Raw genomic sequence first — 57,671 nt, 5'->3', positions numbered from 1 at the left:
CATTGCCGAAGATGAAGCGGGCTGCCCAGTCGGATACGCTCAAGGCGGCATTCGAAAAGCATCATGGAGAAACCCAGGACCAGATCGAGCGGTTGCAACAGGTCTTCGAGCTCATGGGGCTGTCCCCGCGCGGCAAGACCTGTGACGCCATCGAGGGCATCTTGTCCGAAGGCGAGGACATCATCGAGGAATTCAAGGGCTCTCCGGCGCTCGATGCCGGCCTGATTTCGTCGGCGCAGGCTGTCGAGCATTACGAGATGACCCGCTATGGCACGCTCAAGCGTTGGGCCACAGAGCTTGGCATGGACGAAGCCGCCACATTGCTCGATGCCACGCTCGATGAGGAGCGCAAGACCGATGCAGACCTCAACCAATTGGCGGAACGCTCGGTCAACGCAGCCGCGCAGGGTTGATCCTCACGAGGGGTCCGGGCCACCGGGCCCCTTTTCTTTATTCCTAAACCGGAGGCCGAACATGGCCAGAAAATCCAAGTCCACCAGTGCTGCCGCGCTCGAGGCGCGCGTGCACGACACGGTGCTCACACGCGGCAATGGCGGCGAACTGCATCAGACAGCAGGCGAAGAGACGCCCGTCCTGACCACAGCCCATGGCGTGCCGGTCAGCGATGACCAGAACAGCCTCAAGGCCGGGACCCGCGGGCCCGTGCTGCTCGAGGACTTTCACTTTCGGGAGAAAATCTTCCATTTCGATCATGAGCGTATTCCCGAGCGGGTCGTTCATGCCCGCGGCTACGGTGCCCACGGTTATTTCGAGGCTTATGAAGGCCTGGCCAAATACACGAAGGCCGACCTGTTCCAGCGCCCCGGTGAGAAAACGCCGGCTTTCGTGCGGTTCTCGACCGTGGCCGGATCGAAAGGCTCGTTCGACCTAGCCCGCGACGTGCGCGGCTTTGCCGTCAAGATCTATACCCAAGAGGGCAATTGGGACCTCGTGGGCAACAATATCCCGGTATTTTTCATCCAGGACGCCATCAAGTTTCCCGACATCATCCATTCGGTGAAACCGGAGCCGGATCGCGGTTTTCCGCAAGCCCAATCAGCCCACGACAATTTCTGGGACTTCATTTCGCTGACGCCGGAATCCATGCACATGATCATGTGGACCATGTCGGACCGGGCCATTCCCCGCTCGTTCCGCTTCATGGAAGGGTTCGGCGTACACACCTTCCGCCTGCTCAACGAGGAGGACAAGTCCACCTTCGTCAAGTTTATCTGGAAGCCCAAGCAGGGCCTGCAATCGGTGGTGTGGAACGAAGCGGTCAAGATCAACGGCGCCGATCCCGATTTTCACCGTCGCGACCTCTGGAACGCCATCCAGACCGGAGATTATCCGGAATGGGAATTGTGCGTGCAGTTGTTCGACCAGGATTTTGCCGACACGTTCGATTTCGACATCCTGGACCCCACCAAGATCATCCCCGAGGAGATCATCGCTCCCATCCCCGTCGGCCGGCTGGTGCTCGACCGGATGCCAGACAATTTTTTCGCTGAAACCGAACAGGTCGCGTTCATGACGCAGAACGTGCCTCCCGGCATCGATTTCTCCAACGATCCGCTGCTGCAGGGACGAAACTTTTCCTATCTCGACACCCAGATCAAGCGGCTGGGATCGACCAATTTCACCCACCTGCCCATCAATGCGCCCAAATGCCCGTTCCATCATTTCCAGCAGGATGGGCACATGGCCCAGCGCAATCCGGTTGGCCGGGCAAATTACCAGCCCAATTCGTGGGACGCCGGCCCGCGCGAAGATCCGAAACGCGGCCATCGCGCCTATCCCGAAGCCATCGAGGGCGCCAAGACGCGTTTACGGGCCGAAAGCTTTGCCGATCACTATAGCCAGGCCAGGCAATTTTTCGACAGCCAGACCGTGCATGAGCAAAAGCATATCGCCATGGCCTTGACCTTCGAACTGAGCAAGGTGGAGACGCCGGTCATCCGCGAACGGATGGTTGCCCACCTGCTCAACATCGATCCGGGGCTCGCCGAGACCGTGGCCAAGAAACTGGGAATGGACGAGCTTCCCGAGCCGGCCGACGCCGCCGTGGCGCCGCGCGACGACCTTCCGGCCTCCGACGCACTCAGCATCATCAAGAACGGGCCGGAGAGCTTTGCCGGCCGCAAAGTGGGTATTCTCGTCACCGATGGTTGCGATGCGGCCCTGGTCGACCAGCTCGGCGCGGCTCTCGAGGGTGAGGGCGCGACCTTCGAGTTCATCGCGCCCAAGATCGGTGGCGTCACCGCCAGCGACGGCACGCCCATCATCGCCCATCACATGATCGATGGCGGCCCCTCCGTGCTGTTCGACGCCGTTGCCGTCCTCATCTCCGAGGAGGGGGCCGACCTGCTGATCGGTGAGGCTGCGGCCCGCGACTTCGTGGCCGACGCCTTCGCCCATTGCAAGTTCATAGCCCATAGCGCCGCAGCCAAGCCGCTCTTTGCCAAGGCGGGAATTCTCGAAGATCTCGACGAGGGGGTGATGCTGCTCGAGGATGCGGCGACCGCGACCGAGTTTGTAAAAGCCTGCCGGTCCCTGCGGCTCTGGGCCCGCGAGGACGCCACCAAGCTTTAGGGCTCACCTGCCTGGCAGGTCAGTGCGGCTGCACTGCCAGGCAGACATACTTGATTTCGGTGAATTCCTCGATGCCGTAATGGCTGCCCTCGCGGCCCAGCCCAGACGACTTGATGCCGCCGAACGGCGCTTCCGGGGTCGAAATCAGGCCCGTATTGACGCCGACCATGCCGAATTCCAGGGCTTCGGCAACGCGCCAGACCCTCGAATGATCACGCGCATAGAAATAGGACGCCAATCCATATTCGGACGCATTGGCCATCCGGATGACATCCTCTTCGGCGTCGAAGGGAAACAGCGCCGCCAGCGGACCAAAAGTCTCTTCGGTGGCCAGCGCCATGTCGCTACTGGCCTGGGTGACGACGGTTACCTCGAAAAAGGTCCGACCGAGAGCATGGCGTTGTCCGCCCAGGGTGACGTGGCCACCTTTCGCGATAGCGTCGGCGATATGCTCTTCGACCTTCGACACCGCCTTCTCGTCGATGAGCGGGCCGACATCGACGCCATCGTCCGCCCCGTCCCCGGTCTTGAGACGGGCCGCTGCATTGCGGAACTTTTCGGCAAATGCATCATAGATGCTGCGCTGGACGTAGATGCGATTGGCGCAGACGCAGGTCTGGCCGTTGTTTCGATACTTCGCGATCATCGCCCCTTCCACCGCAGCGTCGATGTCTGCGTCATCGAACACGATGAAGGGCGCATTGCCCCCAAGCTCCAGACCGAGCTTCTTGATGGTCGGTGCGCTTTGCGCCATCAGCTTGGCTCCAACCCCGGTGGAGCCGGTGAAGGTGATCTTGCGCACCTGCGGATTTGCGGTGAGCTCACCCCCGATTTCCGCCGCTGATCCCGTGACGACGCTGAAAAGACCCGGGGGCAGACCGGCACGCTCCGCCAGCACAGCCAGCGCGATTGCCGAAAAGGGCGTCTGCGCGGCGGGCTTGAGCACCATGGCGCAGCCCGCAGCAAGCGCGGGGCCTGCCTTGCGCGTGATCATGGCATTGGGAAAATTCCAGGGCGTAATCGCGCCTACGACGCCGATCGGCTGCTTGAGCACGACAATACGCTTGTCGCGGCCATGGCCGGGAATGACATCGCCGCGCACGCGCCGCGCCTCCTCCGCGAACCATTCGATGAAGCTGGCGCCATAGGTGATCTCGCCCTTGGCTTCGGCGAGCGGCTTGCCCTGCTCGGCCGTCAGGATAGCGCCCAGATCGTCGCGATGGGCAATCATCAGGTCAAACCAGGCGCGCAGGATATCGGAGCGCTCCTTTGCAGTGCGCGCGGCCCAATCCTTCTGCGCCTCGGCAGCCACGCTGATCGCCTCGCGCGTTTCGGCGGCTCCCAGATCGGGCACATGTCCGAGGATCGCTCCGGTGGCGGGATTGGTCACCGGGATCGACTCCCCCTCTTGGGCAGTGATCCACCGGCGACCAACCAGGGCCGCCTCGCGCAAGAGAGAGGGGTCATTGAGGTTCATCTTATGGCTCCACTGATGGTTCTTGGGCGCGCAGCGCCTGCATCAGCGCTGCGCTGTCCGGTGCAGCCGGCAGGGCCGAAACGGCGGACAGAACCCCGTCGGCATGGACGCCGGTCCCACCATGAGCGGCCAGCGCCCGCATCTTTTCGGCAATCATGCCGTCGCTGAGCGGGGTTTCGAGGCTGCCGAGAGACGTCGTCACAAGGCGTTGGATCACCGTGCCGTCGGCGAAGCAAATGCGCACATGCGCCTCGTCCTCCGCCATATCTGCTGCAACCACGATATGGCCTACCCTCGATCTGAGCGCGATCACGTCCGGGTCATTCACTGCGGCATCGGAAAATTCGGCGGCTCCGGCCGCACCGCGTAGCAGGCTGATCGAAACGGCATGCTGCGCGCTGACCTGCGCCTCCCTGCCCCGGGTCACATCCGGCCTGTCGGTTCGAGCGCGCAGGAGCTCGCTTCCCCTAACCTCGACCAGCCTGATCTGCGTGGCGTCGAAGCCCGGCTCGGTGCGCAGCCAGAGGCAGGCATCGATCACTGGATTGAGGACGACGCCACAGGGATAGGGCTTGTACATCAGCCGCTGGATTTCCCAATCCGCGCCCAGTCCTTCGACAATCTTTTCGGGCTCCCAACGATCGGAGGTGACCGCCAGAAAGGCGAGGCGCCCTTCGAGCGGTGCTGACGGCCCTTCGATACCCTCACGAGCCATGAGCGCGGCAGTCAGGCCGCCGCGGGCCGCGTGGCCAACACCAACGCTCTTGGCCATCGTGCCGAGCGTCTCGACAAGCCCGGAAGCCTGGGACGAGGCGATCCCCAAAGCGTGCAGCGTCTGCCCATGGTCGAGGCGCAGAAGACGGGATGCGGCGAGCGCTGCGCCGAAAATTCCGCAGGTCGCGGTGATGTGCCAGCCCCGGGCATAATGTCCGGGCGAGATCGCGTTGCCGATGCGGCAGGCCGCCTCGATACCGATGACGATTGCGCCCAGCAGGTCCGAACCTGTCGCGCCCAGCTCCTCGGCAAGGGCGAGGGCTGCACCGGCAACAGGCGCCACAGGATGAATGATGGTGCCGACATGGGTTTCGTCGAAATCGAGAACATTGATCGCCGCGGCGTTGACGAAGGCCGCCAATCCCATGTCGACCCTTTCGCTCTCCCCGATCAGGCTGCACTGTCCGGCAGCAGACATCGGTCGCAGGCTGCGCAGGATGGCCTTGACGGCCAGGTCCCCTGCCCCGCCCAGCCCGGCCGCCAGGCCATTGGTCAGGGCGCGCAGCGCTTCCTGCTGCACGTCATGCGGCAGATCCGACCACGAAGTGTCGACCGCAAAGGCGGCGAGTTCTGCTGAAACAGGCCGGGTCATGCCAGGGGCCTCGGCGGGGCGTCGAGGCGGACGATGTCGCCGGACGATGAAAGCCCGGGATAGATAGAGGCCACCAGCGGGTCGTGCCCGACAACGATATGGTCCGGTGTGTCGGCAAGGGTGTGGAGCATCTGGTACCCTTCGAGCAGCGCACCGACATCGTGGACGATGGGGAAAGGCAAGCGCTGGTGGAGGTTGGCGTAGAGATGGGCCGCGTCGGACGCCAGCACCACCCAGCCCCGACGGGTCCAGACACGCACGACCTGGAGACCGGCCGTATGTCCGCCGATACGGTGAACCCAAAGTCCCGGCGCAAGCTCGGCGCTGCCATCGTGGAATTGCACCCGCCCGCCGTAAAGCGCGCGTACGAAGCCGACGACATTTTCGACATCATAGGCCTGGCGCAGCACGGAATGGCACATGCATCGACCCGTGGCGAACGCCGCCTCATGGTCCTGGACGTGAAACCGGGCGTGGGGGAAATCACCCAGTGTTCCGGCGTGGTCGTAATGCAGGTGGGTGAGAATGACGTCTTCCACCCGCGCCGGGTCGATGCCCAGCAGGCGCAGGCGATCGGCAGGTTGGGCCAGCAGGGTGCGCCCGCGACCGGCTGCTGCCTCCTGCCCAAAACCGGTATCGACGACGAACACCCGGTCGGACCGACGCGCCACCCAGATATAATAGGACAGGTCCGAACCGGCTTCATGCGGATCGGCGCCGATGAAATTATCCACCTGCCTGCGGCCGCGATGGACAGCGTAGCGCAAGGCGAAGACCTCGAAAGGCTCGACCCCCGGGCCCGGCGATGTGTCGCCGTGCGTCACGGATCCAGCGCCTGAAGCGCGGATTTGGATGCCTCGTTGATGTGGTGCAGCGTGGCAGCATGGGCGGCTGCAGCATCGCGGCGCTCGATGGCATCGAGGATCACGTCAATCTCCGCAAGGCTCGCCGCGCCGCGCTGAGGCGATGAGAGCGTGACGCGGCGCAATAAGGTGATCCGGTCCGTCAGGGTGCGCAACAATGCGGGAATGGTGGGATTGCCCGCTCCGGCAAACAGGATCTGGTAAAAGGCATGCTTGGCGACAAGGATCTGCTCGACATCCTCGGTGCCATAGGCAGCCTTGAGTGCCGTTACGGCGTTGCGCAGCTGCGCGACCTCGGCGTCAGTGGCAACCGAGGCAAAGCTCTGTGCCGCCAGGGCTTCGAGCGCGCCGCGCACCTGGTAGATCCCGGCGGCGTCCTCTCGCGTCAGCCGGGCCACCGATGGGCCCTTATGTGGGATCACCTCGATTAACCCGTCGGTCTCGAGCTGGCGCAAGGCTTCGCGAACCGACGGGCGGCTGACGCCGGTCAGTTCGCAAAGGTCCTTCTCGATCAGCCGCTGCCCGGGGGCAAAGCGGCCACTGGTGATCGCGGTGCGAATGATCTCGGCCACCTGCCGCCGCACGGGCGCCGGGGTAACCACGACCCGCATGGACATGTCGACGCCCTGCTTCTTTTGCACCGGTTCACTCATTGCATCTTCCATCGGCTAATTCTGCATTCCCCAGCGCTGTATGGTCCGCTGTTCCAATGTACGAAAGATCACATTTTCAACGAAGAGTCCGAAAAGGATCACCGTCAGCAGGCCGGCAAAAACCGAAGCGATCTGCAGCGCATTCTTGTTCTCGAAGATGAACCAGCCGAGACCGCCACCGCCCGAACTTGCGCCGAAGACCAGTTCGGCGGCGATCAGCGTGCGCCAGGCGAAGGCCCAGCCGATCTTGAGGCCGGTCAGGATGCTCGGAAAGGCGCCGGGGATCAGGATGCGGAACACATAAGCGGGCTGGGACAGGCCGTAATTGCGCCCGACCATGCGCCATGTCGGACTGACGCCACGGAAGCCCGAATGGGTATTGAGCGCCACAGCCCAGAGCACCGCGTGGACCAACACGAAGATGATGCTGCCATCGCCGAAGCCGAACCAGATCATCGCCAGTGGCAGAAGAGCGATGGAGGGCAGCGGATTGAACATGGAGGTCAGCGTCTCGAGCAGATCGGCGCCGATGCGGGTGGCGCTGGCCAGTGCCGTGAGCAGTCCCGCGCAGACGAGGCCAATGGCATAGCCCTGGATCAAGACCTTGAGCGAGGCGCCTGCAGCGGCCAGAATCCGGCCCGAGACAATTCCCTGCCAGAGCGCGGAGATTGTCGCTGTAAACGTCGGGAACACCAGGCTGTTGTTGAGCCAGCGGGCGTAGAATTCCCAGGCCAGGGCCAGCACGATCAGCAGCACGGCCTTGCGGAAGGCGCCGTTTCCGGAAAGTTTCTCCCAGGTGGTGAGCGGCTTCTGCACGACGCCGAAGCCCGACGTGGACGGATTGAGGAACCGTTCGGGACGATTCTGCGTCATGGTCTCAAGCATGTTCAAGTTCCTCGACCTTGGTCTGTTGCTCGCGGAACAGCATCTCCTCGATGCGCTCGGAAAGCTTATGGCCGCTCGCATCGACGGGATCGGTGCCGTCGCTGTTCATCTCGGCGCGGACCTGACCCGGATGGGCGCTGAGCAGGAGGATGCGATTGCCCACCTTCACAGCCTCGGGAATGGAATGGGTAACGAAAAGCAGGGTGAACTTGGTGTCGTCCCAGAGCCGCAGCAATTCTTCCTGCATCTTCACGCGGGTCAGCGCGTCAAGGGCGGCGAAAGGCTCGTCCATAAGCAGGATATCGGGCTCCATTGCCATGCCGCGGGCAATGGCAACACGCTGCTTCATGCCACCCGACAGCGTATGCGGAAAGCTGTCTGCGAACTTGGTCAGATTGACCTTGTCGATATAGTGCATGGCCTTTTCGTCGGCCTCGCGACCCGACATGCGACCACTCGCGGTCAGCGCGAAGACGACGTTCTGGCGCACCGTTTTCCAGGGCAGCAACTGGTCGAATTCCTGGAACACCAGCATGCGGTCCGGCCCTGGCTTGCGAACATCGGTGCCGTTAAGGCGGATCGTTCCCTCGACGGGCTTGATATACCCGCCCACCGCCTTGAGCAGGGTGGACTTGCCGCAGCCCGAGGGGCCCAGCAGCACGAAGCGGTCGGAGCGCAGGATGTCGAAGCTGACGCGGTAAGTCGCCGTTACAAGGTGCTCCTTGGTGCGATATTGCAGCGTCACGCCATCGACGCTGAGCAAGGGATTGTTCTGATTGTTCAAGGCGCTCCTCCAGTGAATGCGCCGGCCGGTCTCCTCACCGGCCGGCAGAGTCGGTCAGTTCCCGCCGGCGACAAGATCGCTTTCGAAGAACAGGTCGGAAATCGCGGTCGGCTGGTTGGTGATGGACCCGATCTCACGCATGAACTCGGCATATTTCAGCACGTTTTCCGGCACCGTTGTGTACTTGGTGCTTGGGTTTTCGAGGATGGCCTTGAGTTCCTCGTTGGTCAGCTCGGAGGCCCCGCCCATGGATTTGACCAGCACATCGATGGCTGCGTCCTTGTCGGCCTCGATCATCTGCTGGGCTTCCTCCAGCGCATCGAGGAAGACGCCGTAGACCACCGGATTTTCATCGTAGAAGCGGGTGGTGGTCGAGATCATGGTGAAGGTGGTGGACCCGCCCATGACATCGTCGCTGCTCTGGATGGTACGGACCTTGGGGTCCTTGATCTCGATTTCGTGGAACGGCGAGGATGCATAATGCGCCACGATGCCGCCGCTGCCCGACAGAAGTGCGATCAGGGCATCGGCATGACCCATCGAGACGGTGAACGGGTCGTATTTGAAGACGTCCTGTTCCCCTTGGGCCTTGGCATGCATCTGCATGATGATCGAGGGGATCGACACCTTGATGCTGGTGACGCCCATCTTGTCGTTGGCGGTGAAGTCCTCAAGTGCCTCGATATGCTCGGCAGTCGTGTTGAGATACATCGGCATCGAGCTCATGGCCGCAGCGCCCATCACCTCGATATTGCCCTGTGTGCGATCCCACAGCGTGATAAAGGCCGGCGGGCCGGCCGAGATGAAGTGGGCCGAACCCGACAGCAGCGCGTCGTTCATGGCTGCCGGCCCACCGACATTGGCCCAGTTCACGGTCAGTTCGATGCCGGCTTCTTCGGCGTGCTTTTCGACCAGATTGAACTCGCGCATCATGTGCAGCGGCAAAAAGCCGAACCCGCCTGCGCCCAGCGGCACGTTGAGTTGCGTCACTTCCGCCGATGCGGCGACCGGGCTCAGTGCCGTTGCGGCAAAGGCGCAGGCGATCAGAAACCTCTTCATTTAGTCCTCCCTTGTTGATCCTTAAGGCAGAGTGGCTTCCACCAGGCCCTGCACGTTCTCCAGCGTATCGATGGCCCAGAGGCGTTCGATCACCCCCGTCACCTGCTGCTCCCCGATCACCCTCACCTGGTCCCGGAATTTGCTTTCCAGTTGTTGGTCGGAGAGGGGTTTGCGAATATTGCCGACCGAAAATTCCAGCGACTTGTGCAGCCGGCGGCCATCGGACAAGACCAGTTCGATTTCGACGCCGTCTTCGCTGACCGATCCGTCGGCCACCGGCGTAACGCGCGACCGCATGGCTGCAAGGGCCGGGTCTGTCACCGCCGCGTCACTGAACTCGGCCAGGCTGGCCCGATTGCGCACCAGTGCCAGGGCCGCTGCGTGATATATGGAAAACTTTCCCTCGAGGCCCCGCGTGATCTCGCGCTGATTGCAAAGATCGAGGACGAGGGGTGCGACACGCAATTGCACCGCTACCACGTCTTCGGGCGCAAAGTCGTGCTCGGCACGCAATTGCAGGCAGGCATCGATCGTGGGATGCACCACAATTCCGCAGGGAAATGGCTTATAGGTGTTGAGCCCCAGCAGGTGATCGCGGCCCAGGTCGGCCGTGACGATATCGAGATCGTATTCGCCCGCCGTGACCTCGGCAAAGCCGCGCGGCCCTTCCAGGGGCCGTGGCCCTGCGGTGAAGCCCTCTGCTGCGAGCAGAGCGGCCATATAGCCGCTCTGGGCTGAGCGCCCCGGATGAAACGACTTGGCCATCGCGCCGAAATTGTCGCGAATACCCGCCCCCTGCGTTGCCGCAAGGCCGATCGCCGTCAGCATCCGGGCCTTGTCCAGTCCCATGAGCTTGCCCACCGCCACTGCGGCGCCGAACACGCCGATCGATCCGGTACTGTGCCAGCCCCGCTGGTAATGGGCGGGGTATGTCGCATTGCCGATGCGGGTCACCGTCTCGTAGCCCAGAACATAGGCATTGAGAAAATCGACGCCGCTCACCGCATTGACGCTGGCATAGGCAAAGAGCGCCGATGCCACGGGCGAAGTGGGGTGGATATAATTGCTCGGCGTCGTGTCGTCGAAATCATGGACATGCGAGCTGATGCCGTTGAGGAGGCTGGCGAGGAGAGGATCGACCCTCTCCTTTCGGCCGATCACGGCACAATCGGCTGCGCCCGCGAAGGAACCAAGGGCGCGGATCGCGATATCGACGGCGGGATGATCCGCGCCGCCGAGGGCGCAACCGACGATGTTGATGAGGGCGCGCTTGGCCTCGTGTCGATCGGCGTCATTCAGGTCGCCTGGCTGGCTAGCGACGATGTGAGCCGCCAACGCTTCGGAATAGCGGCCGCTCATGACTGACGCTCCGGGATCTGGCTGCCCGCAAGCAGTTCGGAGAAACGTGCCAGCGCCGTATGGTCCGTACCGGGGCCGAGAACGGCAGACGCCGAGGACCACATTTCCTTGCAGAGATTGGCAAAGGGCGCGTTGACCTTGGCGTCATGCGCGACGCCGAGCGCGATGACGAGATCCTTGACCATCAGCTCGAGGGCAAAGCCGGAATTGAACCCGCGAGACAGCACGAACTGCCTGAACTTCTTCTGGGTGCTGTTGTTCATGCCGGTCGAGCTGTTCAGCGTATCGACGATGACCTCGGGATCGATGCCGAACTTGCTGCCGATGAGCAGGGCCTCGACCCCGATCAGGAACCCGCCGGCAGAGACCAGATTGTTGAGCGCCTTCATGGCGTGCCCGCTGCCGACAACGCCGGTGCGGATGACGTTACCCATGGCCTTGAGCACGGGGAGCGCAGCCTGCACCACCTCATCTTCACCACCGGCCATGATCGTCAGCTCACCGGTGCGAGCGCGAGCGACACCGCCGGAAACCGGCGCATCGAACAGCACGCGACCATCCTCTGCCAGGCGCTCCGCGAAGCGGACGGTCTTTGCCGGCACCCCCGATGTCATGTCGATGATCGTTGCGCCTTGGGGAAGAGCGGCGGCAATGCCGGCCTCGCCAAAAAGTACGCTTTCGACGATATCGCTGTTGGGAAGAATGGTGACCAGAACTTCGGCATTCCGTGCCAGCTCGGCAAGGCTGGCCGCTGCGGCGCCGCCGACTTCGCTGGCAAATTTTTCGCTTTGCTCGGTGCGGGCATCATAGACCGTCACCCGATAGCCGGCGCGCACAAGGCACGTCGCCATGGGCCAGCCCATCGCGCCGATGCCGATGAAACCGATGGATTGCTTGTCCGACACCGCTCAGCCCTCCGCCTGTGCGGACTTGGCGTCCTCTTCCTTGAAGACTTCGACGGCGACCTTCATGCTGTCGAGGCACGCCGGAACGCCGCAGTAAATTGCGACCTGCAAAAGCACTTCCTGGATCTGCTCGCGCGACACCTGGTTGTTGAGGGCGCCACGCACATGCAGGCGCACTTCGTGCGGGCGGTTCAGCGCCGAAAGCATGGCGAGGTTGATAAGGCTGCGCGTCTTGCGATCAAGACCGTCCCGCCCCCAGATTTCGCCCCAACAATACTCGGTCACCAGCTTCTGTATGGGAGCTGTGAAGTCATCCATGCTGGCGAGAGACCGCGCCACATGCTCCTCACCCAAAACCTCGCGCCGGGTCTTGAGACCGCTTTTGTAAAGTTCACTATCCATGAAGTCCTCCGTCCCAAACCAAGAAAGCAGATCGAAAATACGATGTCAAACAGATTGTCTGACAATCTGCCTGTCATTGCATCATCTTGTATTTGGGACGCTAAGGGGCTGAATGCGCGCACAAAAGCGCGAAGCCGCAGGCGTTCTGCGGGCCTGCCGATAGTGTGGAGAAGCGGCCCTGCGTTAAAGCAGCTGCATCACGCCGACGATGAGAGCGGCTGTGAAGGCGCCGTTGAGAGCCATGGCGATTCCCGAAAAGGCGCCGGCAACATCGCTGACCTGCAGCGCGCGGGCCGTCCCGATGCCGTGGGCTGCAAGGCCCACTGCAAAGCCGCGTGCCCGATAATCCGTAATGCCGAGCGCGTTCATCAGCGGCGTAACGATTACGGCGCCGGTGATGCCGGTGAGGATGACGAGAACTGCCGCAAGGGACGGAATGCCGCCAATGCCATTAGCCAGCTCCATGGCAATGGGCGCGCTGACCGATTTGGGCGCGATGGAGGCGAGAACATCTGGCGGCGCGCCAAACAGGGCAGCAATGGCCAGTGCGCTGCCGATGGCCGTGAGGGCTCCGGCGATCAGGGCAACGACAATGGGAAGGCGCGAACGCTTGACCGCGTCGCGATTGCGATAGAGCGGTACCGCCAACGACACCGTGGCCGGTCCGAGCAGGAAATGCACGAACTGGGCGCCCTCGAAATAGATCTGATACGGGGTGCGCGTCACCAGCAGCGCTGGAATGATCAACGCGGCCGACACCAGAACGCTGTTGGCCAGGGGCGAATTGCCGAGGAAGGCCCCGATCCGCATGGCCAGAACGAAAGCCACCAGCGTCACGCCCAGCCAGGTCAGCGGGGAGGCCGCTAGGTAAACCCAGATGCCGGATAATCCGCTCATCGCCTGCGCCTCTCGACCCATCTGTCGGTGACGATGAAAGCATAGACCGTGACCAGCAATGTCAGCACGGTCGAGCCGATCACTGCCAAGAGAAGCGGCAGTCCCCAGGCCTGGATGACGGCCCAATGCTGCATGATGCCCACCGCGGAGGGAACGAACAGCAGCGCCAGGATGCCGAGCAGACCATTGGCGACTGCAATGGTGGACCGCGCGCGCTCGGCGAACCGGTTCAGGATCAGCACCAGAAGCAGCATGCCCGCGACAGGGCCGGGGAAGACGAAGCCGGGCGAGACGATGCGTAGCAGCTGCACCATGGCTTCGCCTGCAAGCTGGCACAGGATCAGCACCGCAAATCCGGTGACCCAATCAGCCGGCCGCAAGGGATGGTCCGCATTCACCGCCATGGCAGCCTCCATCGGGCCGGTGCGCTAGAGGGCAGACTTTACCACGCGACCATTGGCCATGATCATTGGCATATGCGCCCCGTCATCCTGGAGCAAGGCGATGTCCTCGAGCGGATTGCCATCGACCACCAGAAGATCGGCGAAGGCCTTTTCGGCCACGACACCCACCTGCCCGTCCAGCCGGCAAAGCCGCGCGCCGATAATGGTGGCCGAGCGAATGATCTCGGCCGGTGTCAGCACCTTGGCCAGGAGCTCGAATTCCATGCAGTGATATTTGCGAAGCTGCCCGAGGAGATCGGAACCGAATGCCATCGGCAATCCGGCATCGCGCATGATTTCGAGCGACCGCAGGCCCCCCTGGCGCACGATCTCGATCTTCGCGAACTCGGAGGCACCGAGCCCCAGTGCTTCCCCTTCCAGGGCGAGGGCATCGTAGGCCACCAGCGTCGGCACCGCGATGCAGCCCTTTTCGGCGGCGATGCGCGCGGTTTCCGGCTCGATGAGGTTGCAATGCTCGAGCGAATGTACGCCGAGCTCGGCACATCGGCGGATGGCCTTGTCGGTATAGACATGGGCAGCGACGTAGAGGCCGGCATTTTCGGCCTCTTCCACCATCGCCGCGATTTCGTCGCGCGAATACTGAATGGAGTGAATGGGGTCGTTCGGCGACGACACGCCGCCATTGGCCATCACCTTGATGAAATGCGCGCCTTCCTTGATCATGGTTCGGCAGGCCGTGCGCACGTTGTCCACGCCATCAACGATGAGGCCCATCGATCCTAGCCGGTCCGAGAACAGTCCCGGGCGATCGTCGGTGCGCTGGCGCAGGTCGGCATGGCCGCCTGTCGTCGTCAGCCCCTTGCCGCAGATCACGAGGCGTGGCCCGTCGAGCAGACCTTCATTGACCGCCCGCACGAGGCCGTAATCGGCTCCGCCCAGATCGCGCAGCGTGGTGAAACCCCGGTGCAGCGCCTCGGTCATCACCCGCGCCGACCGCAAGGCCGACAGTGAGGCCGGCGCGATCATGTTGCCCCACAGATCGAGCGTTTCGGCAACGACATGCACGTGGCAGTCGATGAGGCCGGGCATCAGCGTCCTGCCGTCCAGGTCGATCACCTCGGTCGCTTCGGACCGTGCGAGAGCGGCACCGATCGCCGCGATCTGCGGGCCATTCACCAGCACGTCGAGCCCGTCGTGCAGCGTACCGGCCTCCGCATCGAGAATGCGGCCATTGGTGAAGAGATAGGAAGGCGTCATGGGATCAACTCAGCGGTGGTGGCAGGCTACGAGCTGGCCGTCGTCGCGCGCGGTCAGCGCCGGCTCGTCGGACTTGCAGATATCGGTGGCCAGCGGGCAACGCGTATGGAACGGACATCCCGCCGGCTTGCGGGTGGCGCTCGGCATATCGTCATTGCTGGCGCTGAAGGCGTGCCGCTTGCGCGGGTCGCGCGAGGGCGCGGAGCGCATCAGCAGCTCGGTATAGGGATGGCGCGGATTGGCGAAAATGGTCTTCTTGGGCGCGATCTCGACGATCTTGCCCAGATACATCACCGCCACCCGATGGGAGATGAATTCGACCACGCCCAGATCGTGCGAGATCGAGAGATAGGAAACACCCAGATCGCGCTGCAGGTCGCTCAGCAGGTTGAGGATCTGCGCCTGCACCGAGACGTCGAGCGCCGAGACGGGCTCGTCGCAGACGATGACGTCGGGGTTGAGCGCCAGGGCGCGGGCAATACCGATACGCTGGCGCTGGCCGCCGGAAAACTGGTGCGCGAAATTGTCGGCCTGGTCGGGCCTCAGGCCCACTCGCTGCATCAGCTCGGCAACGCGCTCGTTGCGTTCGGCCGGGGTGCCGACCTTATGGATATCGAGCGGCGCGCGGATGATGTCCTTCACCTTCTGGCGCGGGTTGAGCGAGGAGAACGGGTCCTGGAACACGATCTGCATGCGCCGCCGATAGCTCTTGAGCGCCGCACGGCTGAAGCCCTTGATTTCCTCGCCATCGAAGCGCACCAGCCCGCCGGTCGGCTTGACGAGGCCCATCAGGGCGAGGCCGGTGGTGGATTTTCCGCAGCCGCTTTCCCCCACAATGCTCAGCGTCTCACCACGGTCGAGCGAAAAGCTCACCCCATCCACGGCCTTGACCGCACCCACCTGGCGCTGGAGCACGCCTGCGCGAATGGGGAAATGAACCTCTAGGTTTTCTACGCTCAGGAGCGGTTCGCGTTCACGCTGCATCGACATGATCCCAGCAGGCAGCCCAGTGGCCCGGGCGTTTTTCAACAAGTGGCGGACGCTCCTCAAGGCAGCGCGCCGAGGCGGTCGGGCAACGCGGGGCGAAGGCGCATCCCTTGGGCAGGTTCCAGAGCGGGGGTACGGTGCCGGGAATGTCAGCCAGCCGGTCGCCGTCTTCCGAGGCTGCCCCGGCGCCGGGAACGGCGCCCATGAGTCCGATCGTATAGGGATGGATGGGGTTGTCGAAGAGGTCGAAGATGCTCGCCTCCTCGATCTTGCGCCCGGCATACATGACGATCACCCGGTCGGCGACCTCCGAGACCACGCCCAGATCGTGCGTGATCAGGATCTGGGCCGTGCCCAGGCGCTTCTGGAGATCGGAAATCAGCCCCAGGATCTGGGCCTGGATGGTCACGTCGAGCGCCGTGGTCGGCTCATCGGCGATGATGATCTTGGGGTCGCAAGCCAGAGCCAGCGCAATCATGGCGCGCTGGCGCATACCACCCGACAATTCATGCGGAAACTGGGTGGCGCGGCGTTCGGGGTCGGGCATCTGCACCATGCGCAGCACCTCGACGGCACGCGCATGCGCCTCCGCGCCACTGCATTTGCGGTGGGCCCGCACGGCCTCGGAAATCTGCTCGCCGACGCGCAGCACCGGGTTGAGGGCGGTCAGCGGCTCCTGAAAGATCATCGCGATCTTTTCGCCGCGGAACTGCTCCACCTGGCGCTGGCCCATGGTCAGGAAATCCTCGCCATCTATGCGGATTTCGCCCTTCGTCACCTTGGCCGCCTCGGGCAGGAGGCGCAGCAGGGACAGGGCGGTCATGGATTTCCCGCACCCGCTCTCGCCCACGATGCAGAGCGTTTCCCCCGGCCGCACGGACAAGTTCATGTCGGAGACGACGGAAAACGGACCCTGCCCGCCCATGATCTCGATTTCGAGGTTCTTCACCTCGATCGCGGGTGCTTGCACAGTGCTGATCTGGCTCATTGCCGTCGTCTCCAGTCTCGGCCAAAAGCCGATCCATTCTCTTCACTCAGTCGGTGGCGCCTTCGAGATTGCCGACCATGAAGCCATAATCGCCGCTATGGACGAGGTTGCGGGTGAGGTGCTGCATGATCATCACGCCATTCTCGAAAGGCGTCGGGATCTCTTCCAGCGTCTCGAACGTATAGGGGCTGACGACCCGGCCGAGCAGTTCGCCGCCCTTGATGATCTCGCCATTGGCGGGCGCCAGCGGCTCGAGCCAACCGCCCTGGCTGGGACGAATGCCGGCCAGTTCGTTGACGACGATTTGCTGCGGGTTGGTCCAGGGATCGCCTGGAATTGCGCCCAGTGTCTTGAGCATGTTGAGGACGCCGTCGACCGTGCGCTTGAGATAGGGGCCCTGGTCGACAATCCCGCCGCCCAGCTCGATCACCGCAACCGGAATGTTGCGGGTGTCGATGGTCACCGACTTGGTGGTGCCGCCAAAGACGGTGCCCTGCTTGTTCTCGACCGGACGGTAGAGCAGCTTGGAGCCGAAGGCGCGCGAAAGGCGCTCGTCATTCCAGATATAGACGTAGTCGACGGTCGGCCGGTCGGTGCCCGAATGCAGGTCGATATGGACATCGATGACGTTCAGATAGTGCTCGGTCATGGCATGGGCGAGCTGCTGGCTATAGGTGCCCTTGGGATTGCCGGGGAACTGACGATTGAGATCGACCTTGTCGATGGTCGAATAGCGCTCGTTGACGGCAAAGGCATAGGGGTTGGCCACCGGGAGCAGCAGGATACGTCCCTTGAGCGGCACGTCCTTGAGCAGCCGATAGAGTTCCAGAATGGCCTGCGAGCCGGTGTTCTCGTTGCCGTGGATCGCGGCGGAGATACCGATCGTGGGGCCGTCCTGCTCACCGACCAGTTCGTGGATATAGAGGACCGCGTCGCTGCCATCGGCATGCGTGGTGAACTTCGGGCGAAGCTGGTTGATGGACTTGACCATTCAAGTTTTTCCTTTGGTTATTTGGCCTTGGCGGCCTTTGCTCCAGCGCGGGAGAGCTGACGCGGATCGAGCACGTCCCGCAATCCGTCGCCGAGGAGATTGAAACCGAGCACGGTGACCATGATGGTCAGGCCCGAAATGATGGAGAGCCAGGGGGCGTCGCGCATGAAGCGGGTGCCATAGGCCAGGGTCCAGCCCCAGGTCGGCTCCGGAGGCGGCAGGCCGAAGCCGAGGAAGCTCAGCGCCGATTCCGAGATGATCGCGGTGCCCAGGCCCAGCGAGGCCAGGACGATGATCGGCCCCATGGCATTGGGCAGGATTTCGCGGAACAGGATGCGCAGCGGGCTGGCGCCCAGGGCCTTGGCGGCCTGGACGTAGTTCTGCTCGCGAAGCACGAGCGTGGTCGAGCGCACGACACGGGCATATTCGGTCCAGGCCACAACGATGATGGCCAGCGAGACGTTGAGCACGCCCGGCCCTAGGACAGCGACGATGGCCAGGGCTAGTACGATGGCCGGGAAGCCAAGGAAAATGTCGGTGATGCGCATCAGCACCTGGTCGACCCAGCCGCCGAAATAGCCAGCCACGAGGCCCACGACGGTGCCGATGAGGGCAGAGGCCGTTACCGAGATCACCGCAATGGTGAGCGAGATCCGTGCACCGAAAACCAGGCGGGACCACAGATCGCGACCGAAATTGTCGGTTCCCAGGATGTGCTCGAAGGTCGGGCCGTCGAAGCGGTTGCGCATGTCCATCTGCTCGACCCCGTGGGTTGCCACATAGGGTGCGAAGATGGCCAGCAGGATGATGGTCAGCGAAATCAGCGCGCCGACGACCAGCGAGACATTGGTGAGAGGCTTGGGCAGTCGCATGGCCATTATCCCAGACGCACGCGCGGATCGACCGCGGCATAGAGAAGGTCGACGATCAGGTTCACCAGCGCGTAGACGATGGCGAAGGTCAGGACGATGCCCTGGATGAGAGGCAGGTCGCGCTGGCTGATTGCGGCGATGGTCAGCTGGCCCAGGCCGGGCCAGGCAAAGATGGATTCGGTGAGCACCGCACCGCCCAGCAGGGCGCCGAAGCGCAGGCCGATGACGCTGAGCACCGGCAGCAGCGCATTGCGCAGGGCATGGCGGACCACCACCCTGCCCTTGCGCAGGCCCTTGGCATAGGCGGTGCGCACGAAATCCTCACGCAGCACTTCCAGCATGGAGGCGCGTACCAGCCGCGAAATGATCGCGGCCGAATTGGCAGCGAGCGCCAGAGCAGGAAGCGCGATATGGCTGATGGAGGTCCACAACACTTGCGGGCGCCCCGTCAGGGCGGCCCAGATCGCTTCATGCATCGGCACGCCGCGGCCGATAGACGGCAGCCAGCCCAGCTGCACGGCAAAAAGCAGCATCAGCAGCAGGCCCAGCCAATAAACCGGCATGGATACGCCGAGCTGGGCGAAGAGCATGGTGACCGTATCGACCCAGGACCCCTGCCGGATCGCCGCCAGCACGCCCAGCGTGATGCCGATGATACTGGCAAGAAGAAGGGCCACGATGGCCAGTTCGACCGTAGCGCCCAGGCGACCGGCAATGATCTGCGCGACCGGCTGGTTCTGGAAGATGGACTGGCCCATATCGCCGCGCAGCAGGGCCGCGAAATAGTCCCAGAGCCGAATATACCAGGGATCGTTGAGCCCCAGGCTGTTGCGCAGATTGTTGATGGCCTCGGGTGTCGCGTCCTGTCCGAGCAGCACGGCGGCCGGATCGCCGGGGATGAGCAGCAACAGGCCGAAGGTAACGATCACCATGCCGATCGCCATGGGGATCAGCAGCAGCAAGCGACGGGTGACATAGGCGAGCATAGCGGTCTAGCCTCGTGGAATGCGTGCAGGGTCAGCCAAGGATGACCTCGTCGAGTTTGCGCGGGAATTTGGTCAGGCTGTCCGGCCCGTCCGTGGTGACCAGCACCGTATCGGCCAGGCGGAAACCGCCCAGTCCGGGTACGTAGAGGGCAGGCTCGGACGAACAGACCATGCCGGGCTCGAGAATGGTTTCGTCCCCGCCTTCGACCCAGGGCGGCTCGTGAAACATGACGCCCATGCCGTGCCCCACCCGGTGCAGGCAATACTGGTTCATGCCGGCATCGCGCAAAAAGGTCAGCGCCCGGTCGTCCGCCGAAGCACAGGTTGCCCCGGCCACAAGTCCGGCCGTGCCGATAGCCTGCGCCTCCTGTGCCAGATTATAGAAGCGCTCCTGCTCCTTGCTGGGTTCGCCCAGAATGAAGGTGCGCTCGCTTTCCGCTGCCCGGCCACCGACACGGCAGCCCAGCGACAGGATCATGCTCTCGCCCCGGGCCGGACGATGCCCGCTGGGCATGCCATGGGGGAACGCCGAGCGCAGGCCCGAATAGACCAGGCCTCCGGCAATGCCCTGCACCAGCATCAGGTTTTCGTGCTCGTGGTTCATGATGTCGAGCGCATGCCGGATGATATGGGCCTCGATCTCGATCTCGGTGGGCATGCGTGAGCCGGTCGTCAGCGCCTCGCTGAGGAGGTCAACGCCCGCCTGCACCATGGAATCGGAGATACGGGCCGCTTCGCGCTGCAACACCACCTCTTCGGGACGCTTGCGCAGCCGCATGGTGGAAACAATGCTCGACGCCGAAAGACGCGCATTGGGAAAGGCCGCGCCGATCTGGCCCAGGCGTCCAACGGAAACGCCTGCCGAGTGACCGATGACGCCACCGATGTCGCCCAGCGTCCGCGCCAGAACCGAAAATGGGCGGTCGCGGCCGGGAAATTCGAAATAGACCACGAGTTCGGCGGCACTGTCCTGGGCGAGTGCATGGTGGCGCTCGAGCTCAGGTACAAGCAGAAGGGCCTTGTCCTGCGTCAGGGCAAAGACCACGGGCCGTTCGGTGGTGTAGTGGGAAAAGCCGGTCGTATAGATGATGTCGTCATTGCTATCGAGCAACAGCACATCAATGCCATCGCGGGCCATCGCGGTGCGGAGATCACGCTGGACGGACGCATAGAAATCCGCGCCCAGACGCTGGTTGAAGGCCATCGCCGGTACTCCCGTTCTGGGTGGGGGAGGCCGGCGCACGAAGCGCCGGCCATTTTCGTTCGGTTGATCAGTCGGTGTAGCCGATCAGGCCGCGCAGATTGCCGCGCGGGGTGGCCTGCACTTCATCGATGGGCAGATCCTTGGCGTAGAACAGCTGATACCCCTGAGCCGAGACGATATAATAGGGCAGCTCTTCGGCGATGATCGCCGCGGCGTCCTGATAGGCTTCGGCGCGGCCGGCCTGGTCCAGCGTCGAGCGACCCAGCTGCAGCAGCTCGTCGACCTGCGGGTTGGAATAGCCACCCCAATTGGTCGGCCCGTCGGTGGTCAGCTGCGCGAACATCAGACGATCGGGATCAACGATGTTCAGCCAGCCGAGCAGCGCGATCTGGTGCTTGCCCTGCTGGACGTAATTGGTCGAGAAGGACGGCCAGTCGCTGATCTGCGCGATCGCCTTGACGCCGGCGGCCTCGAACATGGCCTGCAGGAATTCCACGGTCTGGACGCGGTTGGTGTCTTCGCTGTGGGTGGCGAGCGTCACTTCGAGCGGCTTGCCGTCTTTGTCGAGGATGCCGTCGCCATCGGTGTCCGACCAGCCCAGCTCGTTGAACAGCGCGATGGCGCCGTCGATGTCGAAGGTCGGCTGCGTGATGCTGTCGGAATAGGCCCAGGACGAGGGCAGGATGATGGAGGTCGCGACCTGGTCGACGCCTTCATAGATGTCGTTGACGATGGTGTCCTGGTCCACCAGCATGGCGAAGGCCTGGCGCATCTTCGGGTCGGCCAGGAGCGGGTCCTTGGCGTTGAAGTTCAGGTAGTTCACGCCCAGGCCAGCGGTGATGACATTGCCGAAGCGGTCATCGGCTGAAAGACGCTCGATATCCTGCGGCGCCAGCGGCGATTGCACGACGTCGAGGTCACCGGCCTCGAAGGCCTGCGAGCGGGCGGAATTGTCGCCGATGATCTTGAGCGTGACGTTCTCGATGGCCGGAGCCTCGCCCCAGTAATTCTCGTTGGCTTCGAGGACGATCTCGCTGCCACGGTTCCAGGACACCAGCTTCATCGGGCCCGCGCCGACCGGGTTGAGCGCGATGTCGTGGCCGCCTTCGACCAGCGCCTTGGGAACGATACCGATATCGAGATAGCTCAGGAGCGGCGCATAGGGCGCGCTCAGGGTGAACTTGACGGTCTGCGCATCCACCGCTTCCACGGCGCTGATCGGGGTATAGAGCGCGCGCGAGGGCGCGTTGAGGTCGGGATCGATCAGCGTCGTGAAGGTGAACACGACGTCATCTGCCGTCAGCGGGCTGCCATCCGAAAAGGTCAGGTCAGGGCGCAGCTTGAAGATGAAGGTGGTGGGATCGGGCGTTTCCCAGCTTTCGGCCAGGTCCGGCACGGCCTCGAGGCTCGGCGTGATGTGCACGAGGCCCGAATAGATGAGATCGGCGGTGCGCGATGCCGTCGTGTCGCGCATCAGGCGCGGATCGAGCGTTCCGGCATCGACGTCCATGCCCACGACCAGCGTGTTGCTGTCCTGGGCCATGCCGGCCTGCACGGGCATGAAACTCAGCGCGACGATGGCGCTGGTGGTCAACAGAAAATGCTTCACTTGTGTTCCCTTCCTTGAAACCTAGGCACTATTCCGCTCCGCGCCCTGACCGCCCTTGGATTGGCGCAGGGCCGTCAGTCGAGGAGCAAGGATTGTTTCGAGCGCGCCCGGATCGGGGGCATGCCGATATTCGAAGCACTGGACGCCGGGTCGGACGAGCTGGGCGATGTGATCGGCGCCCGAGGCAAAGACCACGGCATCGCAGGCCGCCAGGATCTCGGTGAGGTCCGGGGCGGACGACCAGGTCACGCGGATGTCCGAGACATGCGGCGCGAATTCGCGCACGCTGGGCCTCATGATGGCGATGTATTCCTGAAAGTGGGTGACGGCGGCGACGCGGGCCCGCGGGTCGAGACCGGCCAGGGTCTGTCGGGTGCGCTGCGACGGCAGGAAGCGCAGTCCCAGCACGTCCGCACCCTTGAGCAGGGTCCGCACTTCCGCCTCGCGATGCCCGAAGGTCACCACCAGGTCGGCCGCGAGGCATGCCCGGCGTTGCGGGCCCTCCTGGCGCAGGCTCTCCAGCGTAACGAGCTCGATCGTATCGAGCACCGACAGCGTGGGACGGATCTGGTCGACATAATCGCGGCCGGGCCCCTCGAAGATGCAGACGAAGACGATGTTGAGCCCCAGTTCGGGCCGGCGCATGTGCGCGCGTGCATTGATCATGGCAACCAGCGACATGGCCGGCACGCCCAGGGCTTCGGCCTTGGCGATGATGGCGTCGATGTCGCGGCTGAGGGCATTGATGGGCTGGTTGTCGTCCAGCGCCCGACGCGGATCGCGCACCGTGAAGGCGCCCAGTCCCGCCCGCATCTCTATCAGGCCGTCATCGCGCAGCTGCTGATAGACCTGGCTCACCGTCATCGGCGCCACGCCGAGTTCGGCAGCGAGCTGACGAACCGATTGCAGCTTGGTGCCATAGGGCATGTCGCTGAACGAGAGCACATAGCTCAGAAGTCCATGCAGCTGCGTTCCCACCGGAACCGGGAGCGACTTGTCGATGCTGGAGGCGTCGAATGTGAACATGTGTTCTACCACGTTGATACACCCACCGTACCCATGAGTTCGGGATGACGCAATAGGGATGAGAAACTTTCGCGCAGCATTTGATTTCGCCGCTTTTATGTGCACAGATTGCTGCACATAAAGCATTTTGAAGGCCATAAGGGCGGCACGTGCTCGCAATGGCCCATTTTGAAACAAGCGAGGTGTTCTAATGGATTATGTCAATCTCGGTCGTACTGGACTCAAAGTGTCGCGGCTGGCCTTGGGCTGCATGACCTTCGGTTCCCCGAACTGGGCGCCCTGGGTGCTGGACGAGGAGGCCTCGCGCCCGATCATCGACAAGGCGGTCGACCTGGGGATCAATTTCTTCGATTTGGCAGACATGTATTCGGCCGGGGCAAGCGAAGACGTCGTGGGCCGGGTCCTCAAGCCGATTCCGCGCCACAAGCTGGTGCTTGCCACCAAGCTCTACAATCCGATGAGCACCGACCCCAACGATCGCGGCCTGTCGCGCAAGCACATCTTCGAGGCGGTCGACGGCAGCCTCAAGCGCCTGGGCACCGACTATATCGACCTCTACCAGCTGCACCGGTTCGACTACGACACCCCGCTCGAGGAAACGCTCGATGCGCTCAACGATGTCGTGCGCGCCGGCAAGGTTCGCTATCTCGGCGCCTCCTCGATGCATGCCTGGCAATTCATGAAGGCCCTTGGCCTGCAAAAGGCGCATGGCTGGGCAAAATTCGTGTCCATGCAGCCCCATTACAATCTGATCTATCGCGAAGAAGAGCGCGAAATGCTGCCCCTCTGCCGGTCCGAGGGCGTCGGGGTCATCCCCTGGAGCCCCCTCGCCCGCGGACGGCTAGCCGGTCGCACGAGCGACGAAACCACCCGCTCGCAGACGGACAAGACCGCTGGCGCCCTCTATGACCGCAGCAAGGAGCAGGACGACGCGGTTGTCGCCGCCGTCCGGCAGGTTGCGGAGCGCCATGGCCGCCCTGCTGCACAGATCGCCTATGCCTGGGTGGCGACCCGCCCGGGCATCACCGCCCCCATCGTCGGCATTTCCAAGCTGCATCAGTTCGATGACGCCATCGCCGCGCTCGAGGTTCAGCTCAGCGAGGATGACGTCAAGCTGATGGAAGCACCCTACCATCCCAAGCCGGTTGCCGGACACCACTAGGAGCAATGGACATGCAGATCGGCAAGGACCTTGCAGAGCTGACCGCCGGCATCGACGCGCTCTATCGCAGCACGCCCCGCAGCGACGGGTTTCTCGACAAGGAAGGCCTCATTCCGGTGGCGATGGCCGAAGTCGCCCCGCGCCCTTTGCGCGATTATGGCCACGCCCGGGAGGAATTGAGCGCGCTGGCGGCACGGCTCCCCACCCAATCGGAAAGTGCTCTGCGCGCCGATTATGTGGGCGAGATGATCGATTCCCTGCTCGCCCTCTTGGACACGTTCGAGGAGCGGCCGATCTCTTTCGCCGACCGCGTCCGCAGACAGATCCGGGTGCCGCAGCAAATGGTGCCCGATGCCGAACTCGAAACCTATCGCGGCATCATCCGGCAGAAGCTGGATGAACTCGGCTATGGCGGGGGCAGCCTGGGCGAAGACTTTGCGCGCTGGGAAGCGCAGGCCCGCATTCCGGCCTCATCGGTGCTCGATGTCCTGCGCGATCTCATCGCAGAGGGTCGTGACCGGGTCAGCGCCAGCATGTATCCGTTCGCGCATGAATGGATGGAGCCCGAGGGCGTCACCCAGGTCCCCTTCTCGGCCTATTGCGACTATCCCACGCGCAAGGTGCTGCTCAACCTCGACTTCCCCTATACGCGCTTTTCACTCAAGCATCTGGCAACACACGAGGTCTTCCCCGGCCATCTCGTGCATATGAACATCCGCGAGCGTGCCGTAGCCGAAGGCCGCATGCCGCTCGACGGCGCGCAGGTGGTCACCAGTTCGGCCAGCAGCGCCCTGTTCGAAGGCATCGCCGATAATGGCCTGTTCTTCCTCGACTGGGTCCATGGCCCGGAAGACGAGCTTGGCGTGGCCCTGCAGCGGCTGCGCAGCGCCATGCGCTGCAATGCCGCCTGGATGATGCACGAACAGGGGATGAGCCTCGACGAGATCGTGCCCGTGGTCGCCGAAAAGGCCCTTCAGGACCCGGTCACCGCCCGGTCCCGGCTGGCCTTTCTCGGCCACAATCTCAGGGCGCCCTTCGTCTATGCCTATTATGGAGGCGACATGGCCGTGCACGAGATCTGGAAGACGGTGCAGCCCGAGCAGCGGCGCGACTTCTGGGCCTATCTCTATGACAACATGCATACGCCCAGCACGCTGCGCCGCCATTGGCAGGGCCGCTGAGGCACCGGCCAAGCACCAGCGCAAAGCCATGTGAACCTGTTACTCGGCGGCGACCAGCATGGCTTCGTCGTCGAGTAACGGCGCCTTCTGGCCGGTCATTTCCTCGATGAACATGCGCATGACCGGTGATTCCATGCGGTCGCCCCGCGTCACCAGCATATAGGGCTCCGACTTGGTCCGCAGATTGACCGGCAGCACGCGGATTGCGGCCGACTGCGCAAAGAAATTGCCCACGTCTGTGGAAAGCAGCGCCACCATCTGGTGGCTGTGGCGCATCAGCGACATGGTCGCGAAGGCCGACGTGGTCTCGACAAGGTTATGAGGGAATTGCAGCCCGTATTCGTTGAATTCCCGCTCCAGCAGCCGTCGCATCGGCATGTTTGCCGAACAGACGATCCAGGGATAGCTGGCCACGTCGTCGAGGGTTACCTCGCCCATGCTGGCGCAGGGATGGTCGGAACTGACCGCGATGCACAGCACCTCTTCCTTGACCTTGATCGTGCGGTATTGCTCGGGACGATGGCTGACGCTCGTGCGGCAGATGGCGATGTCGAGCCGACCATCGTCGATCAGGTGCAGCAGCCGGGCGCTGGTTTCCTCATGCACCTGCACCGACAATTGCGGCTGGCGCGTGAGCAGGCGCGACAATCCCTCCATGGCCAGCGGCACCGCGCCCATGATCATGCCCACCGACAGGCGCCCGCCCGCCCCCTCCAGCGCGGCTTTCATCTCGTCGCGGAGATGGCGCATGTCGGTCATGATCAGCCGTGCATAGCGGATCACGCAATGGCCCAGCTCGTTCGGCTCCAGCCCGCGCCGCGTGCGCACGAACAGCGTCTCGCCCATCGCATTTTCTATTTCCTGCAAGGCTTTGGTGGCGCCGGGTTGCGTCAGTGCAACCGCCTCAGCCGCCTTGAGGATGGTTCCGTGCTCGTCGATGGCCATCAAAAGGCGGAAGTGCCTGAGGCGCAACCGGCTGGTCATGGAGTCCAGTGATGGCAGCATAGATATAACTCCCCCTCATATCATTATCAGATCACATCATTATACAGCTTGCTTCCCCGCCGCTAGAAAAACCAGCATGCACAAGGGATGAAGAGCCGCCACATCAAGGCGGCCCTTGTGCATTTGAGGAGGCATGGCGGTGGAGAAATCCAAATTCTTTATATTTAGGTGGATGGAGCACCTGCTCGTCCTAGGCATGGCGGTCATGTGCCTGCTGGTGTTCTGGAACGTCGTGCTGCGCTACGGCATGCGGTCGGGCATCCCCATCTCCGTGGAAATTTCGCGCCTGATTTTCGTCTGGATCATCATGCTGGGCAGCGTCGTCGCCCTGCGCCAGGGTGCCCATATCTCCGTTGATGCCGTCATCAACCGGCTGCCGCCGCGGGTGCGCGTTGCCTTTTTGTGGGTGGCCCATCTCTGCATGCTCGGCGTGTGCTGGATGGTGTTCCAGGGCAGCCTGCGTCAGACCCAGCTCAACTGGGGCAATCACATGCCGCTCTCGGGCATTTCGGTCGGCTGGATGTATGCCGCCGGTGTCGCTGCGGCCGTCCTTTGGGTGCTGATCCTCTGCTTCAATCTCTATCGTTCGGCGCGTGGCGATCACAGTCAGCTCCAGCCCAATGTCCTGCCGACCGAAGAGGCCGCAAAATGAGCCTTGTGATCTTTCTCGCCTCGCTCGGCGTCGGCATGGCTATCGGCATTCCCGTCGCCTATGCGCTGATGGTCTGTGCCGTCGCCATGATGTGGATGCTGGGCATGATGGATCCGCAGATCCTCGCCCAGAAGATGATCGACGGCGCCGACAGCTATCCGCTGATGGCCATCCCGTTCTTCATGCTGGCCGGCGAGCTGATGACCGCAGGCGGTCTATCGCGCCGCATCGTGGACGTCGCAATGGCCCTGTTCGGCCATCTGCGCGGCGGCCTGGGCTACGTGGTGATCGGCACCGGCGTCGTGCTCGCAACGCTGTCCGGCTCCGCGATTGCCGACACCGCGACGCTGGCCGTCATGCTGCTGCCGATCATGCTCAAGGCCGGCTATCCGGTGGGTCGCACCTCCGGCCTGATGGCAGCAACCGGCATCATTGCCCCCGTCATCCCGCCATCGATCGGTTTCGTCGTTCTCGGTGTCACCGCCAACCTCTCGATCGTCAAGCTGTTCCTCGCCGGCATCGTGCCGGGGCTCCTGATGGCGCTCAGCCTGGTCGTCGCCTGGTTCATCATTTCCCGTCGGGACAATACCCCCACCCTGCCGCGCCGCAGCCTGCGCGACGTGCTGAAGGCCCTGCGCGATGCCGTCTGGGCGCTGCTGCTGCCGGTCATCATCATCGTGGGCCTGCGCATGGGGGTCTTCACGCCGACCGAAGCGGGCATTGTCGCGGCCGCCTATGCGCTGTTTGTCAGCATGGTCATCTATCGCGAACTGACGCTGAAGGGGCTTTATGATTGCCTGCTCGGCTCCGCCAAACTGACGGCCGTGATCATGCTTCTGGTTGCAGCATCGAGCGTCACCGCCTTCCTGATCACCGTCGCCAATGTGCCGGCCCAGGTGATCGGATTGCTCGGTCCGTTCATCGACCAGCCCATCCTGCTGATGGCGATGATGATGCTTGGCGTGTTCCTGATCGGCAGCGTGCTCGATTTCACCCCGGCCATCACCATCCTCGTGCCGGTGCTGATGCCTGTCGTCGTCGCCGCCGGCATCGACCCGATCTATTTCGGCGTCGTCTTCATCATCTGCGCGGCAATCGGGATGATCACGCCCCCGGTCGGCGCGGTGCTGAACACCGTCAGCGGCGTGGCGCGCATCCCCCTCGAAAAGGCGGTCGTGGGCATCATCCCCTTCCTCTTGGCCGAGATTGCGGTCCTGGTGCTGCTGATCCTTTTCCCGGGCATCGTCACCATCCCGCTCGACTTCTTCTACTGACCAAAACCAAAAACTGGAGGACCCCATGAAACTTGCAAGACTGCTTGCCGCCACCGCCCTTGTGCTGGCTGCCGCGACCCTTCCCGCTGCGGCGCAGGCCGCCCGCATCGGCTATGTGCCCACCGAGGACCATCCGGTCGGCCAGGGCGTCAACAAGTTCGCCGAGCTGGTTGCCGAAAAGACCGGTGGCCGCATCGAGTTGCAGAAGTTCTCGAACGGCACCCTGGGCAACGAGCCGCAGATGCAGTCTTCGCTGCAGGGCGGCATTCTCGAAGTGATGGTGGGCCCGACCTCGAACCTCGTGGGCTCAATCCCCGAATACCTGATCTTCGACCTGCCCTTCTTCTATCCCGATTTCGAAGCGGTCGATAAGGTCATGGACGGCCGCGTCGGCGATGCGCTGTTCGAGCGCCTCGACGAACTCAACATGGTGGGCCTGGCCTATTGGGATAATGGCTTCCGCCACATGACCAATGCGGTGCGCCCGATCAACACCGTCGAGGACGTCGCCGGCCTCAATATCCGCGTGATCCCCAATCCGCTCTTCATCTCGACATTCCAGACGCTGGGCGCCAACCCGGTCCCGCTGCCCTATCCCGAGCTCTTCACCGCACTCGAGACCCGCGCCGTCGATGCCCAGGAGACCCCGGTCGGCCTCATCTATTCGAGCCGCTTCTATGAAGTGCAGGATCACCTGGCCCTGACTGGCCACGTCTATACGCCTTACCTGCTCCTCGCTTCCAAGACCTGGTTCGATGGCCTTGCGGCCGACGATCAGGCCCTGGTGCGCGAAGCTGCCCAGGAAGCGGCCGTTTACCAGCGCAACCTCTCGCGCACCGATGCCGACCGTCTGATCGGCCTGCTCGAGGAAGAAGGCATGGAAGTCACCCGCCTGTCCGACGCTGAAATGGCCCGCATGCGCGAGACCGTCGCCCCCGTGGTCGAGGAATTCACCGAGACCATCGGCGCCGACCTTATCCAGCAGGCGCGCGAAGACATGGGAATTGCCAATTAAGGCACCAGGGGAAGCCGGTTCGCCGGCTTCCCGACCCGATGGCGGCGTGGCCGCCCAACCCGATCCCTACCCAAACCGGAGAATATGTGATGCGGCTGATTCAGTTCGAGCGCAAAGATGGAACACGCGCCGTCGGCGTGGTCGATGGCGACACGATCCAGGTGGTCCAGAACACCGAAACCGTCCGTCGGCTTGCCCTCGATGCCATCGCCGCCGGCCGCTCGCTGACTGACGAAGTCGCCAGCCGGGGCACGTCCGGCACCGAGGATTACGACACCCTCCTGGCCGATGGCCGCGTGCTGCCGCCGCTCGACCACGAAGACCCCGCTCATTGCGTCATCGCCGGCACCGGCCTCACCCATATCGGCAGCGCGGCTGCCCGCGGTCAGATGCATGCCAAGATCGCCGGCGCCGAAGCCGACCTCAACGATTCCATGCGCATGTTCAAATGGGGTGTCGAAGGCGGCAAGCCGGAAGACGGCAAGGCCGGCGTGCAGCCCGAATGGTTCTACAAGGGCGACGGCTCGATCGTGGCCCGCCCCGGCCAGGGCCTGCCCATGCCCGATTTCGCCGAGGATTCGGGCGAGGAGCCCGAAGTGGTGGGCCTCTATGTGATCGCGGACGACGGCACGCCCTGGCGCGTCGGCTTCGCCGTGGGCAACGAAACCACCGACCACGTCACCGAAAAGAAGAACTACCTCTATCTCGCCCATGCCAAGCTGCGCTTCTGCGCCTATGGGCCGGAGCTCTTCGTCGGTGACCTGCCCTCTGACCTGACCGGCCATGCCCGCATCATCCGCAATGGCGAGACCGTGTGGGAAAAGTCCTTCCCCACCGGCGAGGACAATATGTGCCACTCGCTGGCCAATCTCGAATATCACCACTTCAAGTATGACCAGTTCCTGCGTCCGGGCGACGTCCATGTCCAGTTCATGGGCACCTCGGTCGCCTCGTTCGGCGACGGCATCAAGACCGAAGTGGGCGACGTCTTCGAGATAGGCATCCCCGAATTCGGCCGGCCGCTGAGCAATACCATTGTCATGGTGCCCTCGCGCCAGGGACTGAAGAAGATCAACGCGCTTTAAGGCCCTTAGACCGACTTCGCGCTTAACGACCGTCGGGCATTGCCCGGCGGTCTGACTGTGGATCGCGCCTCGGAGACTTCCGTGCAATGGCTCAAAAAGCCGGGCGCGACAAAAAAACTCGCCTCACGGGCCGGTGAATTCTGAAACCGGTCTTCTCAAGATGATCTCGTAACCCTATACATTTAGACGAGATTCTTGCGTGAGGACCCGCCCCTGCCCCAGTTATCGACCGATCTTGCACTGATCCTGCTTGCCGCGCTGCCCTTCGTCGCCTGCGCGCTGGTGCTTGCCCTGCCGGGCAGAGGATATCGCGGAGCGGTCTGGATAGCGGCGGTGGTTGCAGGTGTGCTGAGCCTGATTTCGCTCACCCTGTTTCCCTCGGTGGCCAATGGCGGGGTCATAATCACCCGCTTCGAATGGATTCCACAACTCGGCCTCGATATCGTCCTGCGCATGGACGGGTTTGCGTGGATGTTCTCGGTGCTGATCACCGTGATCGGCTTCCTCGTCGTGCTTTATGCGCGCTACTACATGTCGCCCAAGGACCCGATTGCGCGGTTTTATTCGCTGCTGCTCGCCTTCATGGGCGCCATGCTGGGCCTCGTGCTCTCGGGAAATATCATCCAGCTGGCCGTCTATTGGGAGCTGACCAGCCTCGTTTCGTTTCTGCTCATCGGCTATTGGTACCACCGTGGCGAGGCGCGCGATGGTGCGCGCATGGCGCTGATCATCACCGGCACGGGTGGCCTCGCGCTGTTCGTGGCCATGATGCTGGTCGGCCATATCGTGGGCAGCTATGAGCTCGACGTGGTCCTGGCTTCGGGCCGTACGCTGGTCGAAAGCCCGCTCTATCCGCTGACGCTGATCCTGTTCCTGCTCGGCGCCTTCACCAAGAGCGCGCAATTCCCGTTCCAGTTCTGGCTCCCCAACGCCATGACGGCGCCGACCCCGGTCTCGGCCTATCTCCACTCGGCGACCATGGTGAAAGCGGGCGTCTTCCTGCTCGCCCGGTTCTGGCCCGTCATGTCCGACAGCCAGCTCTGGTTCTGGATCGTCACCTATACGGGGCTCGCAACACTCATCTTCGGGGCCTATGCCGCGCTGTTCCAGCGCGATCTCAAGGGCCTCATGGCCTATTCGACCATTTCCCATCTCGGTCTCATCACCACGCTTTTGGGCATGGGCACCCCGCTCGCTGCCGTGGCGGCCATCTTCCACATCGCCAATCACGCCACCTTCAAGGCGTCGCTGTTCATGGCCGTGGGCATCATCGACCACGAGACCGGCACGCGCGACGTGCGCAAGCTCAGCGGCCTCTTCAAGTTTATGCCGCTCACCGGCACTTTCGCGATCATCGCCAGCGGCGCCATGGCCGGCGTTCCCCTGCTGAACGGCTTCCTTTCCAAGGAAATGTTCTTCACCGAGACGGCGGTGTTCAATCCCAATGTCTTCGTCAACCTGTCGCTGCCCATCGGCGCGACACTGGCGGGTATGCTCAGCGTTGCCTATTCGATCAAGTTCGTGCACGGCGTGTTCTTCGGCCCGCCGCCCACCGAGCTCGAAAAGGTCCCGCACGAGCCGCCGGCGCTGATGCGTCGTCCCATCGAGTTTCTGGTTCTGGTCTGCCTTGCCGTCGGCATCATTCCCGGCATCACCGTCGGCCCCTATCTGGCCGCTGCCGTCACGTCGGTTCTGGGTGGCGAAAGCCCCTATTACAGCCTGTCGGTCTGGCATGGCTTCAACTTGCCGCTGGTGATGAGCATCGTGGCGCTGGTAGGCGGGGCGATCATCTATGTTCCCTATTATCGCCGCCTGCGGAACATTGACGGCGTGCCGCTGACCCGTGGCTGGCGCGGACAGCGCATTTTCGAGCGTATCCTGGTCACGGCCACCAATCGCTGGGCGCGCCGCGTGGTGCAGGCATTCGGCACGTCTCGTCTGCAGCCACAGATTTTCACCGTCATTTTCCTGGCGAGCGCCGCCGGCATCGGTGCCGGCTGGGGTCGTCTGGGCAATTTGCCTATGCCGAGCAATTTCGATCCGATCCTGGCCATGGTCTGGGTTCTGGGCGGGGGCAGCGCCATTGCCGCTGCCTACCAGGCCAAGTTCCACCGTCTCGCCTCCATGATCCTTCTGGGCGGTGCGGGTCTTGCCACCTGTCTCACCTTTGCCTGGTTCTCCGCGCCCGATCTGGCCCTTACCCAGCTCCTTGCGGAAATCGCGACGACCGTATTGATCCTTCTGGGCCTGCGCTGGCTGCCCAAGCGTAATCCTGTGGCTGCCGACCTCAACTGGTCGGTGCGCTTCCGCCGCTATCGCGACGTGGGACTGGCCGTCATGGTCGGGCTCGGCGTGACCATTGCCAGTTATGCCGTCATGACCCGCACTGCGCCTGAGGGCATTTCGGAATTCTTCCTCGCCAACGCCTATAGCCAGGGCGGCGGCACCAATGTCGTCAACGTCATGCTGGTGGATTTCCGCAGCTTCGACACGCTGGGTGAAGTCACCGTGCTCGGCGTCGTGGCGCTGATCGTCTTCGGCCTGCTGCGGCGCTTCCGTCCGGCAGCCGACAGTGCCGAGCGGCCGGAACAGCAGCGCGTCCTCGACGATTACGCCCCCGGCGCCGGTCAGCACGTCACCGACGATTTCCTGCGCATTCCGGCGCTCATCATCAACTGGATGTTCCCCATCGTCATCGTGGTGGCCGCTTACATGTTCCTGCGTGGCCACGATCTGCCGGGCGGCGGTTTCATCGCGGGCATCGTCATGTCGCTGGCCTTCATCCTGCAATATCTGGCAAGCGGAACGCGCTGGGTCGAAGAGCGTCTGCGCATCCTGCCCGTGCTCTGGATCGGCTGGGGCCTGTTGCTGGCGCTGCTGACCGGTCTCGGCGCCATGCTGCTGGGCCAGCCATTCCTCACCTCGGCTTTCGCCTATGCCGATATTCCCCTTATTGGCCGCGTGCCCATGGCCACGGCGCTGATCTTTGACCTGGGTGTCTTCGCCCTGGTCGTGGGCGCAGTCGTGCTCATGCTCATCGCCCTGGCGCACCAATCGGTTCGCAGGCCCAAACCGGCCGCAATGGCCAAGCCGAAAGCACGGGAGGGGCTCGACAAATGGAACTGACCCTTGCCATCGCCATCGGCGTCCTTGCGGCTTCCGGCGTCTATCTCGTGCTCCGTCCGCGCACTTTCCAGGTGATTATCGGGCTGTCGCTGATTTCCTACGCCGTCAATCTCTTCATCATGTCGATGGGACGGCTGCGCATGGATGCGGCCCCGATCCTGTCGGGCGCCAATGCCAATCCGGCCGATTATACCGACCCGGTGCCACAGGCCCTGGTGCTCACCGCCATCGTCATCGGCTTCGCCATGACTGCCCTTTTCCTTGTCGTGCTTCTCGTCGCTCGCGGTCTTACGGGCAACGATCACGTCGACGGAAAGGGGAATTGAGATGACGGGCATCAACCACCTCGCCATCCTGCCGATCCTCGTTCCGATGATCGGCGTCATCGCCAACCTGATCATGAGCGACCAGCGCAGCAACAAGCGCGTCGTCGGTCTCAATATCGGCTTCAGCGTGACCCTGCTGGCCGTTTCCATCCTGCTCTTCGTGGTCTTAACACAATCGGATGAAAACGTCGCGGCCGTCTATCCTCTCGGCAATTGGCCGGTGCCGTTCGGCATTGTGCTGGTGGCCGACCGGCTGGCCGCGATCATGGTGCTCACCACCTCGATCCTGGCTCTCGCCTCACTGGTCTATGCATCGGCGCGCTGGCATAGCCGGGGGACCAATTTCTTCCCCCTCTTCCACGCGCTCACCATGGGGCTCAACGGCGCCTTTCTCACCGGCGATCTGTTCAATCTCTTCGTCTTCTTCGAGCTTCTGCTGGCGGCCTCCTATGGGCTGGCGCTGTTCGGCGGTGGTCGGAACCGCGTCCGCGCGGCGCTGCATTATGTCGTCATCAATCTCGTTGCATCGTTCCTCTTCCTGGTCGGCGTCGCCCTCATCTACGGCACCACGGGCACGCTCAACATGGCCGACATTGCCAGGGCCGTGCCGCTGATCGCGCCGGAAGATCGCGGTCTCTTCGAGGCGGGCGCAGCCGTCTTGGGCGTGGCCTTCCTCATCAAGGCCGGCTCCTGGCCGCTGCATTTCTGGCTGCCCAACACCTATTCCTCCGCCGCGCCACCGGTGGCCGCCCTGTTCGCCATCATGACCAAGGTGGGGTTCTACGCCATTCTCCGGCTCTGGATGCTGGTCTTTGCCAATGCCGAGGGGGCCGAAGCCACCTTCGGCCAGACAACGCTGCTGGTCCTCGGCGTGGCCACCCTCGCCTATGGCTCGATCGGTGCCCTCTCCTGCAAGGCGCTGGACCGGCTGGCCAGTTATCTCATCCTCGTTTCCGCCGGCACCCTGCTGCTGGCCGTGGGCTACAATGCACCGGGCGTGACCAGCGGGGCGCTCTATTATGTCGTGGTCACCACCCTCGCCGCCGGAGCCTTGTTCCTTCTCAAGGACGTCATCGACCAGATCCTGCCCGCCGAGGCGCAGGTGCTGGCCGTGTCCCTCGAGCTCTATGGCGACGAGGAAGAGGCAATCGACGAGGACCAGGAAGTCAGCCGCACCTTCCCTGCCGCCGCCACGCTCATCAGCCTCTGCTTTGCGATCGTGGCCCTGGTCATGGCCGGGCTGCCGCCGCTCTCGGGCTTCATCGCCAAGTTCGCGATGATCTCTTCTGCCCTCAATGCCGACAACGCCCCCAGCGTGGCAACATGGTGGGTGACCGGTGCGCTCATCGTCTCGGGCCTCTTCGTGCTCGTCTCGATGGTGCGAAACGGCATCAACATCTTCTGGACCTCGCTGCCCGACGATGACGTGCTGCGCCTGCGTACCCTCGAGATCGGCCCGATCATCGTGCTGCTGGCTCTTTGTGTCTTCATGGCGCTGGCCGCCGGTCCGGCAATGATCTTCTTTGCCGAGACCGCCACCTTCATCCATGCGCCGCAGGGCTATATCGACCTGGTGATACCGGCGGGAGGCGCCTCATGAGACGGCTGCTGCCCCATCCGATCCTCGCCGCGTTCCTGCTGATCTTCTGGCTGATCCTGCAGCAATCGGCAGGGCTGGGTCATATCCTGCTGGGCGGGCTCATCGCCATCCTCGCCTCGCTGGGGGCCAATCTCATCCTGCCCGAGCCGGTTTCGGTAAAGCGACCGCTCAAGATCCTGCAATTGCTTGCCGTCGCCGGCGTCGACATCGTCCGGTCCAACATCGCCGTCATGCTCATTCTCTTCAATCCGCGGCCCAAGCCGACATCGGACTTCCTCGAGATGAGGCTCGAATTGACCAATACGTTCGGGCTGGCAGTGCTGGCCTGCCTCATCACCGCCACGCCGGGCAGCGCCTGGCTCGAATATGACCGCGAACGCAGCACCGTTCTGATCCACGTCTTCGACCTCGTGGACGCCGATGAATGGGTGAAGACCATCAAGACCCGCTACGAGTCCCTGCTGATGGAGATTTTCCAATGAGTACGGCCATTCTCGAATGGAGCCTTCTGGCGTCCCAGCTCCTGCTGGGCATCGCCATGCTCGCAACGCTCTATCGCATGGTGATCGGCCCGCGCGCACAGGACCGCATCCTGGCGCTGGACGCACTCTACGTCGTGGCGCTGCTCCTCTTGGTCACCCTTGGCATCCGCACCAATTCGCAGGTCTATTTCGAGCTTGCGATGCTGATCGGGCTTCTGGGTTTCGTGGGCACGGTGGCCCTGGCCAAGTTCCTCATGCGCGGCGAGGTGATTGAATGATCAACGACCTGCCGCTGTGGCTGTCCATCATTGTCTCGATCTGCCTGGTCGGCGGGGCGCTGCTGACCATGGCCGGCTGTTTCGGCCTCGTTCGCCTCAAGACCTTCTATCTGCGCATCCATGCCCCCACCATGGGCACCAGCATGGGCGGCGGGCTGATCCTTCTGGCCTCGGTGCTCTATTTCACCATCACCCGCGAACGCCTCGTGGTGCATGAAATGGTCATCTTCCTCTTCATCACCATCACCACGCCCGTGACGCTGATGCTGCTGGCCCGCGCCAGCCTCTTCCGCGACCGCGTCGAGGGCAATGACGGGGTTCCCAAGCGGATCACGCCCGCCCCGGCTCCAGACGCCTGAGGCTTGTCTGGACCGGCCCGCAAGGCCGTGCCACCATTGCGCGCCGCACTTTCGGGACCCTTCCGATGACGTCAGACATTAAACCGCGCTCCTTCGTCAGCGCCCGCATGGTCGCGGAAAAGGCCGGGGTGTCGCGCTCGGCCGTGTCGCGCACCTTCACCGATGGCGCGAGCGTGTCCGAGGAGACCCGCCGGCGCGTGCTCGAGGCGGCCGGCGCCCTGGGCTATCACGTCAACCACCTGGCCCGTGGCCTGCGCGAACGCAGCAACATCGTGTGCCTGGTGGTCGCCGACATGACCACCCCGATCCGCGCCGGCATGGTCGACGTGCTCACCCGCGAGCTGCAGGCCTCGGGCAAGATCACCATGGTGATCAACACCAAGGCCGATACGGAAAGCGTGTCCAAGGCCCTCAGGCAAACGCTCAATTATCGCGCCGATGCCACCGTGGTGCTCTCCGGCACCCCGCCCGCCTCGCTGATCGAAACCTGCCTCGCCAATGGCCAGCAGGTCGTTCTCATCAATCGCGACGACAAGCTCGTAGGTAGCCACAATCTGGGCGTGGACAATGCCATGGCCGGGCGCGAGGCCTTTTACCTGCTGCGCCGGGCGGGCTGCCGGCGGCTGGGCCTCGTGACCTCCACCGCCAATACGGCCAGCCTTGTGGAGCGCAAGCGTGTGTTCATCGAAGCCGCCGGCGCCGAGGGGCTCGAGGTGGCGGTGTTCGAAACCGGCCCCACCGGCTATCCCTCGGGCCTCGAGGCCGGCCGGCGCGCCTTCGGCCGCTCCAACTCGCCCGATGGCGTTTTCTGCGTCACCGATCTTCTGGCGCTCGGCTTCATGGATGCCGCCGTGCACGAATTCGGCCTGCGCATTCCAGATGATCTCTGCGTCGTCGGTTTCGACGATATAGAACAGGCCGATTGGCAATCCTATCGTTTGACCACTTTTGCCCAGCCGCTCAAGGCCATGGCCGACCAGGTGCTCGAGCTGTTGCAAGCCCCCGATTCCGCGGGTTCAGGGCGGATTCTTTTCGAGCCCATTCCGCGCTGGCGCCAGTCCGTCAGGCCTGGCCCGGCCTGATCTGCTCAAATCTTTGCACACGTGCGCAAAGCCCTGCCTGTCATAAAAGCGTTATCCGCCGCGCTTAAGAAGCCAGTCGAAATTCTTGAATATTGCACTTGTGTGCATTCGAGAATGGGTGTTGTCTTGTCGAAGCGATGACGTATCGCGGATGGCCACCCAGCGCAGATTGGGACCCTTCCGCGTCACGCTGAAGCAGGGAGGAGGCCCATGAGGCGGGCGAACCGGTGCCGATCCGGTTTCGCCATTCGGTCGCCAAGACCGTACGCTGCCTCCGCAATCGGCTGGAAAGCGCCGTGGCTCGCCGGGTCACGTAATGGGAGACTTTGAAATGAAACGCCGCACCTTCATGATGTCCGCTGCCGCCGCCACTGCCGGCATGGCCATCCTGCCCCGCATGTCCTATGCCGCCGAAGGCGTCATCGACTGGTACACCAGCTCGGACAGCAATATTCTCGACTTCTGGACCAATACGGTCAAACCCGCCTTCGAAGCCGCTCATCCCGGCGTCACGCTGAACCTGGTCGATGCGGGCGACGGCGCCGGCATCATCGCCATCAGCGAACGCGCCATGGCAGCCCAGCAGACCAATACCGATCCGCAGGCCGATTTCTTCGAGGCTGCCGACCCGCTCCTGCCCGCCGGCGCTATCGATGCCGGCATTTTCGTGAATATGAAGGAAGCCGGGCTTTCCAATTATTCCAAGGTCAATCCCGCCGCCATCCAGTCCGATTATTCCCTGCCCTATCGCGGCAGCCAGGTCCTGCTGGCCTACGATACCACCAAGCTCGATCCCGCCGATGCACCCAAGACCTGGGACGAGCTCGTCGCCTGGATCAAGGCCAATCCCGGCCAGTTCGTCTATAATCGTCCCGACAAGGGCGGCTCGGGCGGCAATTTCGTGCGCCGTGCCATTCATCAGGCCAATGGGCTGGACCCGTCCATGTTCACCGTGGACAATTACACCCAGGAATTCGGCGACGAAGCTCTGGGCAAGGCCTGGGAACTGCTCAGCGACATCGCTCCCTCGCTCTACGACAACGGCGCCTATTCGTCGGGCAATACCCAGTCGATCCAGCTGCTGGCGCAGGGCGTCGTCACCATGACCCCGGTCTGGTCCGACCAGATTCTGCAGGCCATCGACCAGGGCGTGCTGCCCGATACGACCGGCCTCGTCCAGCTGCAGGACCTGGCGCTGGTGGGTGGCTTCACCCGCTCCGTCGTGCTCGAAACCGGCACCAACCGGGACGCCTCCCTGCTCCTGGCCGATTTCATTCTCTCGGAAGAAATCCAGAGCGCCATCCTCACCGAACTGGGCGGCTTCCCCGGTGTCAGCTGGGAATATGTTTCGGCGGAGCTGCGCGAGCGCTTTGCCGACATCATCCCGCAGACCATCCCCACCTTCCCCGGTGGCCAGTGGGAAGCGGCCATCAACGATGGCTGGTACCGTAACGTCGCTCCGAACGTCGACCGCAACTCGTGACCGACGCGGCGGAAGGGGCGGCACGTCCCCTGATCGAAAAGTCCGACAGCAGGAGGCCCACCGGCCTCCTGCTCGTCGCCGTGCCTGTCCTGCTCATGGCCTGGTTGATCATCTGGCCGATCTTCAACGCCTTCTGGCGCACCGTGTGGCGCCCCGATGTCGATGGCGATTACGGCTTCAACCTGTCGAGCTATGTGTTCTTCTTTTCCGATCAGTACAGCATCAACAATCTGATGGTGACGCTGTGGACCACGGGCATGTGCGCCCTGCTCCTGCTGCTGATCTGCCTGCCGATCGCCATCTATCTGCGTTTCTCGCCCGGGCGATTACCCGCCTATGTGCAGGCGCTGGCGATCTTTCCGATGTTCGTGCCCTCCATCATTCTGGCCTACGCGTTCATCCGCGTGCTGGGGCCCAACGGCATGGTCGACATCCTGCTCAATTCGGTGGGCCTGCCCAAGATCCGCACGCCCTATCTCACGCCCTGGGGACCGGTTATCGGTCTGGTCTGGGACAATATTCCGCTGACCGTTCTCATCCTGCTCGCCGGTCTTGGCAGTGTTTCCAACCAGGCGATCGAGGCGGCCCGCGATGTCGGCGCCAGGCGCTTCCAGGTGTTCTGGTACATCATCCTGCCGCGCATCTCCAATTCGGTTCTGGTCGCCATCTCCTTTGCGGTGCTGGGCATCTTCTCGTCCTTCACCCTGCCCTATCTGCTGGGACCGGCCTCACCGGAAATGATGGGCCCGTTCATGAACCGCACCTTCCGCGAGGTGAACGATCCGCTCAACGCCATCACGCAGGCGGTCATCACCTTCGGTTTCTGCATTGCCTTCGGGCTGTTCTATGTGCGCTCGGTCGCACGCAATCAGGGGAAGTGACATGCAACGCTTCATCCCCGCCATTTTTGGTCCACAAAAGATCGACGCCGGACGCGCCCCCACCGACTGGACCGGCATCCTGTTTGCCGCCCTGCTCTCGGCTGCGATCATCTTTCCGCTGGTCGTGGTCGCCACCTGGGCCTTTACCGAGGTATGGCGCTATCCCAATGTCATTCCGCAGCAATTCGGCCTGCGCTTCTGGAACCAGACTCTCAGCCGGGCCGATGTCTGGTCGGCGCTGACGCTCAGCCTGCAATTGTCCACGGTGGTCACCCTGCTTTCGGCCGCCATCTGCCTTCCGGCAGCCTATGCCTTTGCCCGCATGGACTTCCCCGGACGCACGATCCTCTTCTTCTCTTTTTTGGCCGGCCATGCCTTTCCCAAGTTCGGCCTTCTCATCGCCATCGCCGCGATCTTCCTCCAGCTCAATCTCATCGGCACCTTCTGGGGCGTCGTGCTGATCCAGCTGGTGGGCACGCTGCTTTTCATGATCTGGATACCGGTGGCCGCGTTCCAGTCCGTGGACCGCCGCATGGAAGAAGCCGCCCGCGATGTCGGCGCCGGTCCCTTCCGCGTCTTCTGGTCCGTCACCCTGCCCCAGGCCGGACCGACCATTGCGGCAGCGGTTTTGCTGAGCTTTGTCGGCACCTTCTACGAAACCGAAGGCGCCTGGCTGATCGGGGCCCCTGGCATCCGCACCATGCCGGTACTGATGATTTCCTTCATCAACAATCAGATGGTCATCCAGTTCGGCGCCGTCCTTTCGGTCATGCTTTGGGTCCCCAGCTTCATCGCCCTGCTCTTTGCACGTCGTGTCATCGGCGGCGGAGCCTTCGCCCGGGGGTTCGGCGCATGATGGGACAACAGCTTATCGGTTTCCGCACCACCTCTGCCTTTGGGGAAGAGATCGGATTGCGCAGCAGGCCGGACGCGGGAGCCTTGCGCCTCACCTCTGTCCCACATTGCACTCCAATATCGACAAGGCCCCCTCACCCGGCGCGTTGCGCCGACCTCTCCCCCAGGGGAAAGGCAAGAGGAGGCATCAGGAACTAAAAATGTCCGTTCTGAATATTAAAGACGTCACCAAGGTTTTTCCAAACGGCAATGTCCGTGCTGTCGACACGTTCTCGCTCGACGTCGCCGACGGTGAGCTGGTCTGCCTGCTCGGTCCGTCCGGCTCCGGCAAATCCACCCTGTTGCGCATGGTCGGCGGTTTCGAGCGTCCCAGCTCGGGCATGATCACCATCGATGGCGAGGACATCACCCAGCTGCCGCCCGAAAAGCGGCCGACAGGTATGGTGTTTCAGAGCCACGCGCTCTGGACCCACATGAACGTCTTCAAGAACCTTGCCTTTGGCCTCAAGCTCCGCCGCATTCCGGCCGACGAGATCAAGCGCAAGGTCGAGGCCGTGCTCGAACTGGTCGGTCTGGGCGGCTATGGCAATCGCCATGTCAGCCAGCTCTCAGGCGGGCAGCAGCAGCGCGTGGCGCTTGCGCGTTCGCTGGTGCTCGAGCCGAAGATCCTGCTTCTCGACGAACCGTTCGCCAGTCTCGACCAGCACCTGCGCGAACGCCTGCGCGAGGAAGTGCGCGACATCCAGCAGCGCCTCAAGATCACCACGCTCTTCGTCACCCATGGTCAGGACGAGGCCTTGTCCATGGCCGACCGCATCGTTGTCATGCGCGATGGCCGCACCGAGCAGATCGACCGGCCCGACGTCGTCTATCGCAAGCCGCAGACGCCGTTCGTCGCCGGCTTCATCGGCACCATGAACCTCATGGACGGTCAGGTCAGTGACGGCGTTTTCCACCATGGCACCTTCTCGGTGCCGATGCCGATCCTCGAAGGTCCCGCCATCATGGCGGTGCGCCCGGAGGCCCTCGATCTCGAGGCCGCCGAGCCCGGTCAGGCCAAGGTTCACCGGGTGACCGATTTCGGCACCCATGGCCTGGTCGATCTCGACCTCCCCGATGGTCTGCGCGTCAAGGCCATGGTCGCCCATCCCGATCTCTTCAAGCCCGGCCAGGGTGCCAATCTCAAGCCCAAGGCCGTCGCCGGCTATCGCGACGGCACGCTTGTCTATCAGGGGTGAGCATGACCGATCCGCTCTATATCGAACGGGATGGGCACCGGACCTGGCTCAAATGGCACCGGGGCCGCCGGAAGGCGTCAGACCCCGCCTTCACCGGCGCCCGCATTCTTGAAGCGATGCGGCTGGGTGCCAGCGTCGAGGTCGATCTCGTCATCCACGCCGATCACGGCTGCGCCGTGCTGCATGACAAGACGCTCGACCGGGAGACCACCGGGACCGGCCTGGTGCGAGAGACGGGTGCAGCGTCCCTGCGCCAGCTTTACCTGCGCGCAGCCGACGGATCGCCCCTGCCCGACCGCGTTCTCCTTCTCGAAGACCTTTGCGATCTGCTGGGGCAAAATCCGCCGCATCCGGACGCGCTTCTGCAACTCGACTTCAAGGAAGACCTTGCCGCGCTCGATGACCTGACGGTCGAAAACTTCGCTTTGGCCGTTTCTGCGTTCAAACGTAACATTATCGTATCTGGTGGGGCGTTCGACGCTATCAGTCTGCTAACGAATTCCACGCCCGGGCTAATGAACGGCTACGATCCGTGCTACGGCGCCTCGCTCGAACAGCTCAGGGCCACGGGCGATCATGAGACCTTCATTCAGAACGCCCTTCGCACCGCGCCTGACGCCGCTTTCATCTATCTCCACCACGAGATCGTGCTGGCCGCCGACAATGCCGGTTTCGACATGATCGCCGCCGTCCACGCGGCAGGGCGCAAGGTGGATGCGTGGACTATAAACCACGTCAATTCCACGACAATTTCCCAGGTCACCCGGCTCCTCGCGCTCCGGGTGGACCAGATTACCACCGACGACCCGGAGGGGCTGGCAGCGGCCCTCGACACATGACCGAAATCGACAAGATCCTGAACGACATGATTGACGCCGCCCGCCAGGCCGGCGCGCTGACGCTTGAGCATTTCAAACGCTTCCGTGACCTCGAAATCGGCATCAAGGGCCCGGGCGATTTCGTCTCCGACGCCGACCGGGACTCCGAGACGCTGATCCGAAATCACCTCTTGTCCCGCTATCCCGGCTGGAGCCTCACCGGGGAGGAATTTCCCCCAACCGAAGGCGAGAACCAGGACTATAGGTTCTTGGTCGATCCCATTGATGGAACAACCAATTTTCTCAATGGCCAGCACTATACGATCACCATTTCGCTGCGCCATGGACGCCAGACATTGTGCGGACTGATCTACAATCCGGTCAGCGACGAAATGTTCACCGCCATCCAGGGCGGCGGCGCCTTTCTCAACGGCGAGCGGCTGCAGGTGAGCCAGAGCCAGGACGTCGCGCTCATGGCGGTGGGCACCGGCCTGCCGACGCCCAACCTGTCGCTGCACCCCGGCGCCTATGCCCGGCTCGACGCCATCCGCGCTCCCATCGGCGGGGTGCGGATCGTCGGCAGCGCCGCCAATTCCTGCGCCTATGTGGCCTGTGGCCGGCTGACCGGTTATTTCGAGGAAACCGGCTTCGGTGACACCGCAGCAGGCATCCTGATGGTTCTCGAGGCCGGCGGCGTCGTAACGGATTGGTGGGGGCGCGGCCCCGAATATTATGAGGCCACCGGCGCGATGATCGTCGCCAATCCTGCCACCCACGCCTATCTCATCGAGCAGCTCAAGGACGTGCCGCAGAAGAATCCGTGACTACGGAAATCATTTCCCTCCGCCCAGCCCTGGCTTTAAACTCGGGCTGGGGATGGATGCATGCGAATTCTGCTCGTCGAAGACAATGAGGACCTGGGCGAAGCCATCGAGAAGCGGCTGCGCAGCGCCGGCCATTCGGTCGAATGGGTCAAGGATGGCGCTCAGGTCGTGGCCATGGCGGAAAGCGAGCCATTCGACGCGGTGACGCTCGATCTGATGCTGCCCAATCGCGACGGCATCGGGCTGATCTCGGACCTGCGCAAGCGAAAATTCAATGCCCCTATCCTGGTCATCACCGCGCGTTCGGAGATTGACGACAAGGTCAGCCTGCTGGACCTTGGAGCCGATGATTACCTCGTCAAGCCGTTCGATCTGCGCGAGCTCGAAGCGCGGCTGCGCGCCCTGCTGCGCCGCACCGGTGGCCAGGCCTCCAGCGCCATTACCCTGGGCAATCTCGAACTGGACCTTTCGGCCCTCAACGCGGCCATCGACGGGCGCGCCCTTGAACTGGGCCGGAGGGAATTCCGGCTCCTTGAAATCCTTGTGGCCCATGCGGGCAAGGTCGTGCCCAAGGAACGGCTGATGAACCAGCTGTTCAATTTCGACGAGAGCGTTTCCATCAATGCGCTCGAGCTGCATATTTCCCGCCTGCGCAAGAAGCTCGATGGTGCGCAGGTTGAGATCGGTACGGTTCGCGGCGTCGGTTACCTGATGCGGGTCGTCGGCTAGGTGCGCGCCCTAACCATCAAGCCATTCTCCCTGCGCCGGCGGATTTTCGCTTTGGCGGTGGGTCTGCTCCTGCTTGCCTCTTTGGTCCTGATCGTTTTCATCCGCGACTATGCGGAACGTGCTGCAGACCGGGCCTTCGATCGACTTCTGGCCGCGTCGGCGCTCACCATCGCCGGAGCCGTGCAGGTGGAAGCCGAGGCAGTGATCGTCGAAATTCCGTTTGCCGCCTTTGCGATGTTTTCCGGCCAGGACCGGGTCTTTTACGCAGTAGAGGACCCCTATGCGCGCACCGTGACCGGCTATGAGGACCTCGCCGCGCATATGCCCGAAACTGTTTCCGGAGAACCGCATTTCTCCGATCTCGTCTATCGCGAAGACCTCGTAAGGGTGGTCAGCGTTGGCCGCCTGATCTCCACGCCCAGCGACACAGGATGGGTCACCATTCATGTTGCCGAAACGCAAAACCAGCGCAATTCCCTGGCCAACGAAATCCTCTCCAATGCCGTGCTGCCCGTGATCGCGCTGACCTTCCTCGCCGTGGGCCTCGTCTGGTTCGGTATCACCCGCATGTTTGCGCCGCTCACCCAGCTGGAACAGGACCTGCGCGCGCGTGCGCCCGACGACCTTTCCGCCATTACCGTCCCCGTGCCCAGCGAGGTCGAGCATCTAGTGTCAGCGCTCAACGGCTTCATGGCCCGGCTGCGCAACGCCATGGAGCGCGTGAGTGGTCTTGTGGCGGAAGCAGCTCATGAGGTGCGGACGCCGCTCGCCTCGCTGCGCGCCCAGGCGGAGGTGGCGATGGATGAGCAGGACCCCGAAGCACTGCGCCGCCGCGTCGGTCGCATTCATACCGGTGCCGTGCAGGCAAGTCAGCTGGTCAGCCAGCTGCTCATGGAGGCTACGATTTCCCATCGCCTCGAAAACCAGGATAATGACGCCACGACACTGGGCGCCGTGATCGACGATGTCCGCCAGCGGCTGGACCCGGACCAGGCAAGCCGCATTCAAGTGGACTTGGCGACCGGGGCCGGAACGGCAATCATCCGCGGTGACAGGGTGGCCCTGCGGGAAATGATGCGCAATGTGGTCGACAACGCTCTGGTGTATTCGTCCAGCCCTGTCGAAATCAGCGGAACGCTGGGTGCGGGTCGCCTGGAGGTCATTGTGCAGGATCGCGGGCCGGGCATCGACGCCAGCGAGAAAACGATGGTGCTCGAACGGTTCAAGCGCGGCGCGACCAGTGCAGGGACGGCCGGCTCGGGCCTTGGACTTTCCATTGTCAGCCGGGTGGTCGAAGCGCATGGCGGCCAATTGTCTCTGAAGGATCGGGATGGTGGCGGGCTGATCGTCGCCATCACGCTGCCCACTCCGAAACGAAGCTCGGCCGTGCCGGGGCTGGCGATGGCACTTATTCTCGCCAGCGCGCTCATCACCCTGCCACCTCAGTCCGTCGACGCCGCCACCAGCGTGCACGCGGCGCCCGATGGTAGCACCGAAAAGGTCCTGACGATCTTTGGCACCACCGATACGCCGTTATTCGAGTATTTCATCGCCGCCTTCCAGGACCTGCATCCCGATACTGGGGTGATCTACGAAGAGTGGGACTCAAGGCCACTCTATGAGAACTATCTTGCCGGCTCGCTTTCAGCCCTTCCGGACCTGCTGATCAGCTCAGCATCCGACCTTCAACTGAAGCTGGCCAATGACGGATATGCCCAGCCGCATGACAGTCCGTTTCTGGACGCATTGCCCGACTGGGCGCACTGGCGCAACGAGGTCTTTGGCTTCACCTTCGAGCCGGCCGTCATCATCTACAATCCCGATCTCATCACCGGGGCTGAAGTACCCCGCAGTCACCTCACGCTGGCTGAACTACTCGAAACCCAGACCGAGCGGTTCCGCGGCCGGATAGCCACCTATGACATCGCCCTCTCCGGCGTGGGTTATCTCCTGGCGGCGCAGGATCAGACCATATCATCCACCTTCTGGCGACTGGCCAGCGCGTTCGGACGTGTCAACGCACAGTTCTCCGGGTCCAGTCCGGCCATTCTCAACGGCGTGGCCGACGGCACCCTTGCCTTGGGTTATAACGTGCTGGGCTCGTACGCTTTTGCCCGACAGGCAGAGGGCGCCAATATCGAGATCGTGGTGCCGGACGATTACGTTCTTGTGCTGACGCGATCCATGCTCATTCCCCGCGACGCTGGACATGCCGACTTGGCGCGCGCCTTCATCGATTTCGCGCTCTCGCCAGCCGGCCAGGCAGTGGCCGCCGGCCCGACGGCCCTGGGTGCCGTTGTGCCCGATGGTTCAGGAGATTGGACCAGCGAAGCCATTGCCGCCCGCGGGCGTGGCGTTATCCAGCCAATTCCAATCGGCCCGGGGCTCCTGGTCGCTCTCGACACGCTGAGACGGCAGCGGTTTATCGACACCTGGCAGGAGATCGTTTCTCCCAAGCCCTGAACGATCGCACGAGGCCAATGCAGTTCCACACGCAGGGCTGGTATTCGCCAGGCGCCAAGTTTTTCGCTCAGCGCATGGCTGGGGTGAGCAAACCAACCCTACAAGTCAGTCGCCGACGCGCCCATCTTGTGTTCATGGAAACGGCCGGGAATTATCCCAGGTCCTGATGAAAGGATTTAACCATGAGCACCCCGCGCAAGAACAAGTTTTTTGCGACACTCGACACTTTTGCCACCGTGTTCGGCAGCGCTGCTGCAGTTTCGGCGGCTGTCGAAGCTGGCCGGGCGCCCAAGGCGAAGCACCTTGAATCCCTGGGCATCGACCCGGTCGCGTTCCGCACCATCGGTAAGATCTAAGAGCTTCGCTCGCGGCCGTTGCGGACCGCTTTCCCTGCGCGCGTTACCTCATCTCGCGGTAACTGCGCGGATCTGCCGGTATGACAAAGCCCGGGTGCCAGTTCCTGTCTGGCATCCGGGCTTTTTGCGTCAACACGCATGCCCCTGTTATGGCGGCTAGTCCTCGTCGCTTGCCAGCTGGCCAAGGACCTTGCCCTTGCCGCGCAGACGCAGGATGAGCGGCAGGCCCACGGCGATCAGCGCAACCACATAGAGCACCATGGAAATGGGCGAGTTGACGAGGATCGCAGGATCGCCCTGGCTGATCGCTAGGGCACGGCGCAATTGCTGTTCGGCCATGGGTCCGAGGATCAGGCCCACCACGACCGGAGCGATCGGGTAACTGAAGCGGCGCAGGAAATAGCCCAGGATACCGAACAGCAAAAGCAGCACGAGCTCGAACGAAATCCGAACCGGGCCGATCCCCATGGACATCGCGCCATTTGCCCCCAGCGTGCCGAGGGTAGCGAAGACGAGAATGCCGGCATAAAGCCATGGCTTGGGCACGGTCAGCAGCTTTACCCACAGACCGATCAGCGGCAGGTTGAGCACCAACAGCATGAAGTTGGCGACCAGAAGACTGGCAATGAGCGCCCAGACCAACGGCGCATTGTTGGCAAACAGCAATGGGCCGGGCTGCAGCCCGAATTGCTGGAAGCCGGCCAGCATAATAGCCGCAGTTGCCGTAGTTGGCAGGCCTAACGTCAGGAGTGGCACGAGCGTGCCTGCCGCCGAGGCATTATTGGCTGCTTCGGGTCCTGCGACGCCTTCGATTGCCCCGTTTCCGAATTCCTCGGGATGCTTGGTGAAGCTCTTTTCGGCACTGTAGGACAGGAAACTGGCCACGTCGGCCCCGCCCGCGGGCATGGCGCCGATCGGAAAACCGATGGCCGTGCCACGAAGCCAGGCGGCCCAACTGCGCTTCCAATCTCCAAGGGTCATCCAGACCGACCCCTTGACCGCCATCACCTTGGCAGCAACTTGCTCACGATCCGAAGCGGTCTTGAGCGTCTCGCCGATGGCGAACAAAGCCACGGCCAGCGTGGTCACCTCGATGCCGTCGAGCAGATCCATGACCCCGAAGGCAAGGCGTGTCTGGCCCGACTGCAGGTCGATCCCGATCAAGCCCAATCCGAGACCGATAAACAAAGCCGTCAGGCCGCGCAGTGCGCTGTCGCCGAACGCGGCCGAAACGGTCACAAAGGCCAGCACCATCAGAGCGAAATAGTCGGCGGGCCCGAAGGACAGGGCAAACCGGACCACGAAGGGCGCGATAAAGGCGAGGCCGAGGGTGGCGATCAGGCCTGCGACGAAGGACCCGATGGCAGCCGTGGCAAGTGCTGGGCCGCCCCTGCCCTTGCGCGCCATCTTGTTGCCCTCGAGCGCGGTGACGATCGAGGCGCTTTCGCCCGGCGTGTTGAGCAGGATGGACGTGGTGGACCCGCCATACATGCCACCATAATAAATGCCGGCAAACATGATCAGTGACCCGGCCGGATCCAACTTGTAGGTCACGGGCAGCAACAGCGCGACGGTCAACGCCGGGCCGATGCCGGGCAGTACGCCCACGGCTGTTCCCAGGGTCACACCGATCAGGGCGTAGATCAGGTTTTGCCATTGCAAGGCCGCGATGAGACCCTGGCCGAGGAGTTCGAACGTATTCATCAGACGAGGCTCCCCGTGGTCAGCAACCGTTCAAGCACACCCGCCGGCAGCGACAGCATCAGGCCCTTGGCGAAAATGAACCAGACGATGAAGGCAAAGACGATACCTATGGGAATGGTCTGCCAGAGAGGTCCGCGCCCGAACGCTTTGGCAGTGAAGGCGAAGAGCACGCCCGTCGCCACCGAGAAACCGGCCGTCGACAGCAGAAGGATCTGACCGACAAGGCCACCGACGATCCAGAAAATCGGGCGGTAATCGTCCTTGCTGCGTTCGGGAAACCCGTTGCGCAGGGCCGAGACGATGGTGCCGATCGACAGCAGGAGCAGGCCTGAGGCAATCACATAGGGGAAGACCGTTGGCCCCACACGCTGCTGGATGGGGGGTACGCGCATCTGGCTGGTCTGCCAGAAGATGATTATGGCCAACCCTGCCAATATGGCCGCGATGACGAGCGCCGCCCCATCGGGGCGGCGCTCGGGCCTGGAGGAGCCTGTTGTCATTGGACCAGGCCGATGTCTTTCAGGATGGTCTCGGTCGCGGCGATGTCGGCAGCAAGCTGCGCATCGAAGGCTTCGCCATCAAGGTAGGTGTCGACCCAGCCGCGGCTTTCGAGAGCAGCCTGCCAGGCGTCGGACTGAACCATTGTCTGGATGTCGGCTGTAATGGCAACCTTCTGCTCGTCGGAGATGCCCGGAGCGGCGGCAACCATGCGCCAGTTCTGAACAGCCAGATCGACGCCGGCTTCCTTGAGGGTGGGGCCATCAACGCCCGGCACGCGGTCTTCGGACGAAACCGCGATCAGGCGGAGATCGCCGGCCTCGATCTGGGACGCAAATTCGCTGATGCCCGAAATGCCGACCGTCACCTGGCCGCCAAGTACGGCGGCAAGGGCCTCACCACCGCCGGAATAGGCGATGTAGTTGACCTGCGTCGGATCAGCCCCGATTGTTTTAGCGATAAGGCCTGCCGTGATGTGATCGACACCACCAGCTGACCCGCCGGCCCAGGATACGGCGCCGGTGTTTTCCTTCAGCTTGGCGACAAGATCATCGAGCGTCTGGATATCGGATGCAGCCGGAACGACAATCGCCACGGCTTCGCCGGTGAGGCGTGCAATCGGGGTCACCTGTTCCAAGGTTACGGGGGACGCGTTGGTCAGGATCGCGCCGACCATGACGTAGCCGCCGACGATCAGGGCATTGGGGTTGCCCGATTCCTGGGTGGCGAACTGGGCCAGACCGATGGTCCCACCGGCGCCGGGAACATTGACCACCTGCACGTTGGAGGACACACCGCTCGAAACCAGGGCCTCCTGCATCGTGCGGGCCGTCTGGTCCCAGCCACCACCCGGTGCTGCTGGCGCGATGATATTGTAGTCGGCCGCGTAGGCCGACACCGAAAGGGCGCCGGAAACCAGCGCCGCAAGAAGCAGCTTGTTCATAATTCCTCCCAAACAAGTCGAACGTCATTGCGTCCGTACGGGGAGCTTATGCAGGCTTGCCTGTCACCGTCCTGTCACTGAGACAGAAAGTGAAGGGCGTCATCAGCGTGATGGGTCGACGATGACACGGCCATGGACCTTGCCAGCCAGAATATCCATGGCCTTATCATGCAACTGCTCGAGGCCGATCACCTCGACATTGCCTTCATAAGCCGCAAAGTCGAACAGTCCGGCGAGGCGAGTCCATGCAGCGACGCGGGACTCAAAGGGCTGCATGACGCTATCGATGCCGAGCAGGTTCACCCCGCGCAGCAGGAAAGGCAGGACATTGGTATTGAGGCCGATGCCGGCTGCATTGCCGAGAGCTGCCACCGAACCGCCATAGGCAATCTGGCGAAGCAGCTTGGAAAGAATATCTCCGCCCACGCAATCGATGGCAGCTGCGAAGCGCGCGGTTTCCAGGGGTTTGTCTGGCTGAGCCATAAAATCAGTGCGGTCGAGAATGGTCGATGCACCGAGTGCTCTCAGCATCTGGGCATGTTGCGGCCGCCCTGAAAGTGCCGTGACCGAATAGCCGAGCCGGTGGGCCAGCGCCACTGCGATGGAGCCGACGCCGCCGGCGGCGCCGGTAACGAGCAACTCGCCTCCGTCCGGTGTCATGCCAAGGGCTTCAAGCCGATTGATCGCCAGCATTGCGGTGAGGCCGGCTGTTCCGATGACCATTGTCTGGCGAGTGGATAATCCTTCTGTGAGCGGGACAAGCCAATCGCCCAGGACCCGGGCTCTTTGCGCATATCCACCCCAATGGGTTTCGCCGACCCGCCAGCCGGTCAAAACCACGCCATCGCCAGGGCGATAGCGGTCATCGCTGCTTTCCCGCACGCGCCCCGCAAAATCGATGCCGGCAACATGCGGATAGGCGCGCACCAGCCCGCCCTTTCCAGTCAGGGCCAATCCATCCTTGTAGTTGAGTCCGGCCCAATCGATGTCGACCGTTACATTGCCCTCAGGCAGGCGCCCTTCGTCGAGCTGCTGCACAGACGAAGAAACGCTGCCGTCATCGGCCTTTTCAGTCAGCAGGGCACGGAACGTCATGGGCTTTTCCTCCTGGTCCGCTCCTCTCCCCGAAGCGGTTGTCGACGACCTTAACGGAGCGCGCTGAGGTGTGACCAGTCCCCAGCGTCTCCAATCCTTCTTCCTTGGCCCAAGGGATCATTTCCAGGCAGGCGGGAAACATCCGGCAAAAAGCGAAGAAGCCGCCTAACCTGCTGCTTCCGTAGCGGCAATCGCTGCCATATTGACCAACCCTCTGGAGGTCACCGTCGGGGCGACGATATGTGCCGGTTGGCGCGTCCCCATCAGGATGGGGCCGATGTGCAACCCGTTATTGAGCTCCTTGAGCAGGGTCATCGAGAGATTTGCAGACTCGAGATTGGGGAAGACAAGCAGGTTGGCTTCGCCCGAAAGGACCGAGTCGGGAATATAGCGCGACCGCAGTTCCGCATTGACCGCCAGATCGCCCTGCATCTCGCCTTCGACCACGAGATCGGGCGCCACGGCCTTCAGCCGCTCATAGACAGCGCGCATTTTTACGGAGGTGTCGCCATCGCGAGAACCGAAGTTCGAATAGCTCAGCAATGCGGCCCTGGCATCTATGTTGAAGCGCTTGAGATGGTCGCGAGCCTGCAGTGTGATCGAGACGAGTTCGTCCACGCTCGGATCGATATTGGCATATGTGTCCGCCAGGAAGAACACGCCCCGATTGAGTAGCAGCATCGAGAGCGCCGAGAGCTGGCTGGCATTGTCCGCAAGGCCGATGATGGAATGAATGTCCCGAGCATGCTTGATAAAGCGCCCCTGCAAGCCGCAGATCAGGGCATCTGCCTCACCGCGTCGCACCGCGAGCGCACCAATGACCGTAGTATTGGTGCGCACGATAGTGCGGGCGGTATCGGGCGTGACGCCCTTGCGGCCGACCAAGGCATGAAATTCAGCGACATAGTCGCGGTAACGAGGATCGTCTTCGGGGTTGATGATCTCGAAATCGCTGCCAGGACGGATGGTTAGGCCGAAACGCTCCAACCTTGATTCAATCACCGAGGGCCGCCCGATCAGGATCGGCTTGCCGATACCGTCTTCGAGAATGACCTGGGCGGCGCGGAGTACCCGCTCATCTTCACCCTCGGCAAAGGCGATGCGTTTTCCGGCGGCCTGGGCGCGCTCGATCATCGGCTTCATGACCATGCCCGACCGGAAGACAAAGCGGCGGAGCTGGTCGCGATAGGCATCGAAATCGGCGATGGGGCGAGCGGCGACACCGGAATCCATCGCCGCCTTGGCGACGGCCGGGGCAATGCGCAGGATCAGGCGCTGATCGAAGGGGTTGGGGATGAGATAATCTGGTCCAAAGATGGCGGGGACGCCATGAGCGGTGGCTTCGAGGCCCGGCTCATGCGCAAGCCTGGCGATGGCATGGGCAGCGGCGGCCTTCATCTCTTCGTTGATAATGGTGGCGCCGCAATCGAGCGCGCCGCGGAAGAGAAAGGGGAAGCAGAGAACGTTGTTGACCTGATTGGGATAGTCCGAGCGACCCGTACAGACCAGCGCATCGGGGCGCGCTTGCTTGGCCAGTTCCGGCATGATTTCGGGAACGGGATTGGAGAGACCCAGGATCAGCGGATTGGGGGCCATGTTCTTCATCATTTCGGGCTTTAGCGCCCCGGCCTTGGACAGGCCAACATAGATGTCGGCGCCGTCCATGACCTCGGCAAGCTCTGTCTTGTCGGTATCCTGCGCAAAGGCGCCGCGCCAACGGTCGACCGAATTGTCGCGCTTTTTGGTGACGAGGCCCTTTGAGTCGGCGATCCAGATGTTTTCGCGCTTGGCGCCCACCGCGATCAGCATGTTCATGCAGGCGATGGCCGCGGCCCCTGCCCCGGATGTGCAGATCTTGACCTTGGAAATGTCCTTGCCGACGAGGCGCATGGCGTTGATCACAGCGGCGGCGACGATGATGGCAGTGCCGTGCTGGTCGTCATGAAAGACCGGGATGTTCATGCGCTCGCGCAGGACTTCTTCAATCTCGAAGCATTCTGGCGCCTTGATGTCTTCGAGATTGATGCCACCGAAGGTCGGCTCGAGCGGGGCGACGATCTCGATGAATTTCTTGGGGTCCTGCTCGTTGACCTCGATGTCGATGGAATCGATGCCGGCAAATTTCTTGAAGAGGACCGCCTTGCCTTCCATGACCGGCTTGCTGGCGAGTGCGCCGATATTGCCCAGGCCCAGCACAGCCGTGCCGTTGGAGATAACCGCGACGAGATTGCCCTTGGAGGTATAGCGATAGGCGTCGGCCGGATTGGCGGCTATTTCCTCACAAGGCGTGGCGACGCCGGGAGAATAGGCAAGCGACAGGTCGCGAGTATTGGCCAGCGGTTTGATCGGCGTGATCTCCAGCTTCCCGGGGCGCGGGAATTCATGGAAATGCAGCGCGGCTTCTTTCAGGCTTTGCGCCTTCTCGTCGGACATTCGATCTCTCCTGTAATCGCCTCCCCAGGCGAACGGTTTGCAGAGCAGGAAAGATCGTGAGTGAACAGCTAGGCTTTAGTTGCACTCCCTGTTTTCAGAGTCCGAAATGGGCAGAACGCCTAGGCCGTCAAGGACGGCCTTGGCCAATGTGAGGGCAACAATGTGATCACATGGTCACCCCTTGACCGCACCACCGGTGAGGCCGGAGATGACGAAGCGTTGCGCCGCAAGAAAGAATGCAATGGCAGGCAGGATCGACAGGGTCAGATAGGCCAGGATGCGCGGCCAATCCGAGCCATATTGTCCCTGGAACTGCATGATGCCGAGCGGCCAGGTGTATTTGGCCTCCGAATTCAGCACGATAAGAGGCAGGAGGAAGCTGTTCCAACTGCCGACGAAATTGAAGACGCCGACCGTTGCAATGATCGGCAGGCACAACGGCAAGGTGACGTACCAATAGATACGGATATAACCGCAATTATCCATGCGCGCTGCATCGACCAGTTCCTTCGGCAGCTCCTTGAAGAAGTTATGGAACAGCAGAACGGCAAAGGACACGCTGAACGCGACCTGGACGATAATGATGCCCCAGTGGCTGTCGAGCATCCCCAGATCGCGCATTTTGATGAACAGCGGCAGAATGCCGGTCGCGGACGGGAAAAGCAGTCCCAGCATCAGATAGCCCATCAGGAAGCGGCTGCCGAAGAACTTGATATGAGCCAAGGCAAAGGCGGTCATCGAGGCGACCAGCGTGGACAGGACGACAGTGCCCGCCGCGATAAGGAACGAGTTCATCAGCGAGGAGAAGTATCTAGGGCCACCCAGGATTTCGATGAATCGAATCGGATCCCAGCTCTGCGGGAAGCCAAACGGGTTCACCCGCAATTCGCCGATCTCTTTGAAGCCGCCGAGAGCGGTCGTATAGAACGGTACGATTACGAAAATCGCCACAAGAACAAGGCTTGCCCACTGGACGGGCGAGACGGCGGGACGGCGTTTCTTGGAAGCGGCGGCCATCAATTGTGCTCCACCCGAAAGAGAATGCGACGATAGGCCAGCGCCACGACCACGCAGGCGATGAACAGCAGAACGCTGACCGCACCTCCGAAACCCAGGTTCATGCGCAGGATGCCGAACTGATAGAGGAAGGTGACGATGGTGTGGCTGGAGTGCGATGGGCCGCCATTGGACAACGGGATGATCAGATCAAAGAGCTGCAAGGCGCCCGTTATGGAGAAGAACACTGAAATGACCAGCGCCGACCGGACCATGGGGATCTGGATATGGCGCACGATCTGCCATTTCTTGACACCGTCCAGCCGCGCGGCCTCGATAACCTCGCCGGGAATGGATTGAAGGCCGGCGATATAGATCATCATGTGGAAGCCGAAATATTTCCAGGTGATGACCAGCATGATCGCAGGGATCACCCAGGTGCGGTCGCCGAGCACGAAAGGCATCTCGACGCCTATCGCCCCGCCGATGGCCGGTAGCAGGCCATAATTGCCGTCATAAACAAACTTCCAGATCAGGCCGGCTGCGACTTCCGCGAGCATGAACGGAAGGAAGAAGATCGTGCGCATGACATTGATGCTCACACCGCGCTCGGACAAGGCGATGGCGCACCACATGGCGAGGGGCAATTGGATGGCGAGGGAGACAGCAACCGCGATGAGGCTGTTGCGAACGGCCGTACCGAAATTTCGGTGCGTCAGCACGTCCTCGTAATTTTTGAAGCCGACAAAGTCGGTGATTGGGCCGTAGCCGTTCCATTTGAAGAAGGAAAACGTAGCTGCGTCCACCATGGGCAGAGCGACGAAGACTGTGAACAGCAGCACCGCCGGCGGCAGGAACAGGAGCAGCGGCACCAGGCTCTTGCGCTCGGCGAGTCGCCGCCGTCGACCGCTCAAGGCAGAGCCAGCACTGGCTCCGGTGACGATAGATGTCATATTGGCCCCCGATATCCGTCGGCGCGCTCGTTGGCGGCCTGCCTTCGGAACACTGCGGCGCTAATCACCGCAAGATGGTTGCTGGGATCCGGCAGGCAGAAGGGAACACCGCCTGCCGGTTGGTAGCCGGCTCCTAGAGGGAGTCGTCCACGGCTTCCTTGATCAGCTCTGCAGCCTCTTCGGCACTGATCGAATTACCAGCCAACTCCGCGGACACGTCATTGACCACGCCACCTACATTGGGACCTAAAGCCTGATCGAAGAACAGTGCATGCCAGTGCGCATTGCCGATATTGCGGGCGATCTGCACCTTAAAGGGATTGGTCATGACGTCGGCGGCCCCCTTCGAGATGGGAATATAATACGCATCCTTTGCGTATTTCGCCTGGTTCTCCTGGTTGTTGAAGAACTCCACCCAGCGCACAGCGGCGTCGGAGGCATTCTTGCTGAACAGCACGCCGCCCAGCCCGCCAAGGGTATCGGTGGGATCGCCCTTTCCGCCTTCGATCGTGGGGAATGGCAGAATGCCAAGGCTTTCATCGGGAATGCCTTCCTTGTTGGCAGAATTATCCTTCATAGCGCCATAGTCCCAGTCGCCCATCAGGTGCATCGCCGCCTTGCCGTCGCCGAACAGGCCTGACGCATCGCCATAGCCGGCAGCGAGATAGCCTTGCTGCCATGGCTCCATTGCAGCCAATTCGAGGAAATAGTCGCCGGCCTTAACGAAATCTTCCCCAGCAAAGCCATCGCCTTCACCGCGCGCAGCCGCCTGGAAACCGTCCTGGCCCGCCAACCGCACGACGAGCTTTGACCACCAGAAGTGGGCCGGCCACTTGTCTTTGGCGCCGAGCGCAATCGGGGTAATGCCAGCATCCTTGAAGGCCTGCACGCCCGCCAGGAAACCGTCCCAGGTTTCCATGCTGGCCGGATCGACGCCGGCCTGCTCGAACAGGTCCTTGTTGTACCAGAGCACGACTTCCGCCACGTCGCGGGCTACGCCATAGAGGTGCCCGTCTTCTGCCGTGAAGGCGGAAATACCTGCTGAACCAACCGCTTCCTTGGCTTCTTCGCTCAGGACATCCTCGACTGGACGCAGAAAGCCGGCCTTGGCTTGTTCGTAAAAGACGCCGCCGCCCCAGGTATGAAAGACATCGGGCGCGTCTGCAGACTGCAGAAGGGTCGTCAGCTTAGCCTTGAACGCCTCGTTCT

General features: G+C 62.7%; 54 protein-coding genes (2 of these 54 running past the window's edge). 24 read left to right on the top strand and 30 right to left on the bottom strand.

Annotated features, from left to right (window positions below; translation table 11 throughout):
• Both VE26_RS03875 and katE read left to right on the top strand, forming a co-directional pair.
• Positions 1-413, top strand: the 3' portion of a protein-coding gene (locus tag VE26_RS03875) for a YciE/YciF ferroxidase family protein (protein ID WP_046103839.1). The gene continues 82 nt to the left of window position 1, outside the view; 413 of the gene's 495 nt are visible here — the last part of the coding sequence; its start codon lies beyond the left edge, outside the window; its stop codon occupies positions 411-413.
• A 61-nt stretch (positions 414-474) separates the two neighbouring features.
• Positions 475-2,592, top strand: coding sequence for a catalase (gene katE, locus VE26_RS03870; protein ID WP_046103838.1), 2,118 nt, complete (start codon positions 475-477; stop codon positions 2,590-2,592).
• A gap of 19 nt (positions 2,593-2,611) precedes the next feature.
• Here the strand turns inward: katE and VE26_RS03865 are convergent, their stop codons facing one another.
• The 21 genes from VE26_RS03865 to VE26_RS03765 all read right to left on the bottom strand — a co-directional run bounded on the left by VE26_RS03865 (position 2,612) and on the right by VE26_RS03765 (position 23,566).
• A complete protein-coding gene (locus VE26_RS03865) occupies positions 2,612-4,069 on the bottom strand; it encodes an NAD-dependent succinate-semialdehyde dehydrogenase (protein WP_046103837.1) in 1,458 nt (485 codons plus the stop codon).
• A gap of 1 nt (position 4,070) precedes the next feature.
• A complete protein-coding gene (locus VE26_RS03860) occupies positions 4,071-5,435 on the bottom strand; it encodes an MmgE/PrpD family protein (RefSeq protein ID WP_046103836.1) in 1,365 nt (454 codons plus the stop codon).
• Positions 5,432-6,259 carry an N-acyl homoserine lactonase family protein gene (locus VE26_RS03855; RefSeq protein ID WP_046103835.1) on the bottom strand — a complete coding sequence of 276 codons (828 nt, stop codon included), beginning with the start codon at positions 6,257-6,259 and terminating at the stop codon, positions 5,432-5,434. Before VE26_RS03855 ends, VE26_RS03860 begins: the two co-directional genes overlap by 4 nt.
• Positions 6,256-6,951 carry a GntR family transcriptional regulator gene (locus VE26_RS03850; RefSeq protein WP_160297791.1) on the bottom strand — a complete coding sequence of 232 codons (696 nt, stop codon included), beginning with the start codon at positions 6,949-6,951 and terminating at the stop codon, positions 6,256-6,258. Before VE26_RS03850 ends, VE26_RS03855 begins: the two co-directional genes overlap by 4 nt.
• A gap of 15 nt (positions 6,952-6,966) precedes the next feature.
• Positions 6,967-7,836 (bottom strand): ABC transporter permease, encoded by an 870-nt coding sequence (locus VE26_RS03845; protein ID WP_046103834.1) that lies wholly within the window; start codon positions 7,834-7,836, stop codon positions 6,967-6,969.
• Positions 7,829-8,620, bottom strand: coding sequence for an ABC transporter ATP-binding protein (locus VE26_RS03840; protein ID WP_425283816.1), 792 nt, complete (start codon positions 8,618-8,620; stop codon positions 7,829-7,831). Before VE26_RS03840 ends, VE26_RS03845 begins: the two co-directional genes overlap by 8 nt.
• A 54-nt stretch (positions 8,621-8,674) precedes the next feature.
• The gene (locus VE26_RS03835) at positions 8,675-9,679 is read right to left on the bottom strand and encodes an ABC transporter substrate-binding protein (protein ID WP_046103832.1); all 1,005 of its coding nucleotides are present in this window, start codon (positions 9,677-9,679) and stop codon (positions 8,675-8,677) included.
• A gap of 21 nt (positions 9,680-9,700) precedes the next feature.
• Entirely contained in the window at positions 9,701-11,038 is a 1,338-nt protein-coding gene (locus VE26_RS03830) for an MmgE/PrpD family protein (RefSeq protein ID WP_046103831.1), read from the bottom strand.
• On the bottom strand, positions 11,035-11,943 hold the full coding sequence (locus tag VE26_RS03825) for an NAD(P)-dependent oxidoreductase (RefSeq protein ID WP_084619923.1): 909 nt from the start codon (positions 11,941-11,943) through the stop codon (positions 11,035-11,037). Before VE26_RS03825 ends, VE26_RS03830 begins: the two co-directional genes overlap by 4 nt.
• Positions 11,944-11,946: 3 nt before the next feature.
• The gene (locus VE26_RS03820) at positions 11,947-12,345 is read right to left on the bottom strand and encodes a carboxymuconolactone decarboxylase family protein (RefSeq protein WP_046103830.1); all 399 of its coding nucleotides are present in this window, start codon (positions 12,343-12,345) and stop codon (positions 11,947-11,949) included.
• A gap of 183 nt (positions 12,346-12,528) precedes the next feature.
• Positions 12,529-13,242, bottom strand: a complete 714-nt coding sequence (locus VE26_RS03815; protein WP_046103829.1) for an LrgB family protein — start codon at positions 13,240-13,242, stop codon at positions 12,529-12,531.
• On the bottom strand, positions 13,239-13,646 hold the full coding sequence (locus VE26_RS03810) for a CidA/LrgA family protein (protein ID WP_046104984.1): 408 nt from the start codon (positions 13,644-13,646) through the stop codon (positions 13,239-13,241). Before VE26_RS03810 ends, VE26_RS03815 begins: the two co-directional genes overlap by 4 nt.
• Before the next feature lie 24 nt (positions 13,647-13,670).
• On the bottom strand, positions 13,671-14,903 hold the full coding sequence (locus VE26_RS03805; protein ID WP_046103828.1) for a metal-dependent hydrolase family protein: 1,233 nt from the start codon (positions 14,901-14,903) through the stop codon (positions 13,671-13,673).
• A 9-nt stretch (positions 14,904-14,912) separates the two neighbouring features.
• Positions 14,913-15,887 (bottom strand): ABC transporter ATP-binding protein, encoded by a 975-nt coding sequence (locus VE26_RS03800; protein WP_046103827.1) that lies wholly within the window; start codon positions 15,885-15,887, stop codon positions 14,913-14,915.
• On the bottom strand, positions 15,877-16,878 hold the full coding sequence (locus tag VE26_RS03795) for an ABC transporter ATP-binding protein (protein WP_046103826.1): 1,002 nt from the start codon (positions 16,876-16,878) through the stop codon (positions 15,877-15,879). Before VE26_RS03795 ends, VE26_RS03800 begins: the two co-directional genes overlap by 11 nt.
• Before the next feature lie 46 nt (positions 16,879-16,924).
• A complete protein-coding gene (locus VE26_RS03790; RefSeq protein ID WP_046103825.1) occupies positions 16,925-17,869 on the bottom strand; it encodes a succinylglutamate desuccinylase/aspartoacylase family protein in 945 nt (314 codons plus the stop codon).
• Between the two features lie 17 nt (positions 17,870-17,886).
• Complete coding sequence (locus tag VE26_RS03785) at positions 17,887-18,741, bottom strand: ABC transporter permease (RefSeq protein ID WP_052715817.1); 855 nt, start codon at positions 18,739-18,741, stop codon at positions 17,887-17,889.
• 5 nt (positions 18,742-18,746) lie between these two features.
• Positions 18,747-19,727 carry an ABC transporter permease gene (locus VE26_RS03780; protein ID WP_046103823.1) on the bottom strand — a complete coding sequence of 327 codons (981 nt, stop codon included), beginning with the start codon at positions 19,725-19,727 and terminating at the stop codon, positions 18,747-18,749.
• A 31-nt stretch (positions 19,728-19,758) separates the two neighbouring features.
• The gene (locus VE26_RS03775) at positions 19,759-20,931 is read right to left on the bottom strand and encodes a M24 family metallopeptidase (protein WP_046103822.1); all 1,173 of its coding nucleotides are present in this window, start codon (positions 20,929-20,931) and stop codon (positions 19,759-19,761) included.
• Between the two features lie 67 nt (positions 20,932-20,998).
• A complete protein-coding gene (locus VE26_RS03770; protein ID WP_046103821.1) occupies positions 20,999-22,540 on the bottom strand; it encodes an ABC transporter substrate-binding protein in 1,542 nt (513 codons plus the stop codon).
• A gap of 21 nt (positions 22,541-22,561) precedes the next feature.
• Positions 22,562-23,566 (bottom strand): GntR family transcriptional regulator, encoded by a 1,005-nt coding sequence (locus VE26_RS03765; RefSeq protein ID WP_046103820.1) that lies wholly within the window; start codon positions 23,564-23,566, stop codon positions 22,562-22,564.
• 190 nt (positions 23,567-23,756) lie between these two features.
• Here VE26_RS03765 and VE26_RS03760 point away from each other — a divergent pair, with 190 nt between their 5' ends.
• Positions 23,757-24,728: an aldo/keto reductase gene (locus tag VE26_RS03760; RefSeq protein WP_046103819.1), complete on the top strand. Its 972-nt coding sequence runs from the start codon at positions 23,757-23,759 to the stop codon at positions 24,726-24,728.
• 11 nt (positions 24,729-24,739) lie between these two features.
• Positions 24,740-25,909: a hypothetical protein gene (locus VE26_RS03755; protein ID WP_046104983.1), complete on the top strand. Its 1,170-nt coding sequence runs from the start codon at positions 24,740-24,742 to the stop codon at positions 25,907-25,909.
• A gap of 39 nt (positions 25,910-25,948) precedes the next feature.
• On the opposite strand, the gene VE26_RS03750 is transcribed toward VE26_RS03755, so the two are convergent.
• Positions 25,949-26,914 carry a LysR family transcriptional regulator gene (locus VE26_RS03750; RefSeq protein ID WP_046103818.1) on the bottom strand — a complete coding sequence of 322 codons (966 nt, stop codon included), beginning with the start codon at positions 26,912-26,914 and terminating at the stop codon, positions 25,949-25,951.
• Positions 26,915-27,053: 139 nt separating this feature from the next.
• Here VE26_RS03750 and VE26_RS03745 point away from each other — a divergent pair, with 139 nt between their 5' ends.
• The 20 genes from VE26_RS03745 (at position 27,054) to VE26_RS18240 (ending at position 47,840) form a co-directional block, all read left to right on the top strand.
• Complete coding sequence (locus tag VE26_RS03745) at positions 27,054-27,566, top strand: TRAP transporter small permease (RefSeq protein ID WP_160297790.1); 513 nt, start codon at positions 27,054-27,056, stop codon at positions 27,564-27,566.
• A complete protein-coding gene (locus VE26_RS03740) occupies positions 27,563-28,840 on the top strand; it encodes a TRAP transporter large permease (protein WP_046103816.1) in 1,278 nt (425 codons plus the stop codon). Before VE26_RS03745 ends, VE26_RS03740 begins: the two co-directional genes overlap by 4 nt.
• A gap of 25 nt (positions 28,841-28,865) precedes the next feature.
• Positions 28,866-29,855: a TRAP transporter substrate-binding protein gene (locus VE26_RS03735; RefSeq protein WP_046103815.1), complete on the top strand. Its 990-nt coding sequence runs from the start codon at positions 28,866-28,868 to the stop codon at positions 29,853-29,855.
• 89 nt (positions 29,856-29,944) lie between these two features.
• On the top strand, positions 29,945-30,940 hold the full coding sequence (gene araD1, locus VE26_RS03730) for an AraD1 family protein (protein ID WP_046104982.1): 996 nt from the start codon (positions 29,945-29,947) through the stop codon (positions 30,938-30,940).
• A 213-nt stretch (positions 30,941-31,153) separates the two neighbouring features.
• Positions 31,154-34,066 (top strand): monovalent cation/H+ antiporter subunit A, encoded by a 2,913-nt coding sequence (locus VE26_RS03725; RefSeq protein ID WP_084620272.1) that lies wholly within the window; start codon positions 31,154-31,156, stop codon positions 34,064-34,066.
• Positions 34,057-34,392 carry a Na+/H+ antiporter subunit C gene (locus VE26_RS03720; RefSeq protein ID WP_046103814.1) on the top strand — a complete coding sequence of 112 codons (336 nt, stop codon included), beginning with the start codon at positions 34,057-34,059 and terminating at the stop codon, positions 34,390-34,392. The genes VE26_RS03725 and VE26_RS03720 overlap by 10 nt, the downstream gene beginning before the upstream one ends.
• Before the next feature lies 1 nt (position 34,393).
• On the top strand, positions 34,394-35,992 hold the full coding sequence (locus VE26_RS03715; RefSeq protein WP_046103813.1) for a monovalent cation/H+ antiporter subunit D: 1,599 nt from the start codon (positions 34,394-34,396) through the stop codon (positions 35,990-35,992).
• Positions 35,989-36,474 (top strand): Na+/H+ antiporter subunit E, encoded by a 486-nt coding sequence (locus VE26_RS03710; RefSeq protein WP_046103812.1) that lies wholly within the window; start codon positions 35,989-35,991, stop codon positions 36,472-36,474. Before VE26_RS03715 ends, VE26_RS03710 begins: the two co-directional genes overlap by 4 nt.
• On the top strand, positions 36,471-36,752 hold the full coding sequence (locus tag VE26_RS03705) for a K+/H+ antiporter subunit F (RefSeq protein ID WP_046103811.1): 282 nt from the start codon (positions 36,471-36,473) through the stop codon (positions 36,750-36,752). The genes VE26_RS03710 and VE26_RS03705 overlap by 4 nt, the downstream gene beginning before the upstream one ends.
• Positions 36,749-37,111: a monovalent cation/H(+) antiporter subunit G gene (gene mnhG, locus VE26_RS03700; RefSeq protein WP_046103810.1), complete on the top strand. Its 363-nt coding sequence runs from the start codon at positions 36,749-36,751 to the stop codon at positions 37,109-37,111. The genes VE26_RS03705 and mnhG overlap by 4 nt, the downstream gene beginning before the upstream one ends.
• A gap of 65 nt (positions 37,112-37,176) precedes the next feature.
• Complete coding sequence (locus VE26_RS03695) at positions 37,177-38,193, top strand: LacI family DNA-binding transcriptional regulator (protein ID WP_046103809.1); 1,017 nt, start codon at positions 37,177-37,179, stop codon at positions 38,191-38,193.
• Between the two features lie 331 nt (positions 38,194-38,524).
• Positions 38,525-39,676, top strand: a complete 1,152-nt coding sequence (locus tag VE26_RS03690) for an extracellular solute-binding protein (RefSeq protein ID WP_046103808.1) — start codon at positions 38,525-38,527, stop codon at positions 39,674-39,676.
• A complete protein-coding gene (locus VE26_RS03685; RefSeq protein ID WP_046103807.1) occupies positions 39,673-40,557 on the top strand; it encodes an ABC transporter permease in 885 nt (294 codons plus the stop codon). The genes VE26_RS03690 and VE26_RS03685 overlap by 4 nt, the downstream gene beginning before the upstream one ends.
• Position 40,558: 1 nt before the next feature.
• The gene (locus tag VE26_RS03680) at positions 40,559-41,413 is read left to right on the top strand and encodes an ABC transporter permease (RefSeq protein WP_084619921.1); all 855 of its coding nucleotides are present in this window, start codon (positions 40,559-40,561) and stop codon (positions 41,411-41,413) included.
• 199 nt (positions 41,414-41,612) lie between these two features.
• Positions 41,613-42,650, top strand: coding sequence for an ABC transporter ATP-binding protein (locus VE26_RS03675; RefSeq protein WP_046103806.1), 1,038 nt, complete (start codon positions 41,613-41,615; stop codon positions 42,648-42,650).
• A 2-nt stretch (positions 42,651-42,652) separates the two neighbouring features.
• Entirely contained in the window at positions 42,653-43,489 is an 837-nt protein-coding gene (locus VE26_RS03670; RefSeq protein WP_046103805.1) for a glycerophosphodiester phosphodiesterase, read from the top strand.
• Positions 43,486-44,292 (top strand): inositol monophosphatase family protein, encoded by an 807-nt coding sequence (locus VE26_RS03665; RefSeq protein ID WP_046103804.1) that lies wholly within the window; start codon positions 43,486-43,488, stop codon positions 44,290-44,292. The genes VE26_RS03670 and VE26_RS03665 overlap by 4 nt, the downstream gene beginning before the upstream one ends.
• Positions 44,293-44,352: 60 nt before the next feature.
• A complete protein-coding gene (locus VE26_RS03660; protein ID WP_046103803.1) occupies positions 44,353-45,021 on the top strand; it encodes a response regulator transcription factor in 669 nt (222 codons plus the stop codon).
• Positions 45,022-47,484, top strand: a complete 2,463-nt coding sequence (locus tag VE26_RS03655) for an extracellular solute-binding protein (RefSeq protein WP_200897208.1) — start codon at positions 45,022-45,024, stop codon at positions 47,482-47,484.
• Between the two features lie 182 nt (positions 47,485-47,666).
• Positions 47,667-47,840, top strand: a complete 174-nt coding sequence (locus VE26_RS18240) for a hypothetical protein (protein ID WP_200897207.1) — start codon at positions 47,667-47,669, stop codon at positions 47,838-47,840.
• Positions 47,841-47,996: 156 nt separating this feature from the next.
• On the opposite strand, the gene VE26_RS03650 is transcribed toward VE26_RS18240, so the two are convergent.
• The 8 genes from VE26_RS03650 to VE26_RS03615 form a co-directional block, all read right to left on the bottom strand.
• Positions 47,997-49,544: a tripartite tricarboxylate transporter permease gene (locus tag VE26_RS03650; protein WP_046103802.1), complete on the bottom strand. Its 1,548-nt coding sequence runs from the start codon at positions 49,542-49,544 to the stop codon at positions 47,997-47,999.
• Entirely contained in the window at positions 49,544-50,044 is a 501-nt protein-coding gene (locus VE26_RS03645; protein ID WP_046103801.1) for a tripartite tricarboxylate transporter TctB family protein, read from the bottom strand. Before VE26_RS03645 ends, VE26_RS03650 begins: the two co-directional genes overlap by 1 nt.
• Entirely contained in the window at positions 50,041-50,985 is a 945-nt protein-coding gene (locus tag VE26_RS03640; RefSeq protein ID WP_046103800.1) for a Bug family tripartite tricarboxylate transporter substrate binding protein, read from the bottom strand. The genes VE26_RS03645 and VE26_RS03640 overlap by 4 nt, the downstream gene beginning before the upstream one ends.
• A gap of 102 nt (positions 50,986-51,087) precedes the next feature.
• Positions 51,088-52,080: an MDR family oxidoreductase gene (locus VE26_RS03635; RefSeq protein WP_046103799.1), complete on the bottom strand. Its 993-nt coding sequence runs from the start codon at positions 52,078-52,080 to the stop codon at positions 51,088-51,090.
• A 165-nt stretch (positions 52,081-52,245) separates the two neighbouring features.
• Positions 52,246-54,513, bottom strand: a complete 2,268-nt coding sequence (locus VE26_RS03630) for an NADP-dependent malic enzyme (protein ID WP_046103798.1) — start codon at positions 54,511-54,513, stop codon at positions 52,246-52,248.
• Positions 54,514-54,687: 174 nt separating this feature from the next.
• Positions 54,688-55,530, bottom strand: coding sequence for a carbohydrate ABC transporter permease (locus VE26_RS03625; protein ID WP_046103797.1), 843 nt, complete (start codon positions 55,528-55,530; stop codon positions 54,688-54,690).
• The gene (locus VE26_RS03620; RefSeq protein WP_046103796.1) at positions 55,530-56,462 is read right to left on the bottom strand and encodes a carbohydrate ABC transporter permease; all 933 of its coding nucleotides are present in this window, start codon (positions 56,460-56,462) and stop codon (positions 55,530-55,532) included. Before VE26_RS03620 ends, VE26_RS03625 begins: the two co-directional genes overlap by 1 nt.
• Positions 56,463-56,595: 133 nt before the next feature.
• Positions 56,596-57,671, bottom strand: the 3' portion of a protein-coding gene (locus VE26_RS03615; RefSeq protein WP_046103795.1) for an extracellular solute-binding protein. It continues 181 nt past the right edge of the window; only the last 1,076 of its 1,257 coding nucleotides appear in the window; its start codon lies off the right edge, out of view — the gene reads right to left on this strand; its stop codon occupies positions 56,596-56,598.

The sequence above is a fragment of the Devosia chinhatensis genome, assembly GCF_000969445.1.
In the GTDB taxonomy this organism is placed as follows: domain Bacteria; phylum Pseudomonadota; class Alphaproteobacteria; order Rhizobiales; family Devosiaceae; genus Devosia; species Devosia chinhatensis.
Note: the sequence above shows the minus strand (reverse complement) of the source record. Positions and strands in the feature narration are given on the sequence as shown.

Excerpts from the sequence above, each read along its gene's own strand:
- katE (WP_046103838.1), top strand. The coding sequence starts at position 475 with ATGGCCAGAAAATCCAAGTCCACCAGTGCTGCCGCGCTCGAGGCGCGC.
- VE26_RS03865 (WP_046103837.1), bottom strand. The coding sequence starts at position 4,069 with ATGAACCTCAATGACCCCTCTCTCTTGCGCGAGGCGGCCCTGGTTGGT.
- VE26_RS03860 (WP_046103836.1), bottom strand. The coding sequence starts at position 5,435 with ATGACCCGGCCTGTTTCAGCAGAACTCGCCGCCTTTGCGGTCGACACT.
- VE26_RS03850 (WP_160297791.1), bottom strand. The coding sequence starts at position 6,951 with ATGAGTGAACCGGTGCAAAAGAAGCAGGGCGTCGACATGTCCATGCGG.
- VE26_RS03845 (WP_046103834.1), bottom strand. The coding sequence starts at position 7,836 with ATGCTTGAGACCATGACGCAGAATCGTCCCGAACGGTTCCTCAATCCG.
- VE26_RS03835 (WP_046103832.1), bottom strand. The coding sequence starts at position 9,679 with ATGAAGAGGTTTCTGATCGCCTGCGCCTTTGCCGCAACGGCACTGAGC.
- VE26_RS03830 (WP_046103831.1), bottom strand. The coding sequence starts at position 11,038 with ATGAGCGGCCGCTATTCCGAAGCGTTGGCGGCTCACATCGTCGCTAGC.
- VE26_RS03820 (WP_046103830.1), bottom strand. The coding sequence starts at position 12,345 with ATGGATAGTGAACTTTACAAAAGCGGTCTCAAGACCCGGCGCGAGGTT.
- VE26_RS03815 (WP_046103829.1), bottom strand. The coding sequence starts at position 13,242 with ATGAGCGGATTATCCGGCATCTGGGTTTACCTAGCGGCCTCCCCGCTG.
- VE26_RS03810 (WP_046104984.1), bottom strand. The coding sequence starts at position 13,646 with ATGGCGGTGAATGCGGACCATCCCTTGCGGCCGGCTGATTGGGTCACC.
- VE26_RS03805 (WP_046103828.1), bottom strand. The coding sequence starts at position 14,903 with ATGACGCCTTCCTATCTCTTCACCAATGGCCGCATTCTCGATGCGGAG.
- VE26_RS03800 (WP_046103827.1), bottom strand. The coding sequence starts at position 15,887 with ATGCAGCGTGAACGCGAACCGCTCCTGAGCGTAGAAAACCTAGAGGTT.
- VE26_RS03795 (WP_046103826.1), bottom strand. The coding sequence starts at position 16,878 with ATGAGCCAGATCAGCACTGTGCAAGCACCCGCGATCGAGGTGAAGAAC.
- VE26_RS03790 (WP_046103825.1), bottom strand. The coding sequence starts at position 17,869 with ATGGTCAAGTCCATCAACCAGCTTCGCCCGAAGTTCACCACGCATGCC.
- VE26_RS03785 (WP_052715817.1), bottom strand. The coding sequence starts at position 18,741 with ATGCGACTGCCCAAGCCTCTCACCAATGTCTCGCTGGTCGTCGGCGCG.
- VE26_RS03780 (WP_046103823.1), bottom strand. The coding sequence starts at position 19,727 with ATGCTCGCCTATGTCACCCGTCGCTTGCTGCTGCTGATCCCCATGGCG.
- VE26_RS03775 (WP_046103822.1), bottom strand. The coding sequence starts at position 20,931 with ATGGCCTTCAACCAGCGTCTGGGCGCGGATTTCTATGCGTCCGTCCAG.
- VE26_RS03765 (WP_046103820.1), bottom strand. The coding sequence starts at position 23,566 with ATGTTCACATTCGACGCCTCCAGCATCGACAAGTCGCTCCCGGTTCCG.
- VE26_RS03760 (WP_046103819.1), top strand. The coding sequence starts at position 23,757 with ATGGATTATGTCAATCTCGGTCGTACTGGACTCAAAGTGTCGCGGCTG.
- VE26_RS03755 (WP_046104983.1), top strand. The coding sequence starts at position 24,740 with ATGCAGATCGGCAAGGACCTTGCAGAGCTGACCGCCGGCATCGACGCG.
- VE26_RS03750 (WP_046103818.1), bottom strand. The coding sequence starts at position 26,914 with ATGCTGCCATCACTGGACTCCATGACCAGCCGGTTGCGCCTCAGGCAC.
- VE26_RS03740 (WP_046103816.1), top strand. The coding sequence starts at position 27,563 with ATGAGCCTTGTGATCTTTCTCGCCTCGCTCGGCGTCGGCATGGCTATC.
- VE26_RS03735 (WP_046103815.1), top strand. The coding sequence starts at position 28,866 with ATGAAACTTGCAAGACTGCTTGCCGCCACCGCCCTTGTGCTGGCTGCC.
- araD1 (WP_046104982.1), top strand. The coding sequence starts at position 29,945 with ATGCGGCTGATTCAGTTCGAGCGCAAAGATGGAACACGCGCCGTCGGC.
- VE26_RS03720 (WP_046103814.1), top strand. The coding sequence starts at position 34,057 with ATGGAACTGACCCTTGCCATCGCCATCGGCGTCCTTGCGGCTTCCGGC.
- VE26_RS03715 (WP_046103813.1), top strand. The coding sequence starts at position 34,394 with ATGACGGGCATCAACCACCTCGCCATCCTGCCGATCCTCGTTCCGATG.
- VE26_RS03710 (WP_046103812.1), top strand. The coding sequence starts at position 35,989 with ATGAGACGGCTGCTGCCCCATCCGATCCTCGCCGCGTTCCTGCTGATC.
- VE26_RS03705 (WP_046103811.1), top strand. The coding sequence starts at position 36,471 with ATGAGTACGGCCATTCTCGAATGGAGCCTTCTGGCGTCCCAGCTCCTG.
- mnhG (WP_046103810.1), top strand. The coding sequence starts at position 36,749 with ATGATCAACGACCTGCCGCTGTGGCTGTCCATCATTGTCTCGATCTGC.
- VE26_RS03695 (WP_046103809.1), top strand. The coding sequence starts at position 37,177 with ATGACGTCAGACATTAAACCGCGCTCCTTCGTCAGCGCCCGCATGGTC.
- VE26_RS03690 (WP_046103808.1), top strand. The coding sequence starts at position 38,525 with ATGAAACGCCGCACCTTCATGATGTCCGCTGCCGCCGCCACTGCCGGC.
- VE26_RS03680 (WP_084619921.1), top strand. The coding sequence starts at position 40,559 with ATGCAACGCTTCATCCCCGCCATTTTTGGTCCACAAAAGATCGACGCC.
- VE26_RS03675 (WP_046103806.1), top strand. The coding sequence starts at position 41,613 with ATGTCCGTTCTGAATATTAAAGACGTCACCAAGGTTTTTCCAAACGGC.
- VE26_RS03670 (WP_046103805.1), top strand. The coding sequence starts at position 42,653 with ATGACCGATCCGCTCTATATCGAACGGGATGGGCACCGGACCTGGCTC.
- VE26_RS03665 (WP_046103804.1), top strand. The coding sequence starts at position 43,486 with ATGACCGAAATCGACAAGATCCTGAACGACATGATTGACGCCGCCCGC.
- VE26_RS03660 (WP_046103803.1), top strand. The coding sequence starts at position 44,353 with ATGCGAATTCTGCTCGTCGAAGACAATGAGGACCTGGGCGAAGCCATC.
- VE26_RS18240 (WP_200897207.1), top strand. The coding sequence starts at position 47,667 with ATGAGCACCCCGCGCAAGAACAAGTTTTTTGCGACACTCGACACTTTT.
- VE26_RS03650 (WP_046103802.1), bottom strand. The coding sequence starts at position 49,544 with ATGAATACGTTCGAACTCCTCGGCCAGGGTCTCATCGCGGCCTTGCAA.
- VE26_RS03645 (WP_046103801.1), bottom strand. The coding sequence starts at position 50,044 with ATGACAACAGGCTCCTCCAGGCCCGAGCGCCGCCCCGATGGGGCGGCG.
- VE26_RS03640 (WP_046103800.1), bottom strand. The coding sequence starts at position 50,985 with ATGAACAAGCTGCTTCTTGCGGCGCTGGTTTCCGGCGCCCTTTCGGTG.
- VE26_RS03635 (WP_046103799.1), bottom strand. The coding sequence starts at position 52,080 with ATGACGTTCCGTGCCCTGCTGACTGAAAAGGCCGATGACGGCAGCGTT.
- VE26_RS03630 (WP_046103798.1), bottom strand. The coding sequence starts at position 54,513 with ATGTCCGACGAGAAGGCGCAAAGCCTGAAAGAAGCCGCGCTGCATTTC.
- VE26_RS03625 (WP_046103797.1), bottom strand. The coding sequence starts at position 55,530 with ATGGCCGCCGCTTCCAAGAAACGCCGTCCCGCCGTCTCGCCCGTCCAG.
- VE26_RS03620 (WP_046103796.1), bottom strand. The coding sequence starts at position 56,462 with ATGACATCTATCGTCACCGGAGCCAGTGCTGGCTCTGCCTTGAGCGGT.